Origin of the sequence: Microbacterium sp. K41, from assembly GCF_004794395.1 — a bacterium.
Lineage (GTDB): Bacteria > Actinomycetota > Actinomycetes > Actinomycetales > Microbacteriaceae > Microbacterium > Microbacterium sufflavum.
Window position 1 is genome coordinate 1 of the sequence record NZ_SSDO01000533.1, and the last position, 52,398, is coordinate 52,398.

Genomic DNA, 52,398 nt, shown 5'->3' on the forward strand with positions numbered 1-52,398 from the left:
CGGATGCTCCCACGACCCAGCCATCACAACCAGGCCCGCAGGGCAACTTCTCTATCTTACCGATCTCGTTTCCGTTGTCAAATCGCCGTTCGGCGACCTGCTCGAGGGAACGAGTCAGCACCTTCATCCGGATTGCTCTATCGAGCGCTTCTGGAATCGGGAGGTGTTCGATGCTTGACGGGAGCCGGTCCGAGGACCTCCGCTCAACCGTTTGGGGCGAACAGGTAATAACTTACGTGGATTCCGGGGGTCGGGCAAATCGCCCCATCCGCCCGGGCGTGTCGCACCCCCACCCGGTGGATTCCGGCTCGGATCCTACGCAGCGGTCGCCGGGCGACGGGTCCGCGACGCGCGCTCACGTTCTGCTGCGGCTTCGAACCATTCGCGCCGAGATGATGTTGCGGACGGAACGGAAGCCCCGGGCGGAGACGAAGAAAGCCGCCGGTGACCCGGCGGCTTTCTTCATGTGTTGTTGTGGACCTAAGGGGATTCGAACCCCTGACCTCCTCGATGCGAACGAGGCGCGCTACCAACTGCGCCATAGGCCCGTGAACGAGTTCTACGTTATCACGATGCGCGGGGTGCTCGTGTCGGCGCAGTCAACCAGCCGCTCGCCGTGCGAGAAGCTCGCGAACGTGCGCCTCGATCTCGGCGTCGTCCACGAAACCCATCCGCGCGTACGGAGAATCCGCCGCGGGTGCGGGGATCGCGACGGGGGGAGCGGGAGCGAGGCGCTCAGCGCGCTCCCGCAGCTCGGCGCGTCGCGCGGCGTCACGTCGCGCCTGCTGCGCATCCATCTCGGCACGCGCGACGTGCGCTCGCGAGCCGGTGACCGAGACCATCGGTTCGGGAAGCGGGCGCGGCGTCCAGGTCGCCCGCCCCTGGTCGTGAAGCTCCGGAGCGACGCGCTGCGCTTCCGCCGGCACCGCGACCCGGGGTCGGCGAGCCGCGCGTACCGCCACCGACGCCATGCGCTGCAGGATCAGTGCGGCGATGAGGGTGAGCGCGCCGCCCACCCACAGGAGCACGGAGGATCCGGCGGCAAGGAGCTGCCATACGCCGAACCCGGCGGCGACGAGGCCGAGCAGAAGCGTGGACGTCGCAAGCATCCGCGTGCGCCGACGCGCGCGTGCACGCCGGACCGCCGGGTCCGCCTTGGTGGCAGCGAGCTGCTCGCGCAATGCCTCGAGCTCGGCCGCCTCGCGCTGCGACTGCACGCGCTTCGCGAGCTTCTGCTGAGCGAGCACCGTCCGGGCATTGAGCTCGACGTGCACCTCGCTCGGCGTCTCACTGGTCTCTGCCAGCACGCGGAGGGCCTGGTTCAGCCGCACGGCGTTGCGCTCCGCGGCGTTGTACTGGAAGCGTCCGCGCCAGGACGGCAGGAGATAGAGCATCCACAGGAGCACGGCGACGAGCACGATCACTCCCCCGCTCAGCACCGGCCCGTCCATAACGACAACGGTAAGGGCAGCGGGGTGGCGCCGCCGTGCAGCCGGGCGCGTGTCGCGGTGTGTCCGGGCGGAATGGGACTCGATCAGAGCGAGATGCGGTCCGAAGGAGGGACAGCCGCGGCCTCAGGCGGGACCTGACCGCTCAGCCAGCGGGCGAGCACGCCCTGGGGCACGTCTTCCCGGGTGAGTGCGAAAGCGTAATGATCGCGCCAGTCGCCATCGATATGGATGTACCGGCGACGAAGGCCCTCGTACCGGAAGCCGAGCTTCTGCACGACGCGGAGACTCGCGGCGTTCTCGGGTCGGATGCAGATCTCCATCCGATGCAGACCGTACTCCGTGAAGCAGGCGTCGGTCGCGAGGGCGACAGCGGTCGGAGTGATCCCCCGCCCGGCGAACCGCTCGCTGACCCAGTAGCCGATGGTCGCGGAGCACAGGGATCCCCGCGCCACTCCCCACACGTTCAGCTGGCCCGCGATCTCACCGTCGCACTCCATGACGAACGGGTAGCCACCGCCGTCGCGGTACTGCTGGAGCAGTCGCCGGATGCTGAGGCGCATGTCGAACGACACGGCGCCATGCGGCACTGTCGCCTCCCATGGCTGCAGCCACGACCGGTTCGTCAGCAGCTCGTGCTGAAGCGGCCTGGCGTCCTTGGTCCTGATCAGGCGCAGCTCAACCGGCCCGTGCCGCATCCCCGCCATCATCTCCATGCCGCACCTCGACCGCCCGCGCGATCGCCTAGAGGCGCTCCGCGAAGTCCTTCAGCCAGGGGCGGAGCTCGGCTCCGAGATCATCGCGGTCGGTCGCCAGCTGCACGATCGCCTTGATGTAGTCCACACGGTCACCCGTGTCGTAGCGGCGCCCGCCGAACACCACGCCGACGACGCCGGGACCGCCCTCGGCCGTCGCGAGCTCCTGCAGCGCGTCGGTCAGCTGGATCTCGCCGCCCTTGCCAGGCTCGGTCCGCTCGAGGATCTCGAAGACGGACGCGGGGAGCACGTAGCGGCCGATGATCGCGAGGTTCGACGGCGCATCCTCCTTGGCGGGCTTCTCGACGAGACCGGTGACCCGCACCGCGTCGGATCCCTCGATCGGCTCGACGGCAGCGGCGCCGTACATGTGGATGCTGTCCGGGTCGACCTCCATGAGCGCGATGACGGCCGCGCCCGTGCGTTCGTGCTGGGCGATCATCTCCGTGAGCAGCGGGTCGCGCTCGTCGATCAGGTCATCACCCAGCAGCACGGCGAACGAACTGTCACCGACGTGCGTGCGGGCACGCAGCACCGCGTGCCCGAGCCCCTTGGGCTCGCCCTGACGCACGAAGTGGATGTCGGCCAGATCGCTCGACTTCATCACGCGCTCGAGCCGACCGGTGTCGCCCTTCTCCATGAGCTTGACCTCGAGTTCGGGTACCGAGTCGAAGTGGTTGGAGATCGCGTTCTTGTTCCGCCCGATGATCACCAGGATGTCCTCGATGCCGGCATCGGCAGCCTCCTCGACCACGTACTGGATCGCCGGCTTGTCCACGACGGGGAGCATCTCCTTCGGCATCGCCTTCGTCGCTGGCAGGAAGCGGGTCCCCAGTCCTGCGGCGGGAATGACGGCCTTGATCTTCTCGTTACCCATCCCCACAGCCTACCGCCGGGCCCCGCCCTAGACTCGGAGCATGTGGAAAGACGTCGAGCACGCCAAGCGAGCCCTTCGGGCAGACCTGCGTGAACGGCGTCAACTCCTCTCCGACCCGCAGCGTGAGGCGGCGGCGAACGCGATCGGCGAACGCCTCGACGCGCTGGTGGACGAGCTCGGCGCACGGTCGATCTCCTGCTTCCTCTCGACCACCACCGAGCCCGGGACGCGCGACTTCGTGACCCGAGCTGTGCGGCGGGGGATCCGCGTGCTGCTGCCCGTCACGCGCGCCGACGGGCTGCTCGACTGGGCGGTCGCCGACGACACCGACGAGGTCGCCGAGGGTCTGCACGGACTGCCGGAGCCGACCGGCGAGGTGCTCGGCCCGATCGCGGTGAACGACGTCGACCTCATGATCGTCCCCGCCGCCGCCGTCGACCGCTCCGGCATGCGCATGGGCTGGGGACGCGGCTACTTCGACAAGACGATCGGCTCCATGGAGAAGTGCCCGCCCGTGTATGCCGTCATCTATGATTCCGAGATACTCGACGCACTGCCGCGGGAGGTGCACGATCAGCCGGTGGACGGCATCGTCACCCCGACGCAGACCCTGAACCTGTCGCCCCGGCGACGCTGAACCGCAAGGACCCCATGCCCACCTACGCCTATGCCTGCACGACGTGCGGGCACCAGTTCGACGCTGTCCAGAGCTTCTCCGACGACGCGCTCACGGTCTGCCCCGAGTGCGGCGGCGCGCTGCGCAAGCAGTACGGCTCCATCGGTGTGACCTTCAACGGCTCCGGCTTCTACCGCACGGACTCGCGTGCCGGAAGTGGCACATCGACGACGGGTTCGGCATCATCGAAGGCGGGTTCGACGACGGGGGCCAAAACGACCGCCGCATCGACCCCGGCCTCGAGTTGAGGTCGCACGATATTTGGGGGTTTCCCGTGATCAAGGGATTCAAAGAGTTCATTCTCCGTGGCAACGTCATCGACCTCGCGGTCGCCGTCGTGATCGGCGGCGCGTTCACCGCCGTCGTGAACGCGATCGTCGCCAGCATCATCAATCCACTGGTGTCGCTGTTCTTCGTCGCGGACGCAGCGGGCAAGTTCGGACCGAAGATCACCGGTCTGTACGGGCAGGAGGTCACCTTCCCGATCGGTGACCTGATCACCGCGATCATCAGCTTCCTCGCGGTCGCCATCGTGGTGTACTTCGCCTTCGTGATGCCGATGAACATCTACAAGGAGCGCCGCGCCAAGAAGAACCCGGTCGTCGAGGAGGCCGCTCAGGCCAGCGAGGCCGAACTCCTGGCGGAGATCCGCGACCTGCTGCAGAAGCAGCAGCGCGGCGCCTAACATCGAGCCGCGCCCCCACGCGGCAAAGAACTCGAAGACGCACGGCCCTCCCGAGGGCCGTGCGTCTTTCTTGTGCAGGGCACTGCCGTGTCAGTAGTGCGGCGGCACGTCGCGCAGGAGTTGCTCGTCGTTCGGGCCCTTGGCGCCCGCGGGAGCGGTCCGGCGTTCGTCGCCGGTCGCGGTGGTCGCCGCCTCAGGGGCCGTGTCGCTCCCGGGAACCGGTGTCAACCGGGCCCGGCGAGCCCCGGGCACCCGAACCACGCGCTGCCGAGGCTCCGCGTCGCCGCTGTCACTCACGCCCGCGGTCGCCGAGGTCGATGGGCTGCGTGTCGTTCTCGGCCCGAGCCGTCGACTCCGCGATGCCGAGCACGGACGCGATGCGCGTCGCCACGGTGCGCGGGTCGCTGTACAGGTCGAACGCGTGCACGCGCACGTAGTGCCACCCGAGGCGGCGGAGCACGTGCGGGCGCAGGCGCAGCGTCTCGCGCAACGATTCGCCGCGCGACTCCGGGTCGGACTCGATCACGACCGCCTTGCCCCGATGCTGCGCCACGAGCGGAAGCAGTCCCCGGTAGTCCACGTCGACCGAGGCTCCGAGTCGTCGCAGTTCCCGCGCAAGTGCCAGCGTCAGCGGATCGGCGAGATCCTCCAGACGCGCGTCACGCGCGCGCGTGGCCAGACCGCCCAGGATCGACATGAGGGTGGCGGCGCCGTGCTCCAGCCGACCGTCGTCGAACGCCGACGGCCGAATCGACGACACCAGGACCATCGACCGGCGCGCCCTGGTCATGCCCACGGTGAGCAGACGCTCGCCGTCCGGGGTCGACAGGTCGCCGAAGTCGCTGAGCACCCGTCCGTGCTTGGTCAGACCGAATCCGAGCGAGAAGATCACGCGATCGCGGCTCTCCGCCACCGACTCCTCGAGAGTCAGAACGGCGAACGGCTCGGCGGTGTCACGGCCCACGAAGTCCGCGACGTCCGAGCGACCGGCGAACGCGGAGGTCACCGCCGCGCGCACCCGCTCGGCGTGACGCGTGCTCGCCGTGACGACCATGAGCGACTCGGAGGGACGGTGGATCGCATGCTCCACGACGAGCGTCACCACCCGCGCGACCTCGGCTTCCGGGCTCTCGACCGCGCCGGAGACGGGGTCGGGTGTACCCGTTCCCCCCTCCACGTAGTCGACCGTGAGGCTGCCGCGGCCGAGATAGGACCCGGCCCACGGGAGGGAGACGATCTCCCCGCCGTAGAACGCGTCGTTGATGAGCTCCGCGAGGTCCTCGCCGCCGGCGCGATAGCTCCGGGTGAGGGTTAGCACGGGCAGAAGCTCGGACAGGCGCTCGAAGACCGACACCTCGTCGAACGGGACCTCGGCCTCCCACTCCTCGGACGGATCGACGGCGATGTGGAACGGCGTGGGCCGCTGTGTCACCGGATCACCGAACGCAACCACCTGGCGCGCGCGACGGATCGCCGGGGCGGCCTCCGCGAGATTGATGGCAGCGGCGTCGACCAGCAGCACGGTGTCGAACTCCACCGAGTCAGGGATCTCCGGCACGAGGTACGGCGACGAGATCCACACCGGGGCGAGCACGTCGACCAGGGTCGGCGCCGCGCTCACGACCTCCGCGGTCGTGGTCGACGGCTGGGTCAGCGCACGGCGCAGATGCTGCGACTGCTGCGGCTCGTCGACGATCGCGATACGCCACTGGTTGGCCAGCTGCCACGCCAGCAACGGTCCCGCCATCGCCGCATGCGCCTCGTCCACCAGCCGGAAGTCGCGCTCGAGCCGGTCGACGACGGCCGTGTTCGCGCCCAGCAGGGACCGGTTGTCCTGCAGCGCCCGCTCCAGCAGCGACTGCCACCACGCGAACTCGAGCTCCTCCCCCACCTGGGCCTCGGACACATGTCGCACCGAGAGCTCAGTGAGCAGCGGCTCCAGCCCGAGGAGAGCCAGCTTGTCGCGCAGCTGCGCGCGCTCCACGAGGTTCTCGAACACCTCGGACTTCGCCGCGAGACCCGCCAGCATCCGTACCAGCCGCGCGACCGGGAGGGAAGACAGAGGCTCACGGCGCCCCAGGGCCGCATCCAGTTCCGCCAGCTCCGCCTCGACCCGCTGCCAGGCCACGTAGACGTCGGCGAGCCCGAGCGGGATCTCCGGAGCGACGCCCGCATCGACATAGCGCTGCCACTGCGTGCGCTGCGTCTGGATGCGCAGCAGCGCCTCGTGCATCTCGGTCACGTGCACACCCGGACGCACGTACTCCTTCGCCAGCCGTCGCAGCCGACGACGGTTCGCGCCGGACATCCCCGGCGCATCGCGTCGTGAGCCGTGCGCCTGGATGAGCTCGCCGAGCGGCCGCTCGAACACGGTCGGGCTGAAGCGATCGAGCGTGTCGCGGATGCCCTGCAGCAGGCGGAGGTACTCGCCGAGCTCGTCGATCGTGGCGAAGGGGCGCATATGCGTCTGTGCGATCAGCTCGTAGCCGCGCTCCAGGAGGGCCGGGACGCTCGTCGCGTGCAGTCGCCCGGCGAGCTCGTGTGCGGCACGGGCCGCCTCGGTGCTGGCGAACGTGACGCCGTACCAGGGAGAGTCGTTGGGCCCGACGCGGAACTCGCCGAGACGAGCCGCCTGCGCGAGGGCCTCGGCCGCGTCCGTCCGATCGGCGGCGAGTCGCCGGAGCGCGTCGATCCCCAGCCTCGCTGTGGTCGAGGGCGGAACCGGAAGGGAGGCGAGGCGTGTGAGATGGCGCGTGGCGTCGAGGACCGAGGCGTCGAGCCCCGGCACGGGTGACGTCAGTGCCTCACGGTAGTCGCGCAGCACAGTGCGGAGCCGGACGAGTGCGTCGTCGACCTCGCTCACCTTCGGCGCCGTCGCCTTCTCGTTGCGGCCGATCGCCTTCACGAGGTCGCGTCGCACGCTGGCGGGCGACACGGCGAGGCTGTCCAGCCCGATGCCGGCGAGACGGTGGCGCACGCCGTCGAGAGTGGACCGTCGCGCTGACACCACGAGCACGCGCTTGCCCGCCCGGACCAGCTCACCCATGGCGTTGATGACGGTCTGCGTGCCCCCGGTCCCCGGAAGCGTCGCCACAGTCAACGAGTGCCCGGCCGCGATGCGTGCGAGCACCGCCTCCTGTTCGGCGTCGGCATCCAGAAGAAGGTTGTCCGACGCGGGGGCACGATCGTCCGGGCCCGTGTGATGCGGCACCGCCCGGGGCGCAGCGAGCTGTTCGCGATCCCCGACGTGGCCGCCGAGAGCGTTGAGCACGGTGTGGTCGAGGGTTGCGCCATCGCGGGACATGGCGGAACCGACGTCGGCGAAGGTCGATACGACGAGACGCGGCTCGACGGAGAAGGTGTCGATCGATCGCGTGAGCGCGCGGAGACTGTCGATCACCGGCTGCGGCTTGAAGATGCCGCCGTCGTACGCGAGAGCAGCGAGGGCATCGGCATCGATCGTGAGACCGAAGTGCTCCCTTGCGATGCGCACGAGCTCGGGGTTCACCTCGAAGGCGCCCTGGAGCTTGAGCTCGAAGTCGGTATGGTGACGGCGGATCGCGAGCGGCCGCAGCAGCACGGGCGCGGCGAACCACGCGCCACCGATCCGCCATCGCGCGACACCGACCGCCAGGTGCACGGCCTCGATGCCACGGACCGTGCGCAGCTCGGTGTTCTTCGCGGTGATGCGCTCGGCCGCGAGTCGGGCGGTGCGCAGTCCCACCTCGTCGCGGAAGAGATTGGACAGCAGCGTGGACTTGCCGGTGATGAACTGCGGGAGGCTGCCGGGGTGGGCCTTGGAGATGTCGATGCCGGACTCCGGCCCGTCACGGAAACTGGTGAGCGGGGAGGGACCTCCGAGATCAGCCGCCTCCGCCTTCAGCCTCGTCCGCTCGGCCTCGGCGGCATGCGCGATGTCCACGCCGGTCGAGGTCTCGTGGAGGTCGCCGAGAGGCACAGCGGTCTCCGCCGCCGTGCCGTCCGCAGACTTCCCTTCACGTCGCCACACACTCACACCCTAGGCGCGCGACCGCCGGAGGCCGGTATCCCTGGCGGGTTTCCGCCGAAAATCCGCGCGTCCGTCCGGCGTTCACCCTCCCTCCCCCGCCAAGGCCTCGGCTCAGGTTCTCCACGGTCCGTGCAACGCGACGAGCGCAGCATCGTCCTCATCGGCCGCGCCCACCAGGATGGTGCCATGAGCTTCCGCTACGACTTCGCCCCGACGCCGTTCGGCGATGCCCTCGCCGTGTTCTCCGACGAGGGCATCGTGCGCTTCGACCTCTCCGAGTCGGAAGACCCGAGCGTCCCCTGGCTGCTGGAGGGGGTGTCTCGGCAGCTGGGCGCCGTTCCCGCCCCTGCCCCCGGCGCCGCCGACGAACTGGCGCAGCTGCTCCTCGACTACTTCGACGGCGATCCGGTGCGGTTCGACACGCACCTGCGCATCGACTGGCGACTCACGGACGGCTTCGCGCGGCGAGCGCTGCAGACCATCTGCGAGATCGAGTGGGGGCAGACCATGAGCTATGGGGAGGTCGCGATCCTCGCCGGCCACCCCGGAGCGGCCAGAGCGGTCGGCACCGCCTGCCGCGTCACACCCTTCTCCATCATCGTCCCGGTCCATCGTGTGGTGCGGTCCGACGGATCACCGGGCCAGTACGGCGCACACCCCGACCGCAAACGATTCCTCCTCGACCTCGAGTCGCACTGAGCCTCCCGACCCCACGCACCCGACCCCGCAGAGAGGTGGACCCGGCGAGTAGGCCGCCGGGTCCACCTCCCTGTTCCGCCGAGGCGACGGGGTCTCTAGTGGTCCACCGCCTTCTCGGCACCGAAGCCGGTGAGGGAACGGACCTCCATCTCCGCAGCGAGCTCGGGCGACTCGCGTCGGGTGCTCGTGACCGTGCCGAGCCAGCCGAGGAGGAAGCCCAACGGGATGGAGACGATTCCCGGATTGTTGAGTGGCCACACCGCGATGTCGATGCCGGGGATCATCGACGTCGGCGTCCCAGAGAAGACCGGAGACAGGACGATCAGCAGGATCGCCGAGCCCAGGCCGCCGTACATGCTCCACACCGCGCCACGCGTGGTGAACCTCCGCCAGAACAACGAGTAGAGGATCGTCGGCAGGTTCGCCGACGCCGCGACGGCGAAGGCGAGCGCCACCAGGAACGCGATGTTCTGCCCCTGAGCGCCGATACCGCCCACGATCGCGAGGATGCCGATCACGATGACCGTACGACGGGCGACGCGCACCTCGCCGTTCGGATCGGCCTCGACCGGGTTCCCCGCGGTATCCTTGCGTCCCTTCTGGATCACGTTGGCATAGATGTCATGCGCGAACGACGCCGCAGCCGTGATGGTCAGCCCGGCGACCACCGCGAGGATTGTGGCGAACGCGACGGCCGAGATGAAACCGAGCAGCACGGGGCCGCCGAGCTGCAGCGCCAGGAGCGGTGCCGCCGAGTTCACCCCACCGGGTGCTGCAGCGATCACATCCGCTCCGACGAGCGCGCCGGCGCCGTAGCCCAGTACCAACGTCAGCAGGTAGAAACCGCCGATGAGCCAGATGGCCCACACCACAGACCGCCGCGCCTCCTTGGCCGTCGGCACCGTATAGAACCGCATGAGCACATGCGGCAGACCGGCGGTACCGAGCACCAGGGCCATGCCGAGGGAGAGGAAGTCCCACGGATTCGCCCCGTACTGCAACCCGGGCGCGAGCACCGCGTCACCCTTGTCGGAGTTGGCGACCGCAGCCTCAAGCAGCGTGTTGAGGCTGAACCCGTTGAGCGCGAGCACCCAGATCGTCATCCCGAGAGCGCCGCCGATGAGCAGGACCGCCTTCACGATCTGCACCCACGTGGTTCCCTTCATCCCCCCGATCAGGACGTACACGATCATGAGGATGCCGACCACCGCGACCACGATCGACTGTCCGACGCGCCCGTCGATGCCGAGCAGCAGCGAGACGAGCCCGCCGGCGCCGGCCATCTGCGCGAGCAGGTAGAAGAAGCACACCGCCAGGGTGGTGATGGCCGCCGCCATGCGCACCGGGCGCTGCTTCAAGCGGAACGACAGCACATCCGCCATCGTGAACTTCCCGGTGTTGCGCATGAGCTCGGCCACCAGCAGGAGCGCGACAAGCCAGGCCACGAGGAACCCGATCGAATAGAGGAAGCCGTCGTACCCGTTGATGGCGATCGCACCGCAGATGCCGAGGAACGACGCGGCGGACAGATAGTCGCCGGCGATCGCGAACCCGTTCTGCGGCCCCGTGAACGAACGCCCCGCCGCATAGTAGTCCGCCGCCGTCTTGTTGTTCCTGCTCGCGCGGATGACGATGAACAGGGTCACCGCCACGAAGGCCAGGAAGATCGAGATGTTGAAGACCGGATTGATCTCGAGGGCGACGGTGTCGGTAGCCGTCCGAATACCGATCATGCGTCGGCCTGCGCCTTCTCCAGTTCATCCCTGATCTCGGTCGCCAGCGGATCGAGTCTGCGATTTGCAAATGCGACATATGCCATGGTGATCGCGAATGTCGTGACGAATTGTCCCAGTCCGAAGAGCAGACCGACCGTGATATCGCCCCACACCCGCTGCGCCATGAAGTCGCGCGCGAATGCGGCCAGCAGCACATAGACGAAGTACCAGACCAGGAAGAAAGCAGCCAACGGGAAGATGAACGATCTCTGCGTTCGCTTCAGCCGGACGAATCGCGGAGACTGTTCGACGGCGACGTAGTCGATCGCTCCACTCTGAGGGGTCGGTTGATGGTCGTTCATGGGGCCTCCTTGCCACATGTCCCGTGCTCGCGCGGCTCGATCCGCCCGAATGGTAGGGTCGACGCTACGAAACGGGGAACGGCGCCGTCACCCCCGAAAGTAGGTATTCCGTGACCTCTCCGATCGCCGCTGAGACCGAGGCGGATCTCGTCGCCAATGCGGTGCGCGAGCTCGCACGACGCACACGGTTCCCCGTGGCCTTCGGCGGTCTCGTGGAAGAGGGCGTGGTGAGCGTCACCAGCATCGTCGGGGCCCGCACCCGGTCGCTCGACGGGCTGCGCGTCCGACCGGAACGGGGTCTCGGCGGGCGCGCCATGATGGAGTTGCGGCCGCGCATGACCAGCGACTACGGCTCGTCACGGCAGATCACGCACGACTACGACGTCTTCGTCCTCGGCGAGGGGCTGCGCACGCTTCTGGCCCTGCCCATCGTGGTGCAGGGACGCTCGCGCGGCGTTCTGTACGCCGGCGCCTGGGACCACGCGCAGGTCGGCGGGGTGACCACGGCGCCCGCCATGCAGGTGGCGCAGTCGGTGGCGGACGAGCTCCGCATCAGGGACGAGGTGCAGCGGAGGCTCCGTGCGGCGACGGAAACGCCGCCGACCGTCGCGGCGCCGCAGCGCGAGGAGCTGCGTGAGAGCTTCGCCGAACTGCGCAGCATCGCCGCCGCGGTCGAGGACGTCGATGTGCGCGCGCGTCTGGCTCAGGTGGAGCGGCGTCTGCTCACCCTTGCCGGTGAGACCGTGCCGCCCACCACCGCCCCGGTGCCGGTGGTGCACCTCTCCCCTCGGGAGACGGATGTGCTCGCGTGCGCGGCGCTCGGCGCGACGAATGCCGAGATCGCCGCGCAGCTCGGCCTGAGAGAGGGAACGGTCAAGGCATATCTGGGGACCGCGATGTCGAAGCTCGATGCTTCGACGAGGCACGCCGCCGTGACGAAGGCACGCCGCGCCGGTCTCCTCCCCTGAACTGCTTCTCTCTCCGGCCGAGCGACCGTGAATTATTGCTGCGTTTGCGTGCCGCAGGTACAGTCGCATTCATGGCGAGAAGAATTGTGCATCAACTGGTCGACGATATCGACGGCAGCGTCCTGGAGGTCGGTGAAGGCGAGACCGTGCATTTCTCGTTGAACGGAACGTCCTACGAGATCGATCTGAACGCGGCGCACGCGGAGGAATTGCGCGCCGCACTCGAGCCGTATATCTCCGCGGGCCGCCGCGCCGGGAGCGGATCATCCGCGCCGTCGCGCTCGAGTTCCACCCGGAAACGGCCGGCACGCAACCCCGAAGTCGCGGCAATCCGCGCGTGGGCGAATGAGAACGGCTACACGCTCTCAGAACGCGGGAGGATTCCCGCCCCCATCCTCGAAGCCTACAAAGCGGCCCAGTGACACGGTCCCGCCCCACCTCACGGTCGGGCGGGATCTTCTTTTGCGCCGCCCGTCGCCCACGGCTCATCGCGGAGGGTGATCTCCTCCGTCATGTCCTTCAGGAAGCGGATCACGACATCACGCTCGGCCGAAGACAGCCGAGCGGCTGCATAGAAGCGCTTCGCCTGCTGTCGGCCGACGGTCTCCATCGCGGCGTGCCGCGTCTCCGGCGTGATGGTGATGGCGAGCGCACGACGATCGGTCGGATGAGGCGACCGCCGGATGTGCCCGCCCTTCTCCAGCCGGTCGAGGAGCTTGGTGGTCGCCGCCGTGGACACGCCCAGGTGATGCGCGATGCCGCTGGGGGTCGCGACCATCGCACGGTTGGCACACACGATCAGATAGTGCAGCGCACGCATGTCGGTCTCGTTGAGCTGCATGTATCGCCGCGAGGCCTGCGACAGCCGCTGCTCGGCGTCTCGAAGATCGCTCAGCGCCTCCATGACGAGAGCGATCTGGCGCAGATCCTCCGGGGGCACCCCGGTGCGATCGATCAGTGTGCTGCGCGGGTCGCTCGCGTCGACGTGGTAGATCGATGCGTGACTCAGCCCGTCTGCGCTCTCCGTCGAGGCCGATTCAGCGGAGGAGTCCGCGGCCACAGCCGCCCCGGAGCGCAGGGTGGTGCGGGGCTCGGTGTCCATGCGATCATGTTACACACGAACAGATTCATGCTAAGTTGATATTTCACCAAGTTAGCTAAAGGACGGGGAAGTCATGCAACAGGTCACGCTCCTCGCGGAAGACGGGACAGCCGTCGGCGTCCTTCCCAAGAACGAGGTCCACACGTTCGACACCCCCCTCCATCTGGCCTTCTCGTGTTACGTCCTCGACCCGTCCGGGCGCGTCCTCGTCACGCGGCGCGCCCTGACCAAGCGCACCTGGCCCGGCGTCTGGACCAACAGCTTCTGCGGACACCCTCAGCCCGGCGAGGACATGGCGGACGCGGTGCGGCGGCACGGCCTGCACGAGCTCGGCCTCCGGGTCGACCAGGTCCGCCTCGTCCTCCCCGACTACCGCTATCGCGCCGTGGATGCGAGCGGCATCGTCGAGAACGAGATCTGCCCCGTGCACGTCTCCGTGCTCGATCACGATCCCGTCGCCAACCCGCAGGAGGTGTCGGAATGGGCCTGGGTCGACCCGGGGGCGCTGGCCGAGGCCGTGGCCCTCGCTCCGTTCGCGTTCAGCCCGTGGATCGTCGAGCAACTGCCACGCCTCCGCAGCCTCGGTGAGGTCTGAGCCGTGAGCACGACCATCACGCACGAAGACCTCGGTACTCGGATCGAGGAGGTCCTGCGGCGGCGCTTCGCCGAGCGCGCCGTGGCCGCCGAGCATCACGGGGCCGAGTTCGCCGCGCTCTGGAACGAGGCCGCCCAGCACGCCCTCGGCGGCAAGCTCCTGCGTCCGCTCATGCTGATGGAGCTCTTCCCCGCGCTGGCGACGACCGTGCCCACCCGACGCGAGACCGAGGGCGCGATCGACGTGGCCGCGCACGTCGAGCTGTTGCACTTCGCGTTCCTGCTGCACGACGACGTGATCGACGGCGACCTCACGCGGCGCGGGCGGCCCAACCTCATCGGCTCGCTCGTGGCGCGGCGCCCCGACGAGACCGCGGCCGCCGCCCTGCACTGGGGACGCGCGAGCGCGATCCTCCTCGGCGATCTGCTCCTGTCGACCGCAGTGCTCGGCTTCGCCCGCGCCGAGGTGAGCGCCGACGGCCGCGAGCGGCTGCTGGCCCTGCTCGACACCACCGTGTTCGAGACCGTCGCGGGTGAGCACGCGGACGTCGCCCTCAGCGATGGCATCGTCACGCCCGACCTGCGGACCATCCTCGCCACGAGCGCGTCCAAGACCGCGACCTATTCTTTCGTGCTGCCGCTGCGCGCCGCTGCCGTCCTCGCCGGAGCCAGCGCGGAAGCCGAGGAGCAGCTCACCCAGATCGGCACCCACCTCGGACTGGCCTACCAGCTGCAGGACGACCTCCTCTCGGTGTTCGGCGACCCGCACGCACACGGCAAGGACGCCTTCTCCGACCTCCGAGAGGGCAAGGAGACCGCGATCATCGCGTACGCGCGCATGACGAGCCACTGGCCGAGCATCGAGCTGCGCTTCGGCACGGCAGACCTCAGCGCGTCCGACGCCGGCGACATCCGCGACCGTCTGCGCGAGTGCGGCGCCGAGCGCTTCGTCCGCGGACTCGTGCAGGAGCAGCTCACCGCCGTGTCGACCGTGCTCGCCGAGGCGGAGGAGTCCGGCACGCTCAGCCCCGCGGCCGGGCGCACGATCCTGGCGATCGCCGACCGCATCGAGGGCCGCCGCCGATGAGCCCCCGCCCCGTCGAGCGCCCGGATCCCGCCGCCCTGCGCCGCTTCAGTCGCACCGCCGAGATCGCCACCACCGACGTCATCCGCACCTACTCCACCTCGTTCGGTCTCGCCACCCGGCTTCTCGGCACGCGGCATCGCCAGCACGTGCGCAACATCTACGCCATGGTGCGTATCGCCGACGAGATCGTGGACGGGGTCGCGGCCGAGGCGGGGCTGGACGCCTCGGCGCAGGCCGCGGCACTGGACTCGTATATCGCCGAGACCCACCGCTCGATGCGCACCGGGTACAGCAGCGACCTGATCCTGCACGCGTTCGCCCGCACCGCGAGGGAGTGCGCCATCGGCGAGGACCTGACGGGGCCGTTCTTCGACTCCATGCGTGCCGACATCTCCCGCGACGCCGCGTTCACCGCCTACGACGCGGACGCCCACGCCGCCTACGTCTACGGCTCGGCCGAGGTCGTCGGGCTCATGTGCCTGCAGGTGTTCCTCCGCGATGCCGACCGCACCCCGGAGGAGCGGGATATCCTGCACCGGGGAGCCCGGCGGCTCGGAGCCGCGTTCCAGAACGTCAACTTCCTGCGCGACCTCGCCGACGACACCGACCGCCTCCAGCGCGGCTACCTCGGTGGCACTGAACGGCTCACGGACGCCGACCGCGACGCCTGGGTCGCCACGGTCGAACGCCAGCTGGCCGACGCCCGCGCCGCGATCCCCCTCCTGCCGAAGGACGCGAGGGCGGCCGTCCGCAGTGCGCTGGCGCTGTTCGCCGCACTCACCCGCCGCGTCGCGAAGACCCCCGCCGCCGAGCTCTACCGCCGCCGTGTGCGCGTGCCGGACCCGGTGAAGGCGCTGCTCGCGGCACGGGCCGTCGCGACGACCGCGTGGGAGCGTGACCGATGAGCCGCGTCGTCGTGATCGGTGCCGGTGTCGCGGGGCTCGCGACCGCGGGGCTCCTCGCCCGCGACGGACACGAGGTCGTGGTGCTGGAGCGCAACGACCGGGTGGGCGGACGCGCCGGAACGCTCGAACGCGAGGGCTTCCGCTTCGACTCCGGCCCCTCGTGGTACCTGATGCCGGAGGTGTTCGACCACTTCTTCCGGATGATGGGCACCAGCACCGAGGAGCAGCTCGACCTGACGCTGCTCGACCCCGGGTACCGCGTCTTCCGCGCACCGGAGTCGGCGGAGGGCGCTGTCACCGTTCCCGCGGGCCGCGATGCCGTCCGACGACTGTTCGACGACCTCGAGCCGGGCTCCGCTGCCACGCTCGACCGCTACCTCGACTCGGCGTACCACGCGGGCACCATGGCGCAGCGCTATTTCCTCTACAACCCGTTCACCCGCACGCGCTCCCTCGCGGCCCCGGAAGTGCTGCGCGCCCTCCCCCGCCTGTTCTCCCTCCTGGGAACCCGACTCCAGTCGTTCGCCGCCCGGCGCTTCCGCCACCCCGTGCTCCGGCAGATCCTGGGCTACCCGGCGGTCTTCCTCGGCACCGATCCGCGCAGCGCCCCCGCGATGTACCACCTCATGAGCGCGCTCGACCTCGATCAGGGCGTGCTGTACCCGCAGGGCGGATTCTGGCGCGTGGTCGAGCGGATCGCGGCCCTGGCCGAGGACTCGGGCGTCCGCATCGTGACGGGAGCCGAGGTCACCGGCATCCTCACGCGGGACGACAGCGCCGGGACGCACGTGTGGGGCGTGGGGTGGACGGACCCCAACGGAGACCAGCACGTGGAAGAGGCGGACATCGTGGTGTCCGGCGCCGACCTGCACCACACGGAGACCGCGCTGCTGCCGCCGTCGCTGCAGTCGTACCCCGAGTCGTGGTGGGCGCGGCGGACAAGCGGGCCCGGCGGGGTGCTGGTCATGCTCGGGGTACGGGGATCGCTGCCGCAGCTGCCGCACCACTCCCTGTTCTTCACCGACGACTGGGACGCGAACTTCGACGCGATCTTCGGGCGCACCCCGCAGATCCCCGCACCGGCATCGACGTACGTGTGCCGCCCGAGCGCGACCGACGCCGACGTCGCGCCCCCCGACCACGAGAACCTCTTCGTCCTCGTCCCGGTGCCCGCCGATGTCGACCTCGGCCATGGCGGATCGGACGGATCCGGCTCGCCGCAGATCGAAGCGGCCGCCGACGCCGCGATCGACATGATCTCCTCGTGGGCGGGGATCCCGGACCTGCGCGAACGCATCGTGGTGCGCGAGACCGTGGGACCTGCCGACTTCCACGACGACTACCACTCCTGGCGCGGCGGAATGCTGGGCCCGGCGCACACCCTGTCGCAGAGCGCGATGTTCCGCGCGCAGAACGCGTCGCGCCGAGTCCGCGGGCTGTACTACGCGGGCGCCACGACGGCGCCCGGGGTCGGCGTGCCGATGTGCCTGATCAGCGCGGAGCTGGTGCTCAAGCGCATCCGCGGCGACCACTCGCCCGGTCCCCTCCCGGAGCCGGCGCCCTCGGAACGGACGGCCCGGCCGTGACCGGCGCGATCTACCTCGGCGCCCTGCTGGTGTCGCTCGGGTGCATGCTGCTGCTGGACTGGCGCTTCCGCCTGTTCTTCTGGCGCGACGTGTTCGCCGCGGCCGTCGTGACGGTGCTCGGGGTCGCGTTCTTCCTCGTCTGGGACGTGGCGGGCATCGCCGCCGGGATCTTCTTCCGCGGTGATGCGGTGATCGCGACGGGCATCGTCCTCGCCCCGGAGCTGCCGATCGAGGAGCCGGTCTTCCTGGTGTTCCTGGTCGTGTGCACCATGGTCCTGTACGGCGGTGCCGTGCGGATCGTCGAGCGCCGCCGCGCACGGTCGCCCCGCGCGGAGGTCGCCCGATGACGTATCTGCAGCTGTCCGCCGTGTTCCTGGCCGTCGCCGCGACGGGCGGCCTCGTCGCCGCGCTCGTGGCCCGGCGCGGTCCCCACGCCGGCGCTCTGGCCGCCACCGCCCTGACCCTCCTGGCGCTCACGGCCGTGTTCGACACCGTCATGATCGCGACCGGGCTCTTCCACTACTCCCCCGCACATCTCGTCGGCGTGCACATCGGTCTCGCTCCGCTGGAGGACTTCGCCTATCCGGTCGCCGCGGTGCTGCTGCTGCCCGCCGTGTGGACCGCCCTGCGGGCGCGACGTTCCCGTAGGGGAACCTCGGCCGCAGCGACCGCAGCCGCCACCGAACGGGAGGAGCGCGCATGAGCCGGGCGTCCGTGCCGCGCACGGGAGTCGGACACGACATCGCGCAGATCCTCCTGTCGTCGCGGCCTATCAGCTGGATCAACACCGCCTTCCCGTTCGCCGCCGCCTACCTGCTCAGCACGCGCGAGATCGACCCCACGTTCGTCATCGGCACGCTGTACTTCCTCATCCCCTACAACCTGGCGATGTACGGCATCAACGACGTGTTCGACTACGCGTCCGACCTGGCGAACCCGCGCAAGGGCGGGATCGAGGGAGCACTGCTGTCGCCGCGCATCCACCGCACCACCCTGTGGGCCGCTGCCGCGACCAACGTGCCGTTCCTCGTCTACCTGTTCGCGGTCGGCAACCCCGCGTCGTGGTGGTGGCTCGCGGTGAGCGTGTTCGCGGTGATCGCCTACTCCGCGCCGGTGCTGCGCTTCAAGGAACGACCGTTCCTCGACTCGATCACGTCGAGCACCCACTTCGTCAGCCCGGCCATCGTCGGCCTCGCCCTCGCGGGAGCTCCGGTCTCGGCGGCGACCGTGGTCACGCTCGGCGCGTTCTTCCTGTGGGGCATGGCAGCGCACGCGTTCGGCGCCGTGCAGGACGTGGGGCCGGACCGCGAGGGCGGCATCTCGTCCATCGCCACCGTGATCGGTGCCCGAGCCACCGTGCGCCTCGCGATCGGCCTCTGGGCGGTGGCGGGGGTCGCAATGCTCCTCACGCCCTGGCCCGGCCCCCTCGCGGCGGTACTCGCCGTGCCTTACATCGTGAACGCCGCACCGTGGTGGAACGTCACCGATGACACCTCCGGCAGGACCAACCGCGCCTGGCGCCGCTTCATCGCCCTCAACTACATCGCCGGCTTCCTCGCCACGATGATCCTCATCCTCGCCTGGGTCTCCTGACTCCGACGCCCCCGCGACGAACCCACCTCCTCCCGAAAGGAACCCGATGTCCCGCCCCGCCGAAACGCCGACCCCGCCGTCCCGAGAGCGCGTCCGTCGCCACTCGTGGCTGCGGGTCTTTCTCCCGGTCCTGCTGATCCTGGTGTGGCTGGCCGGGGCGTCGTTCGGTGGTCCCCTGTTCGGCAAGGTCGACGAGGTCTCCTCGAACGACCAGACCACGTACCTGCCCGAATCGGCCGACGCGACCACCGTGCAACAGCTCCTGGGCGAGTTCAACGACAGCGACGCGATCCCGGCCATCGCGGTGTTCACCTCGGACCAGGAGCTGACGCAGACCGAGCTCGACGCGATCAGCGATGCGGTCGCCGACGCTCCGTCGGTCGAGGGCGTCGCGGACGACGTCTCGCCCGCGCTCCCCTCCGACGACGGGAAGGCCGTGCAGGCGTTCATCCCGATCGAGGGCGACGCGGAACTCGCCGATACCACCACGGCGCTCGGCGAGGAGTTGCGCGCGGCGGTCCCCGACGGGGTCACGGTCTACATCACCGGACCGGCCGGTTTCAGCGCCGACCTGGTCGCCGGCTTCTCGGGGATCGACGGCCTCCTGCTCGGGGTGGCGCTGCTGGCGGTCCTCGTGATCCTCGTCCTGGTCTACCGGTCGTTCCTGCTGCCCCTCGTCGTGCTGTCCACGAGTCTGTTCGCGCTGTGCGTCGCGCTCCTGGTGGTGTGGTGGCTGGCGAAGTGGGAGATCCTGCTGCTGAGCGGACAGACCCAGGGCATCCTGTTCATCCTCGTGATCGGCGCCGCGACCGACTATGCGCTGCTCCTCGTCGCCCGCTTCCGTGAAGAGCTGCGCGTCGCGCAGGACAAGGGCGTCGCGCTGCGGGCCGCGTGGAAGGGCTCGGTCGAGCCGATCGTCGCGTCAGGCGGCACCGTGATCGCCGGACTGCTGTGCCTGCTGCTCAGCGACCTGAAGTCGAACAGCACGCTGGGGCCGGTCGCCGCGATCGGCATCGTATTCGCGATGCTGTCGGCGCTCACACTGCTCCCGTCGTTGCTGCTGCTCTTCGGGCGCGCGGTGTTCTGGCCCCGCCGGCCCCGTTTCGAGCCCGAGGTCGTCGCGGAGGAGCACGGCATGCGCACCACCGGGCTGTGGGCTCGCCTCGCCGGCGCGGTGAAGAAGCGCCCCCGGGTGATCTGGATCGTGACGACGCTCGTGCTCCTGGCCGGAGCCGCCGGAGTCACCCAGCTCGACGCGGTAGGAGTGCCGCAGTCCGACCTCGTGCTCGGAGCGTCTGAGGCGCGCGACGGGCAGGTCGCGCTGGGCGAGCACTTCCCCGGCGGGTCGGGCAGCCCGGTGTCGGTCGTGGTCGACGAGGAGCGCATGCAAGACGCGGCGGACGTGCTCCTGTCCAACGACGGGATCGACGGGGTCACGGTGACCGCCGCCGACTCCCCGAGCGGCTCCGCGCCGATCGACGAGGACGGGATCACGGCGGTCGGCCCTCCGGGAACCCCCGCGCCGGATCCCACGGTCGTGGACGGTCAGGTGCTGCTGCAGGGGACCCTGACCGACGCAGCGGACTCGGCAGAGGCTGCCGCGACGGTGCGGGAGCTGCGCGTCGAGCTCGACGACCTCGGTGCGATCGTGGGCGGCGTCACGGCCACATCGGTCGACACGAACGATGCCTCGATCCACGACCGCAACCTCATCATCCCGGTGATCCTGCTCGTGATCATGCTGATCCTGATGCTGCTGCTCCGGTCGATCCTCGCCCCGGTGCTGCTGATCCTGACCACGGTGCTGTCGTTCGGAACCGCGCTCGGCGTGTCCGCGCTCGTGTTCAACGGGATCTTCGCATTCCCCGGCGCCGACCCGGCCGTCCCGCTCTACGGCTTCGTCTTCCTCGTGGCCCTGGGCATCGACTACAACATCTTCCTGATGACCCGCGTGCGCGAGGAGTCGAAGCAGCACGGAACACGCGAGGGCATCCTGCGCGGGCTCTCGATCACCGGGGGCGTCATCACCTCTGCCGGCCTCGTGCTCGCCGCGACGTTCGCCGCCCTCTCGGTGATCCCGATCCTGTTCCTCGTGCAGCTCGCGTTCATCGTCGCGTTCGGCGTTCTGCTCGACACGTTCGTCGTGCGCTCGCTGCTCGTGCCCGCTCTCACGTACGACATCGGGAAGGCCATCTGGTGGCCGTCCGCGCTGTGGCGCCGCGGGAAGCCGTGACGACGGGATCGCGGGAAGGGTGCCCTCGACAGGATTCGAACCTGCGACCTGCCCTTTAGGAGAGGGCTGCTCTATCCTGCTGAGCTACGAGGGCGCGCACCCAGTCTACGGGACCGGGATGCGCGCCCTCGGCCGCTCAGGGTCAGGCCGCGAGGGCGAGGTACGGCTCCCACCGCGGGTCGCTCCGCTCGGACCCCCGCACCGTCCAGGCGGTGCCGTGGGGTGGGCGCGGCGTGAACCGCAGCTGCCACCGCATCTCCTGCGGCGTGCGATTGCTCTTGAGGTTGTTGCACCGCAGGCAGCACGCGACGAGGTTCTCCCACGAGTCCGCTCCCCCGCGCGACCGGGGCAGGACGTGGTCGATGGTCGATGCCGACTTGCCGCAGTAGCCGCAGCGGTGGTCGTCGCGGCGGAGCACCCCGCGCCGGGTGACCGGAACACGTCGCCCGGTCGGCACCCGCACGTAGCGGGACAGGATGATCACGGCTGGCCGGTCGTAGACACCGTGCGTCCCCCAGACGGGGTCGTCTTCGACGCGCTCGATCACGGTCGCTTTCTCATTCATGACCAGGACCAGTGCTCGCTTGAACGACACGATCGCCAGCGGCTCGTACCCGGCGTTCAGGACCAGTGTGCGCATTCGTCATCCTCTCGATCCGCCGGGACGGCTTCCCGGCACTCTCGACTCACACGGCATCGCACAGGTGGTGGAGTGCACGCAGGGACGAAAAAAGGCGCTGTCTAAAGACAGCGCCTTTCGCGCGCGGCCGGACCGCGGCATCCCTGCGGGCGATGCTGAAGGACGTGACGACCGAGGGCATCCATGGTTCGGATGGTCGGTATTCGCTCCATCAGCCTCTCCCGCCTGTTCGACGACGGGTTCAGGCTAACCCATCCCACAGGGGGCAGGGCGCAACAGCGGGTGAACGATCGGAGGTGTGTCCGTCAGCCGGCGTTGATCGAGAGCCAGTTGCCCGGCTCCACCAGGCCGCCGTTGATCCACACCTCGAAGTGCAGGTGGTTCGCGGTCGAACGTCCCGTGCTGCCGACGTAGCCGATGAGCTGACCGGCCGCGACGCTCTGGCCGGCCTGCACCTGACGCGAGCCGTAGAGCATGTGGCCGTACGTGGTCTGCACGCGCTGGCCGCCGATGACGCTGTCGAGCATGACGCACACGCCGTAGCCGCCGATGTTCTCGGCCGAAGCCCGGACGACGCCGGCCGCAGCCGCGTAGATCGGGGTGCCCGCGGGTGCGAGCATGTCGATGCCGTTGTGACCGCCGCCGATCGTGCGGCTGACGTGCCACGAGCCGAGCGGCAGCGGATAGCGCACCTCGCCGGAGCCCGGCGCGGTGAGCGCGTAGCCGGCCGTGTTGAAGCGACCGCCCGACGACGAAGCCGCAGCGGTGGCGGCGGCCGCGGCGCGAGCGGCAGCGGCCTCCTCGGCCTTCTTCTTCGCGATCTCGTCGGGAGTCGTCGCGCTGAAGGTGCCGCGCACGACAGGAGCGGAGGTCGCCTCGGAAGCGACGACCAGCGACTGCGCGTCGACCGCGGCGAGCTGCTGCACCGTCGTGGTGGCGGCGTCGGCCGGCTTGGACGCGGCGTAGGCGGGAAGCGCGACGGCGGCGACCAGTGCACCGACGGCACCGAAGATCGCCACCGACCGGAGAGGCTTGACCACCTTTCGCGCCGTCACCTTCGGTGGGGTGCGGCGAGCCGGAACTCGATCTTCAGGTGTCTTCGCGGTCGGTTCGATGTCTGCGGCCAAAACGTGGTCCTCCTGGGCCTTCGCACCTCGGGTGTGCTGGCTCATCGGCGCTCTCCTCGATGGCGCGGATGGGGAATCGGGTAAGAGAGTCATCCGTGCCGAGAAGACGATGAGCCTGAAGGCGTATCTTCGCGGTCCATCCCCAACGGGCTTCTTCGCTGAGGACCTGACCGAGGTTACCGGAAGATAACGATCATGTCACCCTGGGAAACTGGCAATCCTCGGTGAGGCCGTCCCACGCCCCGAGACGGTGCGCGACGAACCGCGATTCTGCGGCGCGATCAGGCCGGTTCGCCCACCAGGAAGATGTGCGACGCGAGCTCGACGGGAAGCTCGAGCCCCTCGTCCTTGCCGTCCATCTGGATGAGGACGTAGCCCTCGTTGAACCGGAAGTCACCGCGCGCCCCCGGTACGACGCCCGCATCGCGCAGCTGCTCCAGCAGCTCGGGGTCGACCTGCGCGGGCTCGGCCAGACGACGCACCGTGCCCTCGACGGGCTCGCCCGCCGCGTTCAGACGCTGCACCAGACCGACGACGCCCTCATCGAACGTCCGGGCCGGGAGGTCGCCGAGCTGATCCAGACCGGGGATCGGATTGCCGTAGGGCGACTCCGTGGGATGCCCGAGCAGCTCGACGAGGCGGCGCTCCACCTGCTCGCTCATCACGTGCTCCCAGCGGCAGGCCTCTTCGTGCACGAACGCCCAGTCGAGTCCGATCACATCCGACAGCAGTCGCTCGGCGAGACGGTGCTTGCGCATCACGTCGACCGCCTTGCGGCGACCGGCGTCGGTGAGCTCGAGCGTACGATCCTCGGAGACCACGACGAGCCCGTCGCGCTCCATCCGCCCGACCGTCTGCGACACGGTCGGTCCGGAGTGGCCGAGCCGCTCGGAGATGCGCGCGCGCAGCGGCACGATGTTCTCCTCCTCGAGTTCGAGGATGGTGCGGAGATACATCTCCGTGGTGTCGATCAGATCGGTCATGTGCGGGCCCTCCGAAGTTCTTAGGCAAGCCTACATTCCCGCGGGGACATCGGATCGACCGCGGGCGGGGCTGCCCCGTGCGCTCCCCCTAGAATCGACCCATGGCGATCGAGATTCCCGATGACCTCCTGCCCGCTGACGGGCGCTTCGGCTGCGGCCCCTCGAAGGTGCGGCCCGCACAGCTGGAGGCGCTGCTCTCCTCCGGCTCGTCGATCCTCGGCACCTCGCATCGTCAGGCGCCCGTGAAGAACCTCGTCGGCAGCGTGCGCGAGCGGCTCGCCGCGCTGTTCCGCATCCCGGACGGATACGAGATCCTGCTCGGCAACGGCGGCTCCACCGCGTTCTGGGACGCCGCGGCGTTCGGCCTCATCGAGCGCCGTAGCCAGAACCTCGTGTTCGGCGAGTTCGGCGGCAAGTTCGCCGCCGCCGCCGGGGCCCCGTGGCTCGAGGCCCCCGACGTGCGCAGAGCGGAGCCGGGGTCCCGCACGCAGGCCGCATTCGTCGACGGGATCGACGTGTACGCGTGGCCGCACAACGAGACCTCGACCGGCGTGAGCGCTCCGGTGTCGCGCGTCGACGCCGACGGGGCCCTGACCGTGATCGATGCGACGAGCGCGGCGGGCGGCATCGACTTCGACGTCGCACAGGCCGATGTGTACTACTTCGCCCCGCAGAAGAACCTCGGGTCGGACGGCGGACTGTGGTTCGCGGCCGTCTCGCCCGCCGCGGTCGACCGCATCGAGCGCATCGCCGCTTCGGGCCGCTACATCCCCGAGTTCCTCAGCCTCAAGCAGGCGGTCGACAACTCCCGACTCAACCAGACCCTCAACACCCCGGCGCTGACCACGCTGCACCTGCTCGACAGCCAGCTGCAGTGGATCCTCGACAACGGCGGCCTCGCCTGGGCTGCGGCGCGCACCGCGGAGTCGTCCTCCGTGCTGTACGACTGGGCCGAGGCCTCCACCGTGGCGACGCCGTTCGTGTCCGACCCGGCACACCGCTCGCCGGTCGTCGCGACGATCGACTTCGACGACAGCATCGACGCGGCAGCGATCGCGAAGACGCTGCGCGCCAACGGCATCGTCGACACCGAGCCGTACCGCAAGCTCGGACGCAATCAGCTGCGCGTCGCGACGTTTGTCTCCATCGAGCCCGACGACATCCGTCAGCTCACGCGCTCGATCGACTACGTGCTGGAGAACCTCGGCGGCTGAGCGCCGGGACTCACTCCTCCTCGTCGACCTCGCCGGCGTCCGCACCGCGGACGTCGGCGTCGTCGTCTTCGGCGTCGTCTTCGACATCCGCGTCGTCGTCCTCCGCGTCGTCGGATGCGGAGTCGTCGAGTTCGTCGTCGGATGCGGAGTCGTCGAGCTCGTCGATGTCGACGCCGTCGAGGTCGCCGGCGTGAAGGATGTCGGACGCCTCGTCGTCATCCTCGTCGAGCTCGTCGTCCAGGACATCGTCGAGTTCGACGTCCGCGGCTCCGTCTGACCGGTCGCCGTCATCGCCGTCCGTTGCCGCCGCAGCCGCGTCGGCGAGCTCGGCCTGGTGCGCGCGATACTCCGCCAGGCGCTCGGCCCAGGGCACCCATTCGGGCGCGAGGAGTGCGCCGTCGCCCGGCAGGAGCTCGGCCTCCAGCACCGTGGGCTCTTCGTCGTCGACGCGGGCCACCGTCACGGTCCAGTACCACCCCGGATATCCGGCCAGCCGGTTCTCGAAGCGCAGCGAGACCGATCCGTCTTCCTCTGCGATGTATCCGGCGGCCGGCCCGATGGTGGACGCGGGAGTGAACTCGCGCAGCGCTGCGAGCGCGAGATCGTGGGCCTCGACGAGGCGGGCGTCAGCCTCAGGCTTCGAGGTCATCAGCGACCTTGCGCAGAACGGCTGCGATCTTGCGGCCGTGACCGGAGGACGGGTAGCGCCCGCGACGCAGATCGCCGCCGATGCCGTCGAGCAGCTTCACCAGGTCTTCGATGATGATCGCCATGTCGTCGGCGGGCTTGCGCTTGGCCTTCGCCAGGCTGGGCGGGGCCTCGAGCACCCGCACGGACAGCGCCTGCAGGCCGCGCTTGCCATCGGCGACGCCGAACTCCACGCGCGCACCCGCCTTGATCGCGGTGCCGGCCGGCATCGCGGAGGCGTGCAGGAAGACGTCCTGGCCGTCATCGCTGGCGATGAAGCCGAAACCCTTGTCTTCGTCGTAGAACCTGACCTTGCCGGTGGGCATGGGTGAACCTCGCTGGTATCGAAAAGCAGAACAGAGCGCGCTCGTGCGCGTGCGTCCAGCCTACCGGTCGCGGGGCGAACGGAACCGACCGCGCCGGGGCGAGTAGTCTGGAGCGGATGAGCACGCAGAGCCCCGGACCGGAGGTCCCCATCCGCCGGATCGATCGCATCCTGGCGTTCACCGCACTCGGGATCGCCGCCGCCTCCGTGGTGTGCTTCTTCGCGATCATCATCGGCACCGCCACGGGCATGGACCGCGCCGCGTTCGGTGAAGGCGCGTGGCCGGTCGTCGCCGCGATCCCCTACTGGGGGCTGCCACTCGCGTTCGTGCTGATCATCACCCTGCTGATCATGAGCTTCGTCCGGAAGGGTCGCGCGCAATCGCGTCGCTGAGCCCCCGCCGATGAGCACGCACGCACGACCACTGGCCGACCGCCTGGCCGCAGCGAGCGATGCCGAGCTCCGGGAGCTGTTCGCCGCCCGCGGCGTACGCCCCGACGCGACGTGGCAGGACTTCTTCGATGCGGCCGAGGCCCTGCTGGAACCGTCCTCCCTGAGCCGAGTCCTCCCGGCACTCACCGCCGCGGAGGCCGCGTCCCTCGTGGATGCCGTCGCCGGTGAGCGGCCGGGCGAGGGCCGCGAGCGACTGGTCGCCCTCGCCCTCCTGCGCGCCGACGGGACACCGCAGCCGCCCGTGGACCTGCTTGTCGAAGGCCGCGCGCGGCCGACGCCGATCGACGCCACTCCCCCCGCGCCGTCCTCCGAGGCCACGTCCGCTCACGCCGCCGAGCGCGCCTTCACCACGGTCGCGCGCCTCGCCGACCTCCTCCTCGTCGCCAGGGAGCGGCCCTTCGCCCTCCTGCTCGGCGGAGCGGTGAGCGCCGGCGAGAAGCGACAGCTCGCCGAGGCCGGGCTGCCCACCGAGGCCATCGACCTGCTCTCCGGACTCGCCGTCCGTGCCCGGCTGGCGGCCCCGGTCGACCGTCGGCTGCGCACGACCGCGCTCGCCGAGGAGTGGCTGCGCTCTTCCGTCGCCGCCCGCTGGACGCTCCTCGCGACCGCCTTCCGCGACTCCCTGCCGCGCGGTCTTCGCCCGGCGACTGCCGGGTGGATCCCGGTGTCGCAGTGGCCGCTCGCGCACCCCTGGGACGCCGCCTGGACGGAACACGCCGCTGAGCTCACGGAATCGGCCCGGCTGATCGGTCTGATCGCCGACGACGGCACCGAGCCCCCCTGGGCCGCGCCGCTCCGACGCGGAGAGCCCGCCGACGCCCGCACCCTCGTCGCACAGCTCCCGGCGGAGGTCGACCGCATCTTCCTCCAGAACGACCTCACGGCCATCGCTCCCGGTCCGCTGCAGCCCGCCCTCGACGTGCGACTGCGCACGATCGCCGTCCGGGAGTCCGCTGCACAGGCCTCCTCCTACCGGTTCACCGCCGAGTCGGTGGCCCACGCCTTCGCCACCGGGGAGAGCGAACACTCCATCCTCGACTTCCTCGGCGCGATCTCCCTCACCGGAATACCCCAGCCGCTGGGCTACCTGGTGGCGCAGACCGCCCAGCGGCACGGCCTCATCCGGGTGTCGGTCGACGGCGAGACGGGGCGCACCCGGATCGAGAGCAGCGACCCGCACGTGTTGGAAGCCCTCGCGGTCGATCAGGCGCTCCGACCGCTCGCGCTCACAGCCCACGTGGGCTCGCTCACCACGCGAGTGGCACAGGACACCGTGTACTGGGCGCTGACGGACGCCCGCTACCCGGCGAGCCTCGTCGACGAGGACGGAGCGATCGTCGTGCGCGACCGCCACCCCGCCGCTCCCCCGGCCGACGGACACGACCCCGCTGACGACTACGACCCGCTGATCGCCCGGTTGCGCGATCGCCAGGGTCCGGACGCCGATGCCGCCTGGCTCGACCGGGAGCTCGAAGCCGCGGTGCGAGCCAAGGCCGTCCTGCGTGTGACGGTCGGCATGCCCGACGGATCCACGCGGGACCTGCTCCTGGAGGCCACGGGTATCGGTGGCGGACGGCTGCGCGGCCGCGACAGGGCCGCCGACGTCGAGCGCACGCTCCCGGTGTCGAGCATCCGCGCGGCGACCGTCGTGGCCCCGTGAGGCCCTGCCCTCCGGACGGCCGGTAGACTGGTCAGCTATGTCTGATGGCCCCCTGATCGTCCAGAGCGACCGCACCGTGCTGCTCGAGGTCGCCCACGCCGATGCCGAGAGCGCCCGACACGAGCTCGCGATCTTCGCCGAGCTGGAACGCGCGCCGGAGCACATCCACACGTACCGCATCACCCGCCTGGGACTGTGGAACGCGCGAGCCGCCGGGCACACGGCAGAAGACATGCTGGAGACGCTCGACCGCTGGTCGCGTTTCCCGGTGCCCCCGTCGGTCGCCGTCGACCTGCGCGAGACCGTCAACCGCTACGGACGGCTCGTCATCGAGCGCGACGACGAGGGCGTGCTGATCCTGCGGTCGACCGATCCCGCCGTGCTGGCGCAGGTCGCGAACAACAAGCGCATCCAGCCGCTGCTGATCGGCCACCCGACTCCCGAGACCTTCGTGGTCGACGCGTGGGCCCGCGGACAGATCAAGCAGGAGCTGCTGAAGATCGGCTGGCCCGCGGAGGACCTCGCGGGCTACACGCCCGGCACTCCGCACGAGATCGAGCTCGCCGAGGACGGCTGGCACATCCGCCCGTACCAGCAGGACGCGGTCGACGCCTTCGCGAAGGACGGCTCCGGCGTCGTGGTCCTCCCCTGCGGCGCGGGCAAGACGATCGTCGGGGCCGGAGCTATGGCCGCGACGAAGACCACGACGCTGATCCTCGTGACCAACACGGTCTCGGCGCGACAGTGGCGCGACGAGCTGCTCAAGCGCACCAGCCTCACACCGGAGGAGATCGGCGAGTACTCGGGGCAGTCGAAGGAGGTCAAGCCGGTCACCATCGCGACCTACCAGATCCTCACCGCCAAGCGGAAGGGCGAGTACGCGCACCTGGCGCTGCTCGACGCCTTGGACTGGGGCCTCATCGTGTACGACGAGGTCCACCTCCTGCCCGCGCCGGTGTTCAAGCTGACCGCCGACCTCCAGGCCCGTCGCCGCATCGGCCTGACCGCGACGCTCGTCCGTGAGGACGGCCGCGAGGGCGACGTCTTCAGCCTGATCGGACCGAAACGCTTCGACGCTCCCTGGAAGCAGATCGAGGCGCAAGGGTTCATCTCCCCGGCCGTCTGCTACGAGGTGCGCGTGGATCTTCCGCCGAGCGACCGGCTGGAGTACGCCGCGGCGACCGATGACGAACGCTACCGCCTCGCCGCGTCGGCGCCCGCCAAGATCGACGCCGTCCGCGAGCTGATCGCGAAGCACGAGGGAGAGCAGATCCTCGTGATCGGCCAGTACCTCGATCAGCTCGACTCGCTGTCCGATGCGCTGAACGCACCGCAGATCACCGGATCGACGCCGGTCGAGGAGCGCGAGGAACTGTATCGGGCTTTCCGGGAGGGCGACATCTCGCTGCTCGTGGTGTCGAAGGTGGCGAACTTCTCCATCGACCTGCCCGAGGCCTCTGTCGCCATCCAGGTGTCCGGCTCGTTCGGCTCACGGCAGGAGGAGGCCCAGCGGCTCGGACGGCTCCTGCGTCCCAAGCAGTCCGGACACACGGCGAGCTTCTACACGCTCGTCGCTCGGGACACGATCGACCAGGACTATGCGCAGAACCGCCAGCGGTTCCTCGCCGAGCAGGGCTACAGCTACACGATCATGGACGCGGACGCGATCGCCGCGGCCGCCTAGCCTCGGCGATCCGGCTTCCGGCGCTCCGAAGGTAATCAGCAACCGCATGGCCGAAGTCACCATAATGGGGACATGACTGCTGCGCGCATCCTGGTCGTCGACGACGAGCCCAACATCCGCGACCTGCTCTCCACGGGTCTCAGCTTCGCCGGGTTCCAGGTGAAGACGGTCGCCAACGGCGCCGCCACGATCTCGGCCGTCCTCGAGGAGGAGCCGGACCTCATCATCCTGGACGTCATGCTGCCGGACATGAACGGCTTCAGCGTGACCAAGCGCCTCCGCGGCGCCGGCTTCACCGCTCCCATCCTGTTCCTCACCGCCAAGGACGGCACGGACGACAAGATCGAAGGCCTCAACGCCGGCGGCGACGACTATGTCACCAAGCCGTTCAGCCTCGACGAGATCGTCGCCCGCGCCCAGGCCATCCTCCGTCGCACCATGCAGGCCGACGAGGAGTCGATCATCCGCGCCGGCGAGCTGTCGATGGATCAGGACACCCACGACGTCTACGTCGGCAAGGAGCCGATCGAGCTGAGCCCCACCGAGTTCAAGCTCCTGCGCTACCTGATGCTCAACCCCAACCGGGTGCTGTCGAAGGCTCAGATCCTCGACCACGTCTGGGAGTACGACTTCAACGGCGATGCCGGCATCGTCGAGAGCTACATCTCCTACCTGCGTCGGAAGATCGACCCGCACACGGAGGAGTCGCTGATCCAGACGAAGCGCGGCTTCGGCTACATGCTCAAGGTCGGCAAGACGGTCTGACGACCACGCACGGATCCGCCCTCGACGGCGGGATCGCCACAGCAGGGAGGGCCGCATGGCGCACGAGCCGGATGCGGTGACCACGTGGTGGCGGCGGATCAGCCTCCGCGCCAAGGTCACCGGCGTCACGGTCGCCGTGCTCGCGCTCGGTCTGCTGGTGGCCGGGATCGGCACGGTTCCGCTGCTCCGCAACGCGCTCGTGGAGAACATCAACGCGCAACTTCCTGCCCTCGTCACGAGCGATCTGATCGAGCGCTACTTCGACACCACGACGATCGACGGCGTCACGACCTACACGCCCCGCGACGAGAAGCCCCGCGACTTCTCTTTTGCGGTGTACGACGCGGAGGGCGCGCTGCGCGCCACGGCCCCCAGCGCGTCGGGTCGTGCCCCCTTCTTCCCCGCGGAGTACTCGCTCTCGGAGGCACAGGCGAACGAGGACAAGGTGCTCGCGCTCGAGGGGGACAACGGCAGCGTCTACCACGGGGCCGTCGCCCTGGTGCAGCAGGAGGGCACGCCGCTCAGCATCCAGATGGTCGCCCTGCCGTTGGCCGAGGCCGATCGCATCATCAGCCAGTACTTCGGCATCTACATCACGATCGCGCTGATCACGATCTTCGTCGCCGCATTGCTCACGCGCGGCCTGGTGACGCTGACGTTCCGGCGGCTGGGGCAGGTCGAGCAGACCGCCATGTCGATCGCGGCGGGCGACTTCCGACAGCGCCTCACCGACCTGGAACCGACCACCGAGGTGGGCCGCCTCAATGCCGCGATCAACACGATGCTCGACCGCGTCGATCGCTCCCTCGCGCAGCGCGACCGGACCGTGCAGCACATGCGACGCTTCATCGGCGACGCGAGCCACGAGCTGCGCACCCCGCTCGTGAGTGTCCGCGGCTACGCCGAGCTCTACCGCATGGGCGCGATCACGGGCGAAGAGGACACCGCCAGGGCCATGGAGCGCATCGAGAAGGAAGCGATCCGGATGGGGGTGCTGGTGGAAGACCTGCTGGCGCTGGCTCGGCTCGATGAGGAGCGCGAGCCCACGATCGAGCCGCTCGACCTCCGGCCGATCGCGCGCGACGCGGCGCTCGACGTACGGGCGGCAGCACCCGGCCGGGTGGTCTCGGTGATCGACCGGACGCTGGAGAACGTCCCCACGGCACCGGTGCGCACGCCGATCGTCCCGATCGAGCCCGAGCGCACCGCCCCGCGCGTGCGGCCGCTCGCACCGCTGTCCCGGCTGCGCCGCCGCGCCAAGCAGAACGAGGAACCGCCGGCCATCGACTTCAGCGAGGTGCAGGACATTCCCGTGCGGACACCGCCAATCGTGCTCGGCGAGGAGAACAAGGTGCGCCAGGTCGTGACCAACCTCTTGGGCAACGCGCGGCGCTTCTCCCCCGCCGACAGCCCCATCGAGATCGTCGTGGACTCGGATCGCCTGGCGGGAACGGCGAGTATCGCCATCGTCGATCACGGCGAAGGCGTGCCGCCGCAGATCCGGGAGCAGATCTTCGAGCGGTTCTGGAGAGCGGACACTTCGCGGGCGAGGGAGACCGGCGGATCCGGGCTGGGCCTGGCGATCGTGGCCTCCATCCTGAAGGCGCTCAACGGCGACATCGCGGTCTCCGAGAGCCCGGGGGGCGGAGCGACCTTCACGGTCACGCTGCCCCTGGCACCGGCCCAGGCTACGCCGGCCCACCTGCTCGAAGACACGCAACCGCTCGATCCGCTCGACCTGCCCTGACTGCGACGCGTGGCGCTGGCTCTGCACGGAGTCGTGAGCGGACGAGGTGTCCCCAGGACGCAGCGGTGACCCGCCTCCCGTCCGCTCCATCGACGTGGCCTCACCTACCGTCGGAAGCTCCGAGATGAAGGAGTTCCTCATGACCGTATTCACCGTCGACACCGATGCCATGCACGCCGCGCACGCCTCCACCCGCGCGACCATCGAGCGTCTCCGTGCCGAGTCATCGACGCTCATGGCGCAGCTCAGGCAGTTGCAGTCGTCGTGGGTGGGAACCGCGTCCAATGCGTTCCAGGGGTGTGCCGAGCAGTGGCAGGGCGCGCAGCTCCACGTCGAGCAGGTGCTCGACGGTATCGGCACATCGCTCGGCTCCGTCGCGACGCAGTACGCCGACGCCGACCAGTACTCGGCGAGCATGTTCCGCTGAGCGTCGGCTTCACTTCCCGCGAACACCAGAAAGCCCCCGGCCGGAGCCGGGGGCTTTCTGTGGATGCAGCGGGATCAGAAGTCCATGCCACCCGAGGGGTCACCCACGGGAGCGGCAGCCTTCTCCGGCTTGTCGGCGACGACGGCCTCCGTCGTCAGGAACAGGCCGGCGATCGACGCGGCGTTCTGCAGCGCGGAGCGCGTGACCTTCGCCGGGTCGATGATGCCCTGTGCGAACATGTCGCCGTACTCGCCGCTGGCGGCGTTGAGGCCCTGGCCCGCGGGGAGCTCGGAGACCTTGTTGGCGACGACACCCGGCTCGAGACCGGCGTTGAGGGCGATCTGCTTGAGCGGAGCCTCGATCGCCACGCGGACGATGTTCGCACCGGTCGCCTCGTCACCCTCGAGGGACAGGGCGTCGAGCGCCTTGGTGCCGGACTGGATGAGCGCGACGCCACCACCGGGGACGATGCCCTCCTCGACGGCCGCCTTCGCGTTGCGCACGGCGTCCTCGATGCGGTGCTTGCGCTCCTTGAGCTCGACCTCGGTTGCAGCGCCCGCCTTGATGACGGCCACGCCACCGGCGAGCTTCGCCAGGCGCTCCTGCAGCTTCTCGCGGTCGTAGTCGCTGTCGGTGTTCTCGATCTCGCGACGGATCTGCGTGACGCGACCCTCGATCTGGTCGGCCTCGCCGGCACCCTCGACGATCGTGGTCTCGTCCTTGGTGACGATGACCTTGCGGGCACGACCCAGCAGGTCGAGCGTCGCGTTCTCGAGCTTCAGGCCCACCTCTTCGGTGATGACCTGGCCGCCGGTGAGGATCGCGATGTCCTGCAGCTGCGCCTTGCGACGGTCGCCGAAGCCGGGAGCCTTGACGGCGACCGACTTGAAGATGCCCTTGAGCTTGTTCAGCACGAGCGTCGCCAGAGCCTCGCCCTCGACGTCCTCGGCGATGATGACGAGCTCCTTGCCGTCCTGGATCACCTTGTCGACGATGGGCAGGAGGTCCTTGATGTTCGAGACCTTCTGGTTGGCGATGAGGATGTACGGGTCCTCGAACACGGCCTCCTGGCGCTCCGGGTCCGTGACGAAGTACGGGTTCAGGTAGCCCTTGTCGAAGCGCATGCCCTCGGTGAGCTCGAGCTCGGTGCCGAAGGTCTGCGACTCCTCGACGGTGACCACACCCTCCTTGCCGACCTTGTCGATCGCCTCGGCGATCAGCTCACCGATGGCCGGGTCTGCCGCCGAGATGGACGCGGTCGCGGCGATCTGCTCCTTGGAGTCGATCTCCTTCGCGCTGCTCAGCAGCTCCTCGGTGATGGCGGCGACGGCCTTCTCGATGCCGCGCTTGAGGGAGATGGGGTCGGCGCCGGCCGCGACGTTGCGCAGACCCTCGCGGACCAGGGCCTGGGCGAGCACCGTGGCGGTCGTCGTGCCGTCACCGGCGACGTCGTCGGTCTTCTTGGCGACCTCCTTGACGAGCTCCGCGCCGATCTTCTCGTACGGGTCGTCCAGCTCGATCTCCTTGGCGATGGAGACACCGTCGTTCGTGATCGTGGGGGCGCCCCACTTCTTCTCGAGCACGACGTTGCGACCACGCGGGCCGAGGGTCACCTTGACCGCGTCGGCGAGGATGTTGAGGCCACGCTCGAGGCCGCGGCGGGCCTCCTCATCGAAGGCGATGATCTTTGCCATGAGTTTTGTCGTCCCTCCTGGACGTAGACGGTGGGTTTAGCACTCAGAGTGAGAGAGTGCTAACGCCATTCTGGCACTCGACACCATCGAGTGCAAGCCGCGTCGCCCGCCTGTGGAGGGGCGTCAGGGAGCGGGAGTCTCCTCGGACTGCTCCGGCGCCGACGCTGAGCGATCGAGGCCGATCACGACGGTGAGCTGCTTGCCGCCCGTCTCGTTCAGATCGGCGTAGAAGTCGTCCTGCTTCACCGCAGCGCCGCCGATCACCCCGGCGAGACCCACGGCCGCCTGCTCGTCCGCGTCGTCGACGTAATAGATGGTCGTCGTGGCGAAGTCGTCGCTCGCGCTGTCCGTGGCGAACACGATTCCCGCCGGCCAGCCGGCATTGATGAGAGTGTCACGCATCTGGTCGTCGAGGCCGGAATCAGGGGTCGCGTTGAGGATCATGACCGAGTAGCTCGGGTCGATCACACCCGTCTCCTCCGGTGTCGGCACCGCGCTGGGGCCTGCCTCGGGGAACAGCTCGATGCGCCCCATGACGACCAGCGAACCGAAGATCCCGGCGATGATCAGGACGAGCGCAGCCACGAAGGACCACAGCAGGACCACCCAGCCGTTCATGCCCGGAGCCTCCGCGCGGTGGGCCCCGACGCGTCCGGAGGCGCGGGGAACGTCATCGAATCGGTCACGGGAGGGCTTGGACACCCCTCGATGCTAGCGGCACGACGCTGGCAATCCGCGACGGAGGCCAGCGAGCGGAGCGAAGCGGGTCCGTCAGCCGACGAAGCCGGGCATGCGCGCCGCCCGTCGGGTGCCCCGGGTGTCGCGGAGCCGTCGCAGCCGCCGCACCAGGACCGGGTCGAACGCCAGGGCCGCCTCGGAGTCGATGAGTCGTCCGAGCAGCTGGTAGTAGCGCGCCGCGCTCATGCCGAGGGTGCTGCGGATGACCTCTTCCTTCATGCCGCCATGCCGCGGCCAGGCGGCTTCGAGGGCGAGGATCGCGCGGTCGCGTTCCGTGAGGTCTCCGAGCATGGCTCCAGGTTAGGACGCGGTGACGTCATCGCCCGCGCGCCACTCCCACCATCGCCCGAGCGGGTCGGCCGCCGCCCGCACCCTGCCGTCGAGCGCGACCACGAAGCCGGACCATGTCGTCGCGTCCACGGACGGCCGCCACACGTCGAGCAGTCCGGGTGGGTCGATCGTGATCCATCGCGCCGGCAGCCCCTGGATCTGCGCGACGAGAGCCTCGCGCGCACGGCGGGGGATGTGGACGAGCACCCCGGGCGTCGTGACGACGGGGGTGGCACCCACGGGCACCAGCGCCAGGAGCTCCTCGAGCCTCTCGGCCGCGTCGCCGGCGAGCAGCAGCGGTGGATCGGCTGCGACGATGTCGAGCGCGGCCTCGATGCGGCGCTCGCGCCCGGACTCCCCCGGCCACACGAGCCCGCGCAGCCACCGCCGGTCTCCGTCGTCCGCGGCATCGAGCGGTGCGAGATCGATGCCGCCCCGCCACACGACCTCGGGCAGGCGAACACTCGGCATCGTCCCCGTCACCCGACTCTGCAGCACGACCGGGGAGGGACCGTCGTGCGGGTCGACGGCGAGCCGTTCGGAGCCCTCGGCCGTCACGTAGCGATACGAGTACCGGTCGGGGTACAGGCAGAGACCGGCCGATGCACCGAGCTCGAGAAGCGCGATCGGCCCCTCGATCTCGGAGAGGACCGGGAGCAGCGCCGCCAGCCGCAGCGGCTCGTTCGTCTGTAGGGACCGCGTCGCGCACTCGGTCACGAGCACGTCGGCGTGCGCCAGGACGAAGGCGCGCCACGCCGCGTAGCCCTCGAGCGGGGCGCCCAACAGCCGGGACACCGCGAACACCAGCGGTGGCTGGCGATGCGTCTCCGGGAGGCGACGCAGCACATCGCGCAGCTGCTCGTCATCGCTGACGCCGGCCGCCCACTCCCCGTACAGGGCGCTGCGCCCGGGGGCCTCGTCGTGCGCGAAGCGGTCATAGCGCTCCCGGATCGGGTCGGTCATGCGTCCATTCTGACGCGCAGCGCCGAGACACCGCCGCAGCGTGGAGAATGGAGAGGACCCGAGGAGGACGCAATGTCGTACAGCGTGGACAAGACCGAAGACGAGTGGCGCAAGGAGCTCGGCGAAGAGCAGTACGCGGTGCTGCGCCAGGCCGCGACCGAGCGCGCCTGGACCGGAGAACTGCTCGACGAGGAGCGCGCCGGCCTGTACACGTGCGGAGCGTGCGGCGCCGAGCTGTTCAAGAGCGGCACCAAGTTCGACTCCGGGTGCGGGTGGCCCAGCTTCTACGAGTCGATCCGGCCCGACGCCGTGGAGCTCCTGGAGGACGACAGCCTGGGCATGGTGCGCACCGAGGTCCGCTGCGCCGCGTGCGGCTCGCACCTCGGGCACGTGTTCCCCGACGGCTTCGGCACTCCCACGGGCGACCGCTACTGCATGAACTCGATCGCGCTGAACTTCACGCCAGACGAGTCGTGAGCGCGCTCGACGCCGTCCGCGCACGACAGTCCTGGTCGAAGGTCGGAGACACCGCGCCCGGGCGGGAAGAACTGCTGACCCTGGTGGCCGCGGCCGGACGCGTCGCCGATCACTCCTCGCTGCGACCGTGGCGGTTGATCGAGCTGCGCGGCGCCGATCGAGAGGCCCTCGGAGCAGCGATCGCCCAGGCGCAGGGCGACGACTCCCCCTCGACGAAGCCGCTGCGCGCCCCCCTGCTCATCGCGGTGGTGGCCAGCTACCAGCCGAGCGAGAAGGTGCCGCGGTGGGAGCAGGAGGCCGTCGCCTCCGGCGTCGCCCACGTGCTCAGCCTCCTGCTGGACGAAGCAGGGTGGGGTGTGATCTGGCGCACCGGACATTACACGCGGTCGCACTCGGTCGCGGCGATGCACGGCCTCGCCGACGACGAGGAGCTGCTGGGCTGGCTGTACGTCGGCGACAAGCCGCCGGGGAAGTCGCCGGGCCGACGCAAGGCCGTCGACGCGCGCAGACTGCTGACGCGTCTCCCCTCGACCCAACCGGCCGTCGCCGCCGCCGAGCCCGCCGAGAACGAGAAGAAGGCCGAGGCGAACGCGGAGAAGAAGGCCGAGGCGAACGCGGAGAAGAAGTCCGCCAAGAAGGCGAAGAAGAAGGCGAAGAAGGCCGCCAAGAAGGCGAAGAAGAAGGCCGCGAAGGAGAACCCCGCGTAGTCACCGGCGACGACGCCGCGGCACTGCCACGACGACCGACGCCACCGCGACGACGACCATCGCGATCACCTGCCACAGCGCCGGTCCCGCCTCCGCAGGCCACAGCACGTCGATCACCACCGAGGTCACCAGCTGGCCCAGCACCGAGCCGAGCCCCATCAGCAGCACACCCGTGTGAGCCACGATGAACGCGCCGAGCAGGATGTAGGCGGCACCGAGGAACCCGCCGAGGTAGAGCCACGGCTCGGCCGGGAGGGGGTCCGGCGCTCCGCGCAGCGCGACGCTCAGGGCCGCGGCGACCGCGAGCACGACCGTCCCGGCGATGAAGCTCATGAGCGTGGCGGCGATGGGCGACTGCACGCGCTGCGCCAAACGCCCGTTGGTCGCGGCCTGCCAGGCGATGCCCACTCCCGCGAGGAACGGCAGCACCAGCATCCACAGCGGAGCGGACGCCAGGACGTCGCCCGACAGGGAGATCGCGACCGCGGCGAGCGCCAGCGCCCCACCGAGCAGGCGACCGGGGGTCACCGCGACGACGCCCGCGGGCCCGAAGCCGATCCGGTCCAGCACCAGGCCGTGGAGCGTCTGCCCCGCCACCACGCCGACCGTGAACAGCGAGACGCCGAGGACGCCCGCTGTGAGCCCCTGCGTCGAGACCGTGAGGGCCCCGCACGCGCCGCCGAGGATCATCCAGAACGGGACGGAGCGCCCGCGGATCCCCCGCCATAGCCGTACGGCACCGCGACGGGCGAACGGCAGGAGCGCGATCACGACCGCGAGCGCCACGAGCCCGACCGAGAAGGAGAGGAAGCCCGCGACGATGCCGTTGTCGACCCGTACGCCCAGCACCCCGTTGATCCGCGCCTGGATGGCCGTCATGACGCCGATGGCGACGGCTCCGCCGAGGGCCAGGGGCGCGGGGAGTCGACGGGCGTCTGTCACCCGTCGACCCTATCCGACCCCCGGAACCCGACGGCCCACGGTGCTCACGGTGCTCACGGTGCTCACGGTGCTCACGGCGCAACATGGTGGCCCCGGACAGCACCCCGCGCAAGCGGTCTCTCATCCATCCGGGGGAGGATCCGGAGCGCGCGGAAAGGTACCGCGGGCGGACGCGTGCGGCGGCGGTCGTCCGTAGCGTGGACGACATGATCACAGCAGAAGGCCTCACCAAGAGGTTCGGAGACAAGACGGCCGTCGATGACGTGTCGTTCACCGTCCAGCCGGGCACGGTCACCGGGTTCCTCGGCCCGAACGGCGCAGGGAAGTCGACGACGATGCGCCTGATCGTCGGGCTCGACCGGCCCACCTCGGGTCGCGCTGCCGTCGGCGGGCGCGAGTACCGCAAGCTCCGCGCCCCGCTCACCGAGGTCGGGGTGCTCCTCGACGCGAAGGCCGTGCACACCGGACGCACCGCCCGGAATCACCTGCGGGCGATGGCCGCGACCCACGGCATCCCCGACTCGCGGGTCGACGAGGTGATCGACCTCGCCGGCATCGGGTCCGTCGCCCGCAAACGCGCCGGGAAGTTCTCCCTGGGCATGGGCCAGCGGCTCGGCATCGCCTCCGCACTGTTGGGCGACCCGCACACGCTGATCCTCGACGAGCCGGTCAACGGTCTCGACCCCGAGGGCGTGCGCTGGGTGCGGCAGTTCGTGCGCCACGCCGCCTCCGAGGGGCGGACCGTGCTGCTGTCGAGCCACCTGATGAGCGAGATGGCGCAGACCGCCGACCACGTAATCGTGATGGGGCGCGGGCGTGTCCTCGCCGATGCTCCCCTCGCGGACCTCGTGCGGTCGTGGACCAGGAACACCGTCCGGGTACGCACACCGCGTCCCGCGGAGCTCGCCGCGGCCGTGGGGGCGCCGGACGTCGAGATCGTCAGCTCCGCGCCGGATCTGCTCGACATCGTCGGGCTCCCCGCGGCACGCATCGGCGACCTGGCCGCTGAACGGGGGATCCCCCTGCACGAACTCACCCCGACCACCGGTTCCCTCGAGGACGCCTATCTCGCTCTCACGGGCGACGCCGTCGAGTACCGCACGAAGGAGCTCTCATGACCACGCAGGCCCCCGTCGCCACGACACCGCGCGTCGACACCGGTCGCCGGCTCACCTTCTTCCGGGCCGTCCGCAGCGAGACCATCAAGCTCACCACGCTGCGCTCCACGTGGTGGTCCATCGCGATCGCCGCCGTCCTCACGATCGGCATCGCCATGCTGATCGCCCAGGCCGTAGACGTTCCGGGGTTCGAACCCATCCAGGCCGTGGTCATGCCGATCCAGTTCACGATGCTGTTGGCGGGCATCATCGGCGCGATCGCGGTGACCGGCGAGTACTCGACCGGCATGATCCGCTCGACCCTCACGGCCGTTCCGGTGCGCGGGGCCGTCCTGCTCGCGAAGTCGCTCGTGCTGGCACTGTTCCTGTTCGTGTCCTCGCTCGTGATCTTCGGGGTCGCGGCCGTCGCGGTCGGGATGATCGTCGGCGCCCGCGATCAGAGCATCGACTGGTCCGACCCGTCGGCGTCGTTCCTGCCGATCCTGGTCGCATCCCTGTCGATGTCGGTGTTCGCACTGATCGGCGTCGCGTTCGGGTTCATCCTGCGCTCGGGCGCCGGCGCGATCGCCGCGACGGTCGGCCTGCTGTTCGTGCTGCCGATCGTCGGGAACTTCTTCTCGATGGCCGGTGAGGCGTGGGCGTGGGTGGTGGACGCCGCGACCTATCTTCCGGTGGCGGCCGCGCAAAGCGCGATCCTCCCGGGTGAGGGAGCGGCGCTCGAGGCCCCCGTCGCCTTTCTGACGCTCGCTTGCTGGGTGGTCGGAGCGCTGCTGGCCGCATGGGCGGTCCTGCGCACGCGCGACGCGTAGAGTCGGCCCGTGAGGAGAACGCGCAGCCGCAGCGACTCGATCCGTGAGGACGAGGAGCTGCGGCTTCCGCGTCCGCCCGGGGTGTTCCGACGTTTCTGGGCGCGGCACCCCGTGGTCGCCGACGTCCTCCTCGCGGCGCTCTGCGTCCTGCTCACGCTGACACCGGCCGCGCGTCTGGACGCTCTGCCGGAGCCGTGGGCCGTCGTCCGTGCGATCGTCTGGCCCCTGGCCGTCCTCGCCGCCTGTGCCACGCTGCTGTGGCGGCGGCGGCTCCCGCTGCTCCCGGCGGTCGCGGCGTATGCACTCGACGTGTTCTTTCTGCTCGCGGGTTCTCCGGGCAGCAGCCCGCTGCTCCTGATCGCGGGCTTCTCCCTCGCCGTCCACGGGTCGTCGCGCGCGGCCCGGGCGGCCTTCGGCTGGGGTGTCGCTGCGGTGTCGGCGGTCGCCGGCGCGCTGCTGCTGACCGGTGGCGTCACCCTCCAGTCGGGCCTCAACACGGTCCTGAGCACCGTGGTCCTCGGTCTCATCGGCACTCTGATCGGCGTGAACGTCGGCAATCGCCAGCGATACATCGACGCGGTGATCGACCGATCGCGGCAACTCCTGGTCGAACGCGATCAACAGGCCCAGCTGGCGGCGGCCGCGGAGCGCGCGCGGATCGCCCGCGAGATGCACGACATCGTGTCGCACTCGCTGACGGTGATCGTCGCCCTGTCGGAGGGTGCGGCCGCGACCCCCGATCACACGCAGGCCCGCGCGGCAGCCTCGACCGCTGCCGAGACGGCCAGGAGCGCGCTGACGGAGATGCGATCGATGCTGGGCGTGCTGCGCGACGACGACTCGCCGCTCCCCCTCGCGCCGGTCGAGCCCGCCCAGCCGCGGGAGACGGTCGAAGCCGCCCAGCGCGCGGGGTACCCGGTGACGCTCACGGTGACGGGCACCGCCGACGTCCCGCCGTCCGTCGCCCACGCACTGGGCCGGATCGTGCAGGAGGGGGTGACGAACGCCATGCGCCACGCTCCTGCCGTCTCGATGATCGGTGTCTCGATCGGCTATTCCGACGACGAGGTCCGCGTCGAGGTGGTCAACGACGGCGTCTCCGGCACCGACGTCGGCGCGGGCGGCTTCGGCCTCCGCGGACTCACCGAACGCGCGGCGCATGTCCACGGCCGGCTGCACTCCGGACCGGACGGTCCCGGCCGATGGCGCCTGCACGCCCGACTGCCCCTCAGCCCGGTCGTCCCCGCGACGACACCCACCCCGGAGGACCCCTCATGACATCGCCGATCCGCGTGCTCCTCGTCGACGACCAGGAGCTGATCCGCCTCGGCTTCCGGATGGTGCTCGAGTCCGAACCCGACATCGTGGTCGTCGGGGAGGCGAAGGATGGCCGCGCGGCGATCGCCCAGAGCGCGGCCCTTGCGCCCGACCTCGTGCTCATGGACATCCGGATGCCCGAACTCGACGGCATCGCCGCCACGTCGGCCATCGTGCGCGACCACCCGGAGACCCGCGTGCTCGTGCTCACGACCTTCGACCTGGACGAGTACGCGTTCGGGGCGATCCGCGCGGGAGCGAGCGGGTTCCTCCTCAAGGACGCGCAGCGCCACGAGATGCTCGCAGCGGTGCGGGCCGTGCACCGTGGGGACGCCGCGCTCTCCCCCCGCATCACCCGCCTGCTGCTCGAGCACGTGGGGCCGCGGCTCGGATCCGGGACACCGGCGGAGCCCGACCGCGCGGATGCGTCCCGCTACGCCTCGCTGACCGACCGGGAGCAGGAGGTGTTCCTGGCGATCGGTCAGGGCCTGACCAATGCCGAGATCGCGCGCGCTCTCTATGTGGGCGAGTCCACCGTCAAGACGCACGTGGGCCGGGTGCTGGCCAAGCTCGACGCCCGCGATCGCATCCACGCGGTCATCCTCGCGCATCGGCTCGGACTCGTCGGCGACTGACGACTCAGGCGGTGGAGGTCGGCGTCCACGCCGAGACATCGTTCAGACGGTGCACCTCGTCGGACGACAGCTCGAGCCGTGCGCCCTCCAGCAGGTCGGGCACCTGATCCACGGAGCGGGCGCTCGCAATCGGGGCGACCACGGTCGGCTGGGCCCGGAGCCAGGCGAGCGACACCGCGGCGATCGAGGTTCCGCGGGCGTGCGCGACCTCACCGAGCGTGTCGAGGACGCGCAGGCCCTGGTCGGTGGCGTAGCGCGCGGCACCCGCGGCCCTCGGCGACGCCTCGCCGCTGGCGTCGGTCGAGCGATACTTCCCGGTGAGGAACCCACTCGCCAGGGCGTAGTATGGCACCAGCCCGAGTCCGAACTCCTCGGCGACCGGGATGATGGTGTCTTCCACGACGTTGCGGTGCACGAGGTTGTAGTGCGGCTGGATCGCGATCGGCTGCGCGACCCCGAGCCGCCCGGCGATGTCGACCCACTCGCGAATGCGCTCGGCCGAGTAGTTCGACACCCCCACGTGTCGCACGAGGCCGTCGCTGACCAGCTGGCCGAACGCGGCGACCGTCTCCTCCAGCGGAACGGTCTCGTCGTCGAAGTGCGCGTAGTACAGGTCCAGCTCGTCGACGCCCAGCCGCGTCAGTGACGCCTCCGCTGCGGCGCGCACCGTGGTCGCGGAGAGCCCGGAGAAGTCCGGATGCTGGCTCACCTTGGTCGCGACGACGACACCGCGCGGACGGCGCGAAGCCAGCCACTCCCCGATGATCTCCTCACTCTCCCCGCCCCGATTCCCCGGTACCCACGCACTGTACGAGTCCGCTGTGTCGATGAAGTCGCCGCCACCGTCGACATAGGCGTCGAGGACGGCGAAGGATGCGTCGCGATCGGCGGTCCAGCCGAACACGTTGCCACCGAGGGCGAGGGGGAAGACGTCGAGGTCACTGCTGCCGATACGGGTCATGCTCATCACAACCGCGATCGCGATACTCGGCATTCCCGCGTGACGCCGCTCCGTCACCGTCGTTACGCGGCGGACTCGCCCTGGTCGTAGATCTGCGACGGACGCCCGACGAGACGGCTGTCCGGCGCGTGTGCGACCCGCGCGTCCTTTCCGTCGTATTCGAAGCGCGACAGCACGTAGCGGATGGCCTCGAGCCGTGCGCGCTTCTTGTCGTTCGAGCGCACCACGATCCACGGCGTGACCGGGGTGTCCGTGTGGAAGAACATCGCTTCCTTCGCCGTGGTGTAGTCGGCCCACCTGTCCATGCTCGCGATATCGGTGGGGCTCAGCTTCCACTGCTTCACCGGATCCTCGCGACGGCGGTCGAACCGGCGGCGCTGCTCCGCCTCACCCACCGAGAACCAGAGCTTGATCAGCCGGATGCCCGAGCCCACCAGCATCCGCTCGAATTCCGGAGCGGTTCGGAGGAACTCCTGGTACTCCTCATCGGTGCAGTACCCCATGACGCGCTCGACCCCGGCGCGGTTGTACCAGGAACGGTCCATGAGGACCATCTCACCGCCGGACGGCAGATGGGCCACGTACCGCTGGAAGTACCACTGCGTGCGCTCGGCGTCGGTCGGCTTGTCGAGAGCGACGACCCGGGCCCCGCGAGGGTTGAGATGCTCCATGAAGCGCTTGATGGCCCCGCCCTTGCCGGCTGCGTCGCGCCCCTCGAACAGGACCAACACCCGCTCCGCGCTGTGCTTCACATGCGCCTGCAGCTTGAGCAGCTCGATCTGGAGGAGGCGCTTCTCGGTCTCGTATTCCGCGCGGGAGAGCTTTTCCGAATACGGGTAGCCCTGCTGCCACTCGGGAACGTCCATCGTCAGCCTCCTGCGAACGGGGCGGCCGTAGGAGGCCTGAACAGATGCGCGCAGGTGGCCGGGGCGGGGTGCCGGCCACCTGCACATAAGTAACATAACACTCGCCAAAGTGTTACGCAAATGGCGCGACCGCGGCAGTGCACGAGCTCCCCATACCTACCTCTAGGTATGGCATGATCCTTCTATGAGCACAGATGCGAGGGAATCCCTGCTACGCGCGGCGCAACAGCTGTATGCCGCCAACGGGGTGGCGGCGACCACCCCGCGGCAAGTCATCGAGCGAAGCGGTGTGGGACACGGGAGCCTCTATCACCACTTCCCTTCGAAGCGCGACCTGGCGCTCGCTGCCGTCGGCCGTTCGGTGGATGAAGCGTTGGCATCGTCCTCCGACGCCCTGAACGCCCACACCGAGTCGCGAGCGAGGATCGCCGCGTACCTCGAACGTCCCCGCGAGGCGACCTCGGGGTGCCGTATCGGTCGCCTCACGGCTGACCCCTTCGTCGCGGCCGACGAGGACCTCAGCGCCTCCGTCGCCCGCTACTTCCTCGACCTCATCGGTCTCGTCGCCGACGTCTTCGAAGAGCAGGGGCTCGATGGGGGCGTCGCGCGCGACCGGGCTACGGCCGCGGTGGCGGTGATCCAGGGTGGGTATGTCCTGTCGCGAGCCACGGGGGACGAGGAGATGATGCGCGCCGCCGTCCGCGGGTTCCTCGGGCTCGTGGACGCACCCCAGCGACCGGAGGGCGACTCATGACTCTGATCGCGCACCTCAGCGACCCGCATCTGGACACGTCTCCGCACCGACTGCGCCGGCTCGAGGCAGTGCTCGCAGCGGTGTCCTCCCTCCCCGACGTCGATGCGATCGTCCTCAGCGGCGATCTTGCCGACCACGGCGCCGCCGAGGAGTACGCCCAACTGTTCGCGACCCTCCCGGCGGACATACCGACGATCGTCGTACCCGGGAATCACGACCACAGCGAGACGATGCTCCACTCCCAGGCCCAGGCCGGTCTCAACCCGGCCCTGTCGGGCTTCATCGACGTGGGCGAGGTGCGCGTCATCGGGCTGGACTCGCACCTCGATGCTCGCGTCGAAGGCCACCTCACGCCGGACACGATCGACTTCGCGCGGCACGCAGCGAGCTCGGCCCCCGGCACCGTCCTTCTCACGATGCATCACCCACCGGTGCCCGTCGGGCATGACGTCGCGGACCGGTGGAATCTCGAGAACACGAGCGACCTGGAGGCGCTGATCGTGGGGAACGCACGAATCATCGGCGTCCTGACCGGGCACGTGCACTCCGCCCTCGCCGCGTCGTTCGCCGGGGTGCCGGTGCTCGGTGCCCCGGGCATCGTCTCCACGATGCGACTGGGAAGCAGGCTCAATCCGATCGCGGACGACACGGCGATGCCGGGGCTGGCCATTCACACCATCGACGGCACCGCCATCCGCACCGTGTTCCACTACCTGAGCCCCTCCGAGCCGTGAGACGCAACGCCCGCCATCCCCCGGAAATACAGGGATGGCGGGCGTTGCCGTCCGGAGCCGACTACGGGACTCGAACCCGTAACCCCCGTTTCTCAGGCATTGTTGCCCTCGTTTACCTTTTGTTGCCCGGACCGGGCATATTCACAGACGACGCCTACCCCCAATTGCCCGGGCTTCCGCCAGGGTGCATCTCATTCCCGCTGGGTAAGTGCTGGATCGGCGGCAAATTGCTCAAGGATCTCGCGCACGTCCGGCCCAAGGTGGAGGCGTTTGATGTAGTTCCTCCGGGTCACGGTCGATCCCTTCACGTGCCCAAGCTGATCGCCGGCCACGTCGTCCCCCGCGACGGTTGCCACGAGCGTGGCCACTGCCTTGCGGAACGTCTTCGGCACCACCCAATCCTCGTACCCGCTCGCGGCACGGAACTTGCGCCACTGGGTCCGAAAGTTGTTCGGGCTGCGCATCGTGCCGGCAGTCGAGTCGAAGACGAACTCGCTCGTGGAGGCGACGCGGCGGCGCAGCAGCATCTCGACGACGAATGGCGGGAGACGGAGGGATCGGTTCGACTCCTCGGTCTTCGGGTAGGGCTGTCGCACCAGACCGACGTTAGGCCTGTGCACCGCCGTGCCCGTGACGTGAACCAAAGGTACGTCTCGGTCGAGTTCGAGGTCGTCCCACCGGACAGCGAACAGTTCGCCTGTGCGGATGCCCGTACCGACGATCATGTCGACGGGGTCGGCGAGGTCTGTCACTCGAGCGCGCCCCCGCGCGTCCCGGCCGACATCCCACGCGCGCAGTTGCGCCCGGACGATGCCCACCGCCTCAACGTCGAGGGTTTCCACGACCGCCTTCTTCCTCGGGATCGTGTCGGCGTCTCGAACAGGATTGGCGGCCATGGCACCCTTGCGGACTGCACGCTGGCAGATGCCCGACAGCACGACGCGAGCGATCCGCGCGGTTTCAGGTCCAGATGACGCCTGCAGCGCGGTGAGGAAGCGGTCCACGGCTTGGACCGTCACCTCGCGAAGCTGCAGCGACCCCATGGCCTGCCTGATGTGCTTGAGCTGGCGTCGATAGGTGATCCGGCTGCCGTCGGAGAGGTCGCGTTCGTCGAGGTGCTTGTCCCAGTCGTCAATGACGCGGTTCAGTCGGGTCTCTGGCGTGATCTCCTCGTTGGGGAGGCGTGCACGATCGCGAAGCGCTGCGAGAAGCGCGCGCTCGGCTGCGGCGCCGGTGAGGCCGCGGCGTTCGACCTGTCTCGTGACCCCGTCGTAGTCCCGGAACCGTGCGAACGCGACCCAGCCGCCGGCGCGCTGCACCCGAGTGATCTTCCCCCAGGTTCCGAGGACGAGGGGCGGCCTAGCCATATCGACGGATCCGGCCCTGTCGGATCATGCGCATGTACACGCGCATGATCTTCTCGGTGACGTTGAGCTCGAGCGCGAAGACTGCTGGGTCTTCCGTCGTGATCGAGAGGTGTTCGAGGCGGCTGGGGCGGATGAGCCGGCGCGCGGCGATGCGGTCCGCGCGTTCCTCCTGGAGGTCGTTGGTTCCGACGTCGCTGTGCTCGAAGTGGACGATTTCGTGTGCGATTGCGCAGCGCTCGACGGCCGCATGCAGGTTGGAACGGACGAACACAGCTTCGTGCTCGTCCGAGTAGCAGGCGACCATCTCGGGGTCCGGAAGATCGTCACGGAAGATGATCGGAAGGTCGAGCAGCTCGGCGTGCACCCACGGGTCGTAGTCGAATCCGCAGGGGCCGTCCTCGAAGTGGTTCACTCCGTACATGAACGCAGTGCTGCGCACAGGCGCATCGATCACTCCGAGATAGTCGACGAAGTCCGCCGGATTTAGTGCAGTACTCAAGCCAATTCCCTCCCGCTACGCCCCGCCCCGCTCGGGGTCAATCGGCGTGTTGTCCTTCGAAGCGGCAATCGCTGTGCTAGCGAGCGGAACCGTCGAGAGATCATCCTGGCGGCGACGTCGGACATTCAGGTTGGTGACGTTCGCCGGCACGCTGAGCCCAGCGATGAACGAGCCTGCGTCGAGGCCGAGGGCATTGCAGATGACGTCGATGTCGGTGAGCGTAAACGCCGCTTCATGGCGGAACCGCATCGCGACGTAGTTGTTCGAGCGTCCGATCTGGCGAGCAAGCTCGCGCTTCGAGATGCTCCGCTTTTCGATGACCTTCGACAGGGCATCGGCGACGCCGCGTGCGAACTCGGTGACCGCGGGCTCTGACTCTTTGGGGCTCATGGCATATGAGTGTACCGAGATAGATACGTTTTTGTCTAGGTTCAAACGCATCGGCGCTCACGATGAACTTATTTCGGCGCGTCGGGGTTGACAGTGAACCGAGATAAGTTCACTATGAATCCATGACACCCGAACTCACCCTCCCCCAGCGAGTAGCCGCCGAAGTGCGGGCCGAAATGGGGTGGCAGAAGAAGCCAATCCGTGAGCTCGCCGAGGTTCTCCAGGCGCCGTACCGGAGCGCGAAGCAGCGCTACGACGGCGAACGTGAGTACCAGCTCGACGAGCTCCCCAAGATCGCCGCGTGGCTCGGCGTATCGGTGACCCAGCTGACGACCGGGCACCGTGACCGCGAACACCAGGACGCGGCATGAGCGAGGCAACCACCTGCGACACCGTTCTCGACATCAAGCAGGTCGCTGAGCGCACGGGCCTCGCCGTGAAGACGCTCTACAACCTGCGAGGCCGCGGGGAAGGGCCCAAGTCGTTCGCCCTCCGTGGCCGCGTCCGGTACTTCGAGGCCGACGTCAACGCGTGGATCGCGGACGCGGCCTCCGCCGCCTGATTCAAACGGAAACGCCCCCGCGGCAACGGGGGCGAATCACAGAAAGGGAGCACCTCAGATGCTCAAGCTCATCGTACCCGACGACGTCCCCCGCCCGATCGAGGCGAAGGCGCACGTCGCCAACCAGCATCCGCTACCCGACTTCTCCTCGCAGGCGGGCCTCGCCGCCCTCCGTCGCGGAGCGGCTCTCGCAGCGCAGGAGCGGGCGTCGTGAGCACCATGACGCTGCCCGACTACCTCGGCGACGCGAAGCGAGTCCGTGAGGCTCGGGCGCCGATCGAGGCCGACCCGTTCAAGGGCGCGTTCCTCACCACCATCTGCCCCGGGTGCGGGCACGACGTGAACGCGTTGGTGGTCGACGGCCCGGATCCCGTATTCGCCGACCTGGTGTGCCCGCGCGTCGGGTGTGGTCACGAGTGGACGGAAGCGGTCACGTGATCCTCCTGCGCTGGGTAGCGATTCTCTGGGCCGCCCTGTGCCTCATCGGGCTGACGTTCGCCCCGCACGGGTGGCCTTCCACCATCCTCGCCGCCGTGTTCGCGGCCCTGTTCCTCTTCATCCTCTGGACCTTCGGCGCGTTCGCCCAGTCCGACCCGAACTCTCGAAAGGCCGACCATGTCGACGATCGACACCGCCCGTGACCGCCTCTCCGCCGCGCGCTCCGCCGTCATTCGCGCCGAGGAAGCCCTCAGCAACGCGATCCGCCGCCGTGACGACGCGGAGGAAGCCCTCTACCGCGCTGAGGAGCAGGACCTTGGAGGTGCGGCGTGACCTTCACCGTCGTCCACGTCCAACCTGACACTCCCGAATGGGAGCAGGAGCGTCGTAGCAGCATCGGAGCATCCGAGCTCGCCGCGGTGATGAACCTCTCCCCCTACGCGACCCCCCTCGACGTGTACAAGCACAAGCACGGCATCGACCGCCCGTTCGACGAGCTGCTGTCGTTCATCGGCCACGAGTCCGAGCACATCATCGAGAAGTGGGTGCACCACTTCTCCGGAGCCGACGTCACCCTGCGACCGGCGTTCCTGGCCCGCTCGGTGGAGTACCCGTTCCTGCATGCGTCGTTCGACCGTGTTAGCGAGGACCCGTTCACGACGTGGCAGTTCAAGACCGCCCACCACTACACGGGGCACAAGTGGGATGACGGGATCCCGACCGACATTCGCGTGCAGGTGCAGGGCGAGATGCTCGTCGCCGGCACCCGCCGCGCCGCCGTCGTGGTGTGGATTGGCGGGCGGGAGTTCCGCCTGTTCTGGGAAGACCGCGACGACCGGTTCATCCGCGAGCACCTGATCCCCGCCGCCCGCGACCTGTGGGCGCGCGTCCAGGCCGGTGACCCGCCTCCCCCGTCGACCATCGCGGAGGTCAACGAGGTCACTACCGTCGACCGTCCTGTGGAGCTGTCGGACCGGGCGTTCGAGACGTTCGAGCGGATCCAGGTCTTGAACAGCGACATCACGGCGCAGGAGGAGGAGCGCGACGCCCTCAAGGTCGCGTTCGCGCAGTACGTCGGCTCGGCCGACACCCTCACCCGCGACGGCCGGAAGGTCGGCACGTGGAAGCAGCAGAAGGGCCGTGTCGGGTTCGACCGCGAGGGTTTCACCCTCGACCACCCGCGCCTCGCCGCGAAGTACACCCGCACGGGCGCACCGTTCCGCGTGCTCCGTGCCACGAAGCAGAAGGAGCAGAGCAAGTGAGCAAGGACCTGTCCACCGCGGCCGCCGCGGCGAAGTCCCAGCCGACGATGAAGGATCTCGTCGAGGCGCAGCTGCCCGCGATCGAGCGTCAACTCGGCGGGGCGATGAACTCCGACGCGTTCGTCCGCGCCGTGCTCTCCGAGATCGGCAAGTCCCCCGACCTGATGAACGCCGACCCGAAGACCCTCCTCGGCGGGGTCATGCTCGCCGCACAACTGCGCCTCGAGATCGGCTCCGGACTCGGCGAGTTCTACCTCACCCCGCGGAAGGACCGCGGGCGCCAGATCTGCCTCCCGATCATCGGGTACCAGGGCATGATCAAGCTCGCGCTGCGCTCGGAGTATGTGCTGAACGTGCAGGCGTTCCTCGTCCGCGAGGGGGACGACTTCACCTACGGCGGGAACTCCGAGCGTGGCATGTTCTACGACTGGACACCGAAGGACTTCGAGGAGTCCCGCCCGTGGATCGGGGTCGTCGCGACCGCGAAGATGCGAGGCGGCGGGACCACGTGGGTGTACCTCACCCGCACGCAAGTCATCGACCGCCGCCCGTCCTACTGGGCCTCCACGCCGTGGAAGACCAACGAGGACGAGATGGTCAAGAAGACCGCCGTCCGCGCGCTCGCGAAGTTCCTCCCCAAGTCGACCGACCTCGGCCGCGCGCTCGAAGCCGACGAGGCGAAGGTGCAGCACCTCAAGGGCGTCGACGAGGTGCAGGTCACCCGGCTCGATGACGACGCAGAGACCTTCGTCGTGCAGGAGCAGGACCCCATGTCCCGCACCCCCGAGGAGCAGGCGGAAGACGAGGCGAACCGATGACACTCGTCGACATCCCCACCCCGGCCCGTTCCGGGGGTCGCCGCCGTGTGCCGTGGCATCACATCCAGATCACTGAGACGTGCTGGCTGTGGACCGGCCCCGTGCACAAGGGCTATGGCAAGGCGTCCGGCACAACCGCGCACCGGCACGTCTGGCTCGCTGTGGGTCGCAGCATCCCCACCGGACTGGAGCTCGACCACCTATGCCGGAAGCCGTTGTGCGTGAACCCGAACCACCTCGAGCCGGTCACCCGCGCCGAGAACGCCCGCCGCCGCGGCCTCGCGGTCGTCGCCTGCATCAACGGGCACGACTACACGTCCGAAAACACCTACGTCCGCCCTGACGGCAACCGCGACTGCCGGGCGTGCATCCGCAACCGCGTCGCGAAGTACCGCAGCACGCGTCAGGGCGGAGCAGCAGCGTGAACAAGTCAGCCGTGATCGCCGAAGTAGATCTTGCGGAACTCAGCCGCGGACACGTCGACCGGCATTCCGAATTGCATGACAGGACCCGGCGACGCCTCCGCTCCGCGGTAGCGAAACGAGTATGCGCGTACAGGCTCTGGGCCGTCCTGAGTCCAGAACGTGTCGTGACCATCCTGCAGGAAGCCCTCGTATCCGTCGTCGGCCGTAGTCACCGTCCACCCGATCTGACGTTCGGGGTCGCGTCGAGCCGTGAACCTCACGAGGCGCTCGCCAATGCGGAACACGGCGTCCCCCTCCGCCGGGAGCTGGCGATACGACTCGAACACCGGGTACTCATCTTCGCTCATGCCCGCACTCTATCGGGGGTGACCCGATGAGCATCATCGACGACGCCTTCGCTGCCTGGCGCGAGTGTCGCGGCGAGTACGACGACACCCTCTATGCGCAGTACGAGGCAGCCGAGGAAGCGACGAACGGCGCCATGCTGAACGCTCGCGGCCGGAGGAAGGGTGTCGACCCCTTCTCGCTGTTCATGGGCAACGAGACCCGTGCGCTCGCGTACGCGTCGGAGGAGCTCGTTGAGCAC

At 69.4% G+C, this 52,398-nt stretch carries 62 protein-coding genes, 2 tRNA genes and 1 pseudogene (1 of these 65 only partly in view); 40 read left to right on the forward strand and 25 right to left on the reverse strand.

Going from position 1 to position 52,398, the window contains the following annotated elements; translation table 11 throughout:
- Positions 1-475 precede the first annotated feature (475 nt).
- From DW309_RS18715 to galU, 4 genes are all read right to left on the reverse strand, one after another.
- Positions 476-548, reverse strand: a tRNA-Ala gene (locus DW309_RS18715).
- A 51-nt stretch (positions 549-599) separates the two neighbouring features.
- On the reverse strand, positions 600-1,451 hold the full coding sequence (locus DW309_RS18720) for a hypothetical protein (protein ID WP_136046239.1): 852 nt from the start codon (positions 1,449-1,451) through the stop codon (positions 600-602).
- Positions 1,452-1,534: 83 nt separating this feature from the next.
- A complete protein-coding gene (locus DW309_RS18725) occupies positions 1,535-2,146 on the reverse strand; it encodes a GNAT family N-acetyltransferase (RefSeq protein ID WP_136031613.1) in 612 nt (203 codons plus the stop codon).
- A 46-nt stretch (positions 2,147-2,192) separates the two neighbouring features.
- Positions 2,193-3,080, reverse strand: a complete 888-nt coding sequence (gene galU / locus DW309_RS18730; RefSeq protein WP_136031593.1) for a UTP--glucose-1-phosphate uridylyltransferase GalU — start codon at positions 3,078-3,080, stop codon at positions 2,193-2,195.
- A 40-nt stretch (positions 3,081-3,120) separates the two neighbouring features.
- Here galU and DW309_RS18735 point away from each other — a divergent pair, with 40 nt between their 5' ends.
- From DW309_RS18735 to mscL, 3 genes are read left to right on the forward strand one after another with little or no spacing between them, the layout of a single operon-like run.
- Positions 3,121-3,717 (forward strand): 5-formyltetrahydrofolate cyclo-ligase, encoded by a 597-nt coding sequence (locus tag DW309_RS18735; protein ID WP_136031591.1) that lies wholly within the window; start codon positions 3,121-3,123, stop codon positions 3,715-3,717.
- Between the two features lie 14 nt (positions 3,718-3,731).
- On the forward strand, positions 3,732-4,004 hold the full coding sequence (locus DW309_RS18740; RefSeq protein ID WP_136046240.1) for an FmdB family zinc ribbon protein: 273 nt from the start codon (positions 3,732-3,734) through the stop codon (positions 4,002-4,004).
- A 26-nt stretch (positions 4,005-4,030) separates the two neighbouring features.
- Entirely contained in the window at positions 4,031-4,441 is a 411-nt protein-coding gene (mscL, locus tag DW309_RS18745; RefSeq protein WP_136046241.1) for a large conductance mechanosensitive channel protein MscL, read from the forward strand.
- A gap of 289 nt (positions 4,442-4,730) precedes the next feature.
- Here the strand turns inward: mscL and DW309_RS18755 are convergent, their stop codons facing one another.
- Complete coding sequence (locus tag DW309_RS18755) at positions 4,731-8,399, reverse strand: ATP-binding protein (RefSeq protein ID WP_136046242.1); 3,669 nt, start codon at positions 8,397-8,399, stop codon at positions 4,731-4,733.
- A gap of 237 nt (positions 8,400-8,636) precedes the next feature.
- Between DW309_RS18755 and DW309_RS18760 the strand changes: the two genes are divergently transcribed.
- Positions 8,637-9,149: a methylated-DNA--[protein]-cysteine S-methyltransferase gene (locus DW309_RS18760; protein ID WP_136046243.1), complete on the forward strand. Its 513-nt coding sequence runs from the start codon at positions 8,637-8,639 to the stop codon at positions 9,147-9,149.
- Between the two features lie 95 nt (positions 9,150-9,244).
- On the opposite strand, the gene DW309_RS18765 is transcribed toward DW309_RS18760, so the two are convergent.
- Both DW309_RS18765 and DW309_RS18770 read right to left on the reverse strand, forming a co-directional pair.
- The gene (locus tag DW309_RS18765; RefSeq protein ID WP_136046244.1) at positions 9,245-10,882 is read right to left on the reverse strand and encodes a monocarboxylic acid transporter; all 1,638 of its coding nucleotides are present in this window, start codon (positions 10,880-10,882) and stop codon (positions 9,245-9,247) included.
- Complete coding sequence (locus DW309_RS18770; protein ID WP_136037065.1) at positions 10,879-11,226, reverse strand: DUF485 domain-containing protein; 348 nt, start codon at positions 11,224-11,226, stop codon at positions 10,879-10,881. Before DW309_RS18770 ends, DW309_RS18765 begins: the two co-directional genes overlap by 4 nt.
- A 110-nt stretch (positions 11,227-11,336) precedes the next feature.
- Here DW309_RS18770 and DW309_RS18775 point away from each other — a divergent pair, with 110 nt between their 5' ends.
- Together DW309_RS18775 and DW309_RS18780 are read left to right on the forward strand one after the other, a co-directional pair.
- Positions 11,337-12,194 (forward strand): LuxR C-terminal-related transcriptional regulator, encoded by an 858-nt coding sequence (locus tag DW309_RS18775; protein WP_136037066.1) that lies wholly within the window; start codon positions 11,337-11,339, stop codon positions 12,192-12,194.
- 71 nt (positions 12,195-12,265) lie between these two features.
- Positions 12,266-12,616, forward strand: a complete 351-nt coding sequence (locus DW309_RS18780; protein WP_136031573.1) for a histone-like nucleoid-structuring protein Lsr2 — start codon at positions 12,266-12,268, stop codon at positions 12,614-12,616.
- A 17-nt stretch (positions 12,617-12,633) separates the two neighbouring features.
- Here DW309_RS18780 and DW309_RS18785 read toward each other — a convergent pair whose 3' ends face one another.
- Positions 12,634-13,296 (reverse strand): MarR family winged helix-turn-helix transcriptional regulator, encoded by a 663-nt coding sequence (locus tag DW309_RS18785; protein WP_240753289.1) that lies wholly within the window; start codon positions 13,294-13,296, stop codon positions 12,634-12,636.
- Positions 13,297-13,369: 73 nt separating this feature from the next.
- Here DW309_RS18785 and idi point away from each other — a divergent pair, with 73 nt between their 5' ends.
- The 8 genes from idi to DW309_RS18825 are packed head-to-tail and all read left to right on the forward strand — an operon-like array spanning position 13,370 to position 21,294.
- Positions 13,370-13,891 (forward strand): isopentenyl-diphosphate Delta-isomerase, encoded by a 522-nt coding sequence (gene idi / locus DW309_RS18790; protein ID WP_136046245.1) that lies wholly within the window; start codon positions 13,370-13,372, stop codon positions 13,889-13,891.
- 3 nt (positions 13,892-13,894) lie between these two features.
- Positions 13,895-14,977 carry a polyprenyl synthetase family protein gene (locus DW309_RS18795; RefSeq protein ID WP_136031569.1) on the forward strand — a complete coding sequence of 361 codons (1,083 nt, stop codon included), beginning with the start codon at positions 13,895-13,897 and terminating at the stop codon, positions 14,975-14,977.
- On the forward strand, positions 14,974-15,882 hold the full coding sequence (locus DW309_RS18800) for a phytoene/squalene synthase family protein (RefSeq protein ID WP_136046246.1): 909 nt from the start codon (positions 14,974-14,976) through the stop codon (positions 15,880-15,882). The genes DW309_RS18795 and DW309_RS18800 overlap by 4 nt, the downstream gene beginning before the upstream one ends.
- Complete coding sequence (gene crtI, locus DW309_RS18805; protein ID WP_136046247.1) at positions 15,879-17,468, forward strand: phytoene desaturase family protein; 1,590 nt, start codon at positions 15,879-15,881, stop codon at positions 17,466-17,468. Before DW309_RS18800 ends, crtI begins: the two co-directional genes overlap by 4 nt.
- A gap of 44 nt (positions 17,469-17,512) precedes the next feature.
- Positions 17,513-17,815 (forward strand): lycopene cyclase domain-containing protein, encoded by a 303-nt coding sequence (locus DW309_RS18810; RefSeq protein WP_136046294.1) that lies wholly within the window; start codon positions 17,513-17,515, stop codon positions 17,813-17,815.
- On the forward strand, positions 17,812-18,171 hold the full coding sequence (locus tag DW309_RS18815) for a lycopene cyclase domain-containing protein (protein ID WP_136046248.1): 360 nt from the start codon (positions 17,812-17,814) through the stop codon (positions 18,169-18,171). The genes DW309_RS18810 and DW309_RS18815 overlap by 4 nt, the downstream gene beginning before the upstream one ends.
- Complete coding sequence (locus DW309_RS18820; protein WP_136046249.1) at positions 18,168-19,061, forward strand: prenyltransferase; 894 nt, start codon at positions 18,168-18,170, stop codon at positions 19,059-19,061. Before DW309_RS18815 ends, DW309_RS18820 begins: the two co-directional genes overlap by 4 nt.
- Positions 19,062-19,107: 46 nt before the next feature.
- On the forward strand, positions 19,108-21,294 hold the full coding sequence (locus tag DW309_RS18825; protein ID WP_136046250.1) for an MMPL family transporter: 2,187 nt from the start codon (positions 19,108-19,110) through the stop codon (positions 21,292-21,294).
- A gap of 20 nt (positions 21,295-21,314) precedes the next feature.
- On the opposite strand, the gene DW309_RS18830 is transcribed toward DW309_RS18825, so the two are convergent.
- The 4 genes from DW309_RS18830 to DW309_RS18845 all read right to left on the reverse strand — a co-directional run bounded on the left by DW309_RS18830 (position 21,315) and on the right by DW309_RS18845 (position 24,044).
- Positions 21,315-21,388, reverse strand: a tRNA-Arg gene (locus tag DW309_RS18830).
- Between the two features lie 48 nt (positions 21,389-21,436).
- The gene (locus tag DW309_RS18835; protein WP_136031557.1) at positions 21,437-21,934 is read right to left on the reverse strand and encodes an HNH endonuclease; all 498 of its coding nucleotides are present in this window, start codon (positions 21,932-21,934) and stop codon (positions 21,437-21,439) included.
- 305 nt (positions 21,935-22,239) lie between these two features.
- Positions 22,240-22,974 carry a M23 family metallopeptidase gene (locus tag DW309_RS18840; RefSeq protein WP_240744570.1) on the reverse strand — a complete coding sequence of 245 codons (735 nt, stop codon included), beginning with the start codon at positions 22,972-22,974 and terminating at the stop codon, positions 22,240-22,242.
- A 368-nt stretch (positions 22,975-23,342) separates the two neighbouring features.
- Positions 23,343-24,044 carry an iron-dependent transcriptional repressor DtxR gene (locus DW309_RS18845; RefSeq protein ID WP_136031553.1) on the reverse strand — a complete coding sequence of 234 codons (702 nt, stop codon included), beginning with the start codon at positions 24,042-24,044 and terminating at the stop codon, positions 23,343-23,345.
- A 101-nt stretch (positions 24,045-24,145) separates the two neighbouring features.
- Here DW309_RS18845 and serC point away from each other — a divergent pair, with 101 nt between their 5' ends.
- Positions 24,146-25,258, forward strand: a complete 1,113-nt coding sequence (gene serC, locus DW309_RS18850; RefSeq protein ID WP_136046251.1) for a phosphoserine transaminase — start codon at positions 24,146-24,148, stop codon at positions 25,256-25,258.
- A 10-nt stretch (positions 25,259-25,268) separates the two neighbouring features.
- Here the strand turns inward: serC and DW309_RS18855 are convergent, their stop codons facing one another.
- On the reverse strand, positions 25,269-25,907 hold the full coding sequence (locus DW309_RS18855; protein WP_136046252.1) for a DUF3027 domain-containing protein: 639 nt from the start codon (positions 25,905-25,907) through the stop codon (positions 25,269-25,271).
- Entirely contained in the window at positions 25,891-26,271 is a 381-nt protein-coding gene (locus tag DW309_RS18860) for a cold-shock protein (protein ID WP_136031547.1), read from the reverse strand. Before DW309_RS18860 ends, DW309_RS18855 begins: the two co-directional genes overlap by 17 nt.
- A 116-nt stretch (positions 26,272-26,387) precedes the next feature.
- Here DW309_RS18860 and DW309_RS18865 point away from each other — a divergent pair, with 116 nt between their 5' ends.
- The 6 genes from DW309_RS18865 to DW309_RS18890 all read left to right on the forward strand — a co-directional run bounded on the left by DW309_RS18865 (position 26,388) and on the right by DW309_RS18890 (position 33,006).
- Entirely contained in the window at positions 26,388-26,663 is a 276-nt protein-coding gene (locus tag DW309_RS18865) for a multidrug ABC transporter ATPase (RefSeq protein WP_136031545.1), read from the forward strand.
- A 10-nt stretch (positions 26,664-26,673) separates the two neighbouring features.
- Positions 26,674-28,383, forward strand: a complete 1,710-nt coding sequence (locus tag DW309_RS18870; protein WP_136046253.1) for a helicase-associated domain-containing protein — start codon at positions 26,674-26,676, stop codon at positions 28,381-28,383.
- A 37-nt stretch (positions 28,384-28,420) separates the two neighbouring features.
- Positions 28,421-30,067, forward strand: coding sequence for a DNA repair helicase XPB (locus tag DW309_RS18875; RefSeq protein WP_136046254.1), 1,647 nt, complete (start codon positions 28,421-28,423; stop codon positions 30,065-30,067).
- A 72-nt stretch (positions 30,068-30,139) separates the two neighbouring features.
- Complete coding sequence (locus DW309_RS18880; RefSeq protein ID WP_136031539.1) at positions 30,140-30,832, forward strand: response regulator transcription factor; 693 nt, start codon at positions 30,140-30,142, stop codon at positions 30,830-30,832.
- Between the two features lie 55 nt (positions 30,833-30,887).
- Complete coding sequence (locus DW309_RS18885; RefSeq protein WP_136046255.1) at positions 30,888-32,579, forward strand: sensor histidine kinase; 1,692 nt, start codon at positions 30,888-30,890, stop codon at positions 32,577-32,579.
- A 139-nt stretch (positions 32,580-32,718) separates the two neighbouring features.
- Positions 32,719-33,006, forward strand: coding sequence for a WXG100 family type VII secretion target (locus tag DW309_RS18890; RefSeq protein WP_136031536.1), 288 nt, complete (start codon positions 32,719-32,721; stop codon positions 33,004-33,006).
- 74 nt (positions 33,007-33,080) lie between these two features.
- Here DW309_RS18890 and groL read toward each other — a convergent pair whose 3' ends face one another.
- From groL to DW309_RS18910, 4 genes are all read right to left on the reverse strand, one after another.
- Positions 33,081-34,700, reverse strand: coding sequence for a chaperonin GroEL (gene groL, locus DW309_RS18895; protein ID WP_136037073.1), 1,620 nt, complete (start codon positions 34,698-34,700; stop codon positions 33,081-33,083).
- Positions 34,701-34,823: 123 nt separating this feature from the next.
- On the reverse strand, positions 34,824-35,402 hold the full coding sequence (locus DW309_RS18900; RefSeq protein ID WP_206252986.1) for a LytR C-terminal domain-containing protein: 579 nt from the start codon (positions 35,400-35,402) through the stop codon (positions 34,824-34,826).
- Between the two features lie 69 nt (positions 35,403-35,471).
- Positions 35,472-35,729 carry a DUF3263 domain-containing protein gene (locus DW309_RS18905; RefSeq protein WP_136031532.1) on the reverse strand — a complete coding sequence of 86 codons (258 nt, stop codon included), beginning with the start codon at positions 35,727-35,729 and terminating at the stop codon, positions 35,472-35,474.
- A 9-nt stretch (positions 35,730-35,738) separates the two neighbouring features.
- Positions 35,739-36,731, reverse strand: coding sequence for a DUF2332 domain-containing protein (locus DW309_RS18910; RefSeq protein ID WP_136046256.1), 993 nt, complete (start codon positions 36,729-36,731; stop codon positions 35,739-35,741).
- A 72-nt stretch (positions 36,732-36,803) separates the two neighbouring features.
- Here DW309_RS18910 and msrB point away from each other — a divergent pair, with 72 nt between their 5' ends.
- Complete coding sequence (msrB, locus tag DW309_RS18915) at positions 36,804-37,208, forward strand: peptide-methionine (R)-S-oxide reductase MsrB (protein ID WP_136031528.1); 405 nt, start codon at positions 36,804-36,806, stop codon at positions 37,206-37,208.
- The gene (locus DW309_RS18920; protein WP_136046257.1) at positions 37,205-37,915 is read left to right on the forward strand and encodes a nitroreductase family protein; all 711 of its coding nucleotides are present in this window, start codon (positions 37,205-37,207) and stop codon (positions 37,913-37,915) included. The genes msrB and DW309_RS18920 overlap by 4 nt, the downstream gene beginning before the upstream one ends.
- Here the strand turns inward: DW309_RS18920 and DW309_RS18925 are convergent, their stop codons facing one another.
- Positions 37,916-38,827, reverse strand: a complete 912-nt coding sequence (locus tag DW309_RS18925; protein ID WP_136046295.1) for a DMT family transporter — start codon at positions 38,825-38,827, stop codon at positions 37,916-37,918.
- A 236-nt stretch (positions 38,828-39,063) separates the two neighbouring features.
- On the opposite strand from DW309_RS18925, the gene DW309_RS18930 reads away from it, so the two are divergent.
- Genes DW309_RS18930 through DW309_RS18945 form a run of 4 tightly spaced genes read left to right on the forward strand, consistent with a single transcriptional unit; the run spans position 39,064 to position 42,736 of the window.
- Positions 39,064-39,975 carry an ABC transporter ATP-binding protein gene (locus tag DW309_RS18930; protein ID WP_136046258.1) on the forward strand — a complete coding sequence of 304 codons (912 nt, stop codon included), beginning with the start codon at positions 39,064-39,066 and terminating at the stop codon, positions 39,973-39,975.
- Positions 39,972-40,784 carry an ABC transporter permease gene (locus DW309_RS18935; protein ID WP_136046259.1) on the forward strand — a complete coding sequence of 271 codons (813 nt, stop codon included), beginning with the start codon at positions 39,972-39,974 and terminating at the stop codon, positions 40,782-40,784. The genes DW309_RS18930 and DW309_RS18935 overlap by 4 nt, the downstream gene beginning before the upstream one ends.
- Before the next feature lie 9 nt (positions 40,785-40,793).
- Positions 40,794-42,062 (forward strand): sensor histidine kinase, encoded by a 1,269-nt coding sequence (locus DW309_RS18940; RefSeq protein WP_136046260.1) that lies wholly within the window; start codon positions 40,794-40,796, stop codon positions 42,060-42,062.
- A complete protein-coding gene (locus tag DW309_RS18945; protein WP_136031517.1) occupies positions 42,059-42,736 on the forward strand; it encodes a response regulator in 678 nt (225 codons plus the stop codon). Before DW309_RS18940 ends, DW309_RS18945 begins: the two co-directional genes overlap by 4 nt.
- A 4-nt stretch (positions 42,737-42,740) precedes the next feature.
- Here DW309_RS18945 and DW309_RS18950 read toward each other — a convergent pair whose 3' ends face one another.
- Together DW309_RS18950 and ppk2 are read right to left on the reverse strand one after the other, a co-directional pair.
- Positions 42,741-43,697: an aldo/keto reductase gene (locus DW309_RS18950; protein WP_136046296.1), complete on the reverse strand. Its 957-nt coding sequence runs from the start codon at positions 43,695-43,697 to the stop codon at positions 42,741-42,743.
- A gap of 62 nt (positions 43,698-43,759) precedes the next feature.
- Positions 43,760-44,563, reverse strand: coding sequence for a polyphosphate kinase 2 (gene ppk2 / locus DW309_RS18955; protein WP_206252979.1), 804 nt, complete (start codon positions 44,561-44,563; stop codon positions 43,760-43,762).
- A 184-nt stretch (positions 44,564-44,747) separates the two neighbouring features.
- Between ppk2 and DW309_RS20250 the strand changes: the two are divergent.
- From DW309_RS20250 to DW309_RS18965, 3 genes and pseudogenes are all read left to right on the forward strand, one after another.
- Positions 44,748-44,900 (forward strand): annotated as a pseudogene (locus DW309_RS20250) (TetR/AcrR family transcriptional regulator); the annotation flags it as partial.
- A gap of 36 nt (positions 44,901-44,936) precedes the next feature.
- Complete coding sequence (locus tag DW309_RS18960; RefSeq protein ID WP_240753290.1) at positions 44,937-45,317, forward strand: LmrA/YxaF family transcription factor; 381 nt, start codon at positions 44,937-44,939, stop codon at positions 45,315-45,317.
- Positions 45,314-46,051, forward strand: a complete 738-nt coding sequence (locus DW309_RS18965) for a metallophosphoesterase (protein WP_136046262.1) — start codon at positions 45,314-45,316, stop codon at positions 46,049-46,051. The genes DW309_RS18960 and DW309_RS18965 overlap by 4 nt, the downstream gene beginning before the upstream one ends.
- A 191-nt stretch (positions 46,052-46,242) precedes the next feature.
- Here the strand turns inward: DW309_RS18965 and DW309_RS18970 are convergent, their stop codons facing one another.
- The 3 genes from DW309_RS18970 to DW309_RS18980 form a co-directional block, all read right to left on the reverse strand.
- Complete coding sequence (locus tag DW309_RS18970; protein WP_168387324.1) at positions 46,243-47,370, reverse strand: site-specific integrase; 1,128 nt, start codon at positions 47,368-47,370, stop codon at positions 46,243-46,245.
- A gap of 40 nt (positions 47,371-47,410) precedes the next feature.
- Positions 47,411-47,782: an ImmA/IrrE family metallo-endopeptidase gene (locus DW309_RS18975; protein ID WP_136046264.1), complete on the reverse strand. Its 372-nt coding sequence runs from the start codon at positions 47,780-47,782 to the stop codon at positions 47,411-47,413.
- 150 nt (positions 47,783-47,932) lie between these two features.
- Entirely contained in the window at positions 47,933-48,307 is a 375-nt protein-coding gene (locus DW309_RS18980) for a helix-turn-helix domain-containing protein (RefSeq protein ID WP_168387325.1), read from the reverse strand.
- 122 nt (positions 48,308-48,429) lie between these two features.
- On the opposite strand from DW309_RS18980, the gene DW309_RS18985 reads away from it, so the two are divergent.
- The 9 genes from DW309_RS18985 to DW309_RS19015 are packed head-to-tail and all read left to right on the forward strand — an operon-like array spanning position 48,430 to position 51,812.
- Entirely contained in the window at positions 48,430-48,678 is a 249-nt protein-coding gene (locus tag DW309_RS18985; RefSeq protein WP_136046266.1) for a hypothetical protein, read from the forward strand.
- A complete protein-coding gene (locus tag DW309_RS18990) occupies positions 48,675-48,869 on the forward strand; it encodes a helix-turn-helix transcriptional regulator (RefSeq protein ID WP_136046267.1) in 195 nt (64 codons plus the stop codon). The genes DW309_RS18985 and DW309_RS18990 overlap by 4 nt, the downstream gene beginning before the upstream one ends.
- Positions 48,870-48,927: 58 nt before the next feature.
- Complete coding sequence (locus DW309_RS19825) at positions 48,928-49,083, forward strand: hypothetical protein (protein WP_168387326.1); 156 nt, start codon at positions 48,928-48,930, stop codon at positions 49,081-49,083.
- Positions 49,080-49,307, forward strand: a complete 228-nt coding sequence (locus tag DW309_RS18995) for a hypothetical protein (protein WP_136046268.1) — start codon at positions 49,080-49,082, stop codon at positions 49,305-49,307. Before DW309_RS19825 ends, DW309_RS18995 begins: the two co-directional genes overlap by 4 nt.
- Entirely contained in the window at positions 49,304-49,510 is a 207-nt protein-coding gene (locus tag DW309_RS19000) for a hypothetical protein (RefSeq protein WP_136046269.1), read from the forward strand. Before DW309_RS18995 ends, DW309_RS19000 begins: the two co-directional genes overlap by 4 nt.
- Positions 49,485-49,640: a hypothetical protein gene (locus tag DW309_RS19830; protein WP_168387327.1), complete on the forward strand. Its 156-nt coding sequence runs from the start codon at positions 49,485-49,487 to the stop codon at positions 49,638-49,640. The genes DW309_RS19000 and DW309_RS19830 overlap by 26 nt, the downstream gene beginning before the upstream one ends.
- Positions 49,637-50,569: a YqaJ viral recombinase family nuclease gene (locus tag DW309_RS19005; RefSeq protein ID WP_136046270.1), complete on the forward strand. Its 933-nt coding sequence runs from the start codon at positions 49,637-49,639 to the stop codon at positions 50,567-50,569. The genes DW309_RS19830 and DW309_RS19005 overlap by 4 nt, the downstream gene beginning before the upstream one ends.
- On the forward strand, positions 50,566-51,387 hold the full coding sequence (gene recT, locus DW309_RS19010) for a phage-derived integrase/recombinase RecT (RefSeq protein ID WP_136046271.1): 822 nt from the start codon (positions 50,566-50,568) through the stop codon (positions 51,385-51,387). The genes DW309_RS19005 and recT overlap by 4 nt, the downstream gene beginning before the upstream one ends.
- A complete protein-coding gene (locus DW309_RS19015) occupies positions 51,384-51,812 on the forward strand; it encodes an HNH endonuclease signature motif containing protein (protein WP_136046272.1) in 429 nt (142 codons plus the stop codon). Before recT ends, DW309_RS19015 begins: the two co-directional genes overlap by 4 nt.
- 5 nt (positions 51,813-51,817) lie before the next feature.
- Here DW309_RS19015 and DW309_RS19020 read toward each other — a convergent pair whose 3' ends face one another.
- Entirely contained in the window at positions 51,818-52,159 is a 342-nt protein-coding gene (locus tag DW309_RS19020) for a hypothetical protein (protein ID WP_136046273.1), read from the reverse strand.
- Between the two features lie 26 nt (positions 52,160-52,185).
- On the opposite strand from DW309_RS19020, the gene DW309_RS19025 reads away from it, so the two are divergent.
- A protein-coding gene (locus DW309_RS19025) for a hypothetical protein (RefSeq protein WP_136046274.1) crosses the window boundary here: on the forward strand, positions 52,186-52,398 show its 5' portion. The gene runs 90 nt beyond the window's last position; only the first 213 of its 303 coding nucleotides appear in the window; its start codon is at positions 52,186-52,188; its stop codon lies beyond the right edge, outside the window.

Excerpts from the sequence above, each read along its gene's own strand:
- DW309_RS18720 (WP_136046239.1), bottom strand. The coding sequence starts at position 1,451 with ATGGACGGGCCGGTGCTGAGCGGGGGAGTGATCGTGCTCGTCGCCGTG.
- DW309_RS18725 (WP_136031613.1), bottom strand. The coding sequence starts at position 2,146 with ATGCGGCACGGGCCGGTTGAGCTGCGCCTGATCAGGACCAAGGACGCC.
- galU (WP_136031593.1), bottom strand. The coding sequence starts at position 3,080 with ATGGGTAACGAGAAGATCAAGGCCGTCATTCCCGCCGCAGGACTGGGG.
- DW309_RS18735 (WP_136031591.1), top strand. The coding sequence starts at position 3,121 with ATGTGGAAAGACGTCGAGCACGCCAAGCGAGCCCTTCGGGCAGACCTG.
- DW309_RS18740 (WP_136046240.1), top strand. The coding sequence starts at position 3,732 with ATGCCCACCTACGCCTATGCCTGCACGACGTGCGGGCACCAGTTCGAC.
- DW309_RS18760 (WP_136046243.1), top strand. The coding sequence starts at position 8,637 with ATGAGCTTCCGCTACGACTTCGCCCCGACGCCGTTCGGCGATGCCCTC.
- DW309_RS18765 (WP_136046244.1), bottom strand. The coding sequence starts at position 10,882 with ATGATCGGTATTCGGACGGCTACCGACACCGTCGCCCTCGAGATCAAT.
- DW309_RS18770 (WP_136037065.1), bottom strand. The coding sequence starts at position 11,226 with ATGAACGACCATCAACCGACCCCTCAGAGTGGAGCGATCGACTACGTC.
- DW309_RS18780 (WP_136031573.1), top strand. The coding sequence starts at position 12,266 with ATGGCGAGAAGAATTGTGCATCAACTGGTCGACGATATCGACGGCAGC.
- DW309_RS18785 (WP_240753289.1), bottom strand. The coding sequence starts at position 13,296 with ATGGACACCGAGCCCCGCACCACCCTGCGCTCCGGGGCGGCTGTGGCC.
- idi (WP_136046245.1), top strand. The coding sequence starts at position 13,370 with ATGCAACAGGTCACGCTCCTCGCGGAAGACGGGACAGCCGTCGGCGTC.
- DW309_RS18800 (WP_136046246.1), top strand. The coding sequence starts at position 14,974 with ATGAGCCCCCGCCCCGTCGAGCGCCCGGATCCCGCCGCCCTGCGCCGC.
- crtI (WP_136046247.1), top strand. The coding sequence starts at position 15,879 with ATGAGCCGCGTCGTCGTGATCGGTGCCGGTGTCGCGGGGCTCGCGACC.
- DW309_RS18810 (WP_136046294.1), top strand. The coding sequence starts at position 17,513 with ATGCTGCTGCTGGACTGGCGCTTCCGCCTGTTCTTCTGGCGCGACGTG.
- DW309_RS18815 (WP_136046248.1), top strand. The coding sequence starts at position 17,812 with ATGACGTATCTGCAGCTGTCCGCCGTGTTCCTGGCCGTCGCCGCGACG.
- DW309_RS18820 (WP_136046249.1), top strand. The coding sequence starts at position 18,168 with ATGAGCCGGGCGTCCGTGCCGCGCACGGGAGTCGGACACGACATCGCG.
- DW309_RS18825 (WP_136046250.1), top strand. The coding sequence starts at position 19,108 with ATGTCCCGCCCCGCCGAAACGCCGACCCCGCCGTCCCGAGAGCGCGTC.
- DW309_RS18835 (WP_136031557.1), bottom strand. The coding sequence starts at position 21,934 with ATGCGCACACTGGTCCTGAACGCCGGGTACGAGCCGCTGGCGATCGTG.
- DW309_RS18845 (WP_136031553.1), bottom strand. The coding sequence starts at position 24,044 with ATGACCGATCTGATCGACACCACGGAGATGTATCTCCGCACCATCCTC.
- serC (WP_136046251.1), top strand. The coding sequence starts at position 24,146 with ATGGCGATCGAGATTCCCGATGACCTCCTGCCCGCTGACGGGCGCTTC.
- DW309_RS18855 (WP_136046252.1), bottom strand. The coding sequence starts at position 25,907 with ATGACCTCGAAGCCTGAGGCTGACGCCCGCCTCGTCGAGGCCCACGAT.
- DW309_RS18860 (WP_136031547.1), bottom strand. The coding sequence starts at position 26,271 with ATGCCCACCGGCAAGGTCAGGTTCTACGACGAAGACAAGGGTTTCGGC.
- DW309_RS18865 (WP_136031545.1), top strand. The coding sequence starts at position 26,388 with ATGAGCACGCAGAGCCCCGGACCGGAGGTCCCCATCCGCCGGATCGAT.
- DW309_RS18870 (WP_136046253.1), top strand. The coding sequence starts at position 26,674 with ATGAGCACGCACGCACGACCACTGGCCGACCGCCTGGCCGCAGCGAGC.
- DW309_RS18875 (WP_136046254.1), top strand. The coding sequence starts at position 28,421 with ATGTCTGATGGCCCCCTGATCGTCCAGAGCGACCGCACCGTGCTGCTC.
- DW309_RS18880 (WP_136031539.1), top strand. The coding sequence starts at position 30,140 with ATGACTGCTGCGCGCATCCTGGTCGTCGACGACGAGCCCAACATCCGC.
- DW309_RS18885 (WP_136046255.1), top strand. The coding sequence starts at position 30,888 with ATGGCGCACGAGCCGGATGCGGTGACCACGTGGTGGCGGCGGATCAGC.
- DW309_RS18890 (WP_136031536.1), top strand. The coding sequence starts at position 32,719 with ATGACCGTATTCACCGTCGACACCGATGCCATGCACGCCGCGCACGCC.
- groL (WP_136037073.1), bottom strand. The coding sequence starts at position 34,700 with ATGGCAAAGATCATCGCCTTCGATGAGGAGGCCCGCCGCGGCCTCGAG.
- DW309_RS18905 (WP_136031532.1), bottom strand. The coding sequence starts at position 35,729 with ATGCTCGGAGACCTCACGGAACGCGACCGCGCGATCCTCGCCCTCGAA.
- DW309_RS18910 (WP_136046256.1), bottom strand. The coding sequence starts at position 36,731 with ATGACCGACCCGATCCGGGAGCGCTATGACCGCTTCGCGCACGACGAG.
- msrB (WP_136031528.1), top strand. The coding sequence starts at position 36,804 with ATGTCGTACAGCGTGGACAAGACCGAAGACGAGTGGCGCAAGGAGCTC.
- DW309_RS18930 (WP_136046258.1), top strand. The coding sequence starts at position 39,064 with ATGATCACAGCAGAAGGCCTCACCAAGAGGTTCGGAGACAAGACGGCC.
- DW309_RS18935 (WP_136046259.1), top strand. The coding sequence starts at position 39,972 with ATGACCACGCAGGCCCCCGTCGCCACGACACCGCGCGTCGACACCGGT.
- DW309_RS18945 (WP_136031517.1), top strand. The coding sequence starts at position 42,059 with ATGACATCGCCGATCCGCGTGCTCCTCGTCGACGACCAGGAGCTGATC.
- DW309_RS18950 (WP_136046296.1), bottom strand. The coding sequence starts at position 43,697 with ATGACCCGTATCGGCAGCAGTGACCTCGACGTCTTCCCCCTCGCCCTC.
- ppk2 (WP_206252979.1), bottom strand. The coding sequence starts at position 44,563 with ATGGACGTTCCCGAGTGGCAGCAGGGCTACCCGTATTCGGAAAAGCTC.
- DW309_RS18965 (WP_136046262.1), top strand. The coding sequence starts at position 45,314 with ATGACTCTGATCGCGCACCTCAGCGACCCGCATCTGGACACGTCTCCG.
- DW309_RS18980 (WP_168387325.1), bottom strand. The coding sequence starts at position 48,307 with ATGAGCCCCAAAGAGTCAGAGCCCGCGGTCACCGAGTTCGCACGCGGC.
- DW309_RS18985 (WP_136046266.1), top strand. The coding sequence starts at position 48,430 with ATGACACCCGAACTCACCCTCCCCCAGCGAGTAGCCGCCGAAGTGCGG.
- DW309_RS18990 (WP_136046267.1), top strand. The coding sequence starts at position 48,675 with ATGAGCGAGGCAACCACCTGCGACACCGTTCTCGACATCAAGCAGGTC.
- DW309_RS19825 (WP_168387326.1), top strand. The coding sequence starts at position 48,928 with ATGCTCAAGCTCATCGTACCCGACGACGTCCCCCGCCCGATCGAGGCG.
- DW309_RS19830 (WP_168387327.1), top strand. The coding sequence starts at position 49,485 with ATGTCGACGATCGACACCGCCCGTGACCGCCTCTCCGCCGCGCGCTCC.
- DW309_RS19015 (WP_136046272.1), top strand. The coding sequence starts at position 51,384 with ATGACACTCGTCGACATCCCCACCCCGGCCCGTTCCGGGGGTCGCCGC.
- DW309_RS19020 (WP_136046273.1), bottom strand. The coding sequence starts at position 52,159 with ATGAGCGAAGATGAGTACCCGGTGTTCGAGTCGTATCGCCAGCTCCCG.